Origin of the sequence: Chromohalobacter nigrandesensis (genome assembly GCF_023061285.1) — a bacterium.
GTDB classification, from domain to species: domain Bacteria; phylum Pseudomonadota; class Gammaproteobacteria; order Pseudomonadales; family Halomonadaceae; genus Chromohalobacter; species Chromohalobacter nigrandesensis.
The window spans coordinates 56,036-113,706 of the sequence record NZ_JAKGAM010000009.1 but is presented as its reverse complement, the minus strand read 5'-3'; the positions used below and the strand labels follow the sequence as shown (position 1 = coordinate 113,706).

The following is a 57,671-nucleotide window of genomic DNA, read 5'->3' as shown; positions in this document are numbered from 1 at the left end:
TACGGCCAAGCTGAGCTGGACGCCATCAGCGGCGCACGATATTGACGTCGAGGCGGGTTACAGCAATCAGAAGCGTACTTCCAATCCCGGTGAGTCGATTGCCGAAGAAGGGCGAGGCGGTCCCAACGAGCGTTCGGAACAGGATTACGACCGTCGTCATTATGCCGTTACGCACAATGGTCGTTGGGGGTTCGGCACCACGGAAAGCTATGTGCAGCGTGAAGAAGTCGATAATCCCTCGCGCGACATGGAATATGAAAATACGGTCTTCAACACGCAAAGCGTAATGCCTCTGGGGCGTCATATCTTGACGCTTGGCGGTCAATACCAGGATCAGGCGTTGACGGATGGCGGTAACGAAGCGGGTAACCTGGATGAACTGACACGCTGGCAATGGGCACTCTTCGTCGAGGACGAATGGGCGCTGACGCAGGATTTCTCGCTGACGGGGGGCGCGCGGCTCAATAAAGACGAAAACTATGGGACGCATTGGGCACCACGACTTTATGGGGTCTGGCAGGCGGCGCCACAATGGACTGTCAAAGGTGGCGTCACCAGCGGTTATCGTGCGCCGGATCTGCGTCAGGCATCGCCTGGCTGGGGGCAGATCACCGGCGGACCGAATTCAGCAGTGCCGGCGGTGATTCTCGGTAATGCGGATCTCCAGCCCGAAGAAAGTCTGAGCCATGAGCTGGGTGTGGTATGGGATGATCAAGAAGGCACCCAAGCCGGGGTGACACTGTTCTATACGGAGTTCGACGACAAGATCACCGAACAACGTGTTTGCGATACGGAAGCGGGTGACGCGACGTGTACCTTCAACAATGAGGAATACCGCTTCATCAGCCAGCGCTTCAACGTCGACAAGGTCACCATGCAGGGTGTCGAGGCGACATTGACATTGCCATTGGGGCTGGATTATTCCCTGACGGCCAATTACACCTATACCGATTCCGAGCAAAAAACCGGGGATTTCAAAGGGCAACCGCTCAACAGACTGCCCGAGCACATGGCCAATGCCACGCTCGATTGGGAGCCGGGTGGCCCGCTATCGGGGTGGGCGCGCGTCAATTATCGTGGCCGCACGACCCAAGGATTGAGTCGCACGAGCATGACGGATGAGATTCCTTCCTACACTTTCGTAGACGTGGGCGCAGCCTACCGGTTGACCGATGCGGCGACCCTGTTTGGCGGTGTGGACAATGTCTTCGACAAGGATGTGAACTACGACGTTTATGAAAAGGTGCTGGATGGTCGTCACTATAATGCCGGTATCCGCGTCGAGTTCTGATGCATAAGACAGATTGCCGATCATCGTGCAGGGAGGCTTCGGGCCTCCCTTCTTCGTTCGAGAAGGCTTGGATCGGTGTCTGGGTTGTTGCCATCGCGCATGCTATTTTCGATAAGCTTACTCACTCGTCATTGGTATCGAGGCCGCTAGGCCCGGAGTTCTATGTTACGTCGTTCGCTGGTGCGTATTTTTATCGTCCATGCCTTGGCACTGTCGCTGGGCATGGCCAGTCTTTCGGCGCTGGCCGCCGAGCGCGTCAAGGTCTTTGCTGCGGCCTCGCTGACCGATGCCGTCGATGCGCTGGCCGAGGCCTACGAGCGCGATCACGATGTCGACATCGTGCCCGTCTACGCCGCGTCGTCGACATTGGCTCGGCAGATTGCCAATGGTGCGCCGGCGGGCGTGTATCTCTCGGCCAACGAGCGCTGGATGGATTGGCTCGGCTCGCAGAACGGAATCACGCTCTCGCATCGCCATGATGTGCTGGGCAATCGTCTGGCATTGATTGCACCTCAGGATAGTGAGCTCGAGCGTTTTACAATGGATGAGACCACTTCGATTGCCGAACGATTGGGAGACGGGCGCTTGGCACTCGGCAACCCGGAGCATGTCCCCGCGGGTATTTATGCCAAACAGGCTCTGACAGCGCTGGGTCAGTGGCAGGCGCTCGTGCCACGGTTGGCGCGCGCCGACAACGTGCGCAGCGCTCTGGCGCTGGTCGAACGCGGCGAGGTGCCGTTGGGCGTCGTCTATGCCAGCGATGCCCAGGCCAGCGACAAGGTCAATATACTGGGCACCTTCTCCGAGTCGTCCCATGCCCCGATTGTCTATCCCGTAGCGCTGGTTGGTGCGTCGCCCAGCGAGGAGGCCACGGCGTTAGCCAAGTGGCTGGAAGGCGACACGGCGAGCGCTATCTTCCAACGTTTCGGCTTTGCGACGCTGACCGACGGGGATAGCTGATGCTGACACCGCTGGAATGGGAGGCGCTGGCCCTGAGCCTGCGTGTTTCCGGTGTCGCGGTGGCCGCGATCCTGCTGCCGGGACTGGGCATGGCCTACGTGCTGGCGCGTTTTGACTTCCCGGGCAAGGCCCTTGTCGATGGCATCGTGCATTTACCGCTGGTGCTGCCACCGGTAGTGGTGGGGTATCTGCTGCTGGTATCGCTGGGACGCCAAGGTTCGCTGGGCCAATGGCTGCACGAAACGCTGGGCGTGAGTCTGCCCTTTACCTGGCAAGGGGCGGCACTCGCCGGAGCGGTGATGGCATTTCCCTTGCTGGTGCGTGCTGTACGCCTGTCGCTGGAGTCGGTCGATCGTAAGCTGGAGGAGGCTGCGCGTACGCTGGGCGCGAGCCGCTGGAAGACTTTTCTCACGGTGACCTTGCCGCTGATGCTGCCGGGCATTCTGACCGGCAGCGTGCTGGCGTTCGCACGTTCGCTGTCCGAGTTCGGCGCGACGATCACCTTTGCCGCCAACATTCCCGGTGAGACGCGCACCTTGCCGCTGGCGCTCTACAGCCTGGTGCAGACGCCCGGGAAGGAGGCCGCCGCCGCGCGGCTTTGTGTGATTTCGGTGGTCGTGGCGTTGATCGCGCTGGTGGCGTCGGAATGGTTGGCGCGGCGCGCGCGTCGGCGTCTGGAGGGCCGTCATGCTTGAAGCGCAGGTATTTCAGCGGCTGGGCGATTTCACCCTCGATACCTTTCTCACGGTGCCGGCGCAAGGCGTCACGGCGTTGTTCGGGCGCTCGGGGAGCGGCAAGAGCAGCCTGATTCGGCTGATCGCCGGATTGGGGGCGCCGGAGGCAGGCACCATCCGGTTGGGCGATACATGGCTGGTGGACACCCAGCGGCGTCGCTGGGTGCCGCCTCACCGGCGTCAGTTGGGCGTGGTGTTTCAGGAAGCGCGGCTGTTTCCGCATTATTCGGTGCGCGGCAATCTGCGCTACGGCATGCCGCGCGCGGCGCGCGCAGATTTCGATGGCCTGGTCGAACTTCTGGGGATCGGTCATTTGTTGTCGCGTACGCCGGGGCGGCTCTCGGGAGGTGAGGCGCGACGCGTGGCCATCGGCCGGGCGTTGTTGTCGCGCCCGCGGATGCTGTTGATGGACGAGCCGCTCACCGGGCTGGACGGCGCGCGCAAGCAGGAGCTCTTGCGTTATATCCGGCGTCTGGCGCGCGATACTGGCGTACCGATTCTCTTCGTCAGTCACGATACGCGTGAAATCGGCGCACTGGCCGACCGCGTGGCATTGATCGAGGAGGGCCGCGTGCTGGCCAGCGGTCCGGTGGACGAGATGTTTTCGCGCCTCGACCTGGGGCCGCGCACGGGGCGCTTCGAGGCGTCTTCACTGCTCGAGGCGCGTATCGTTGCGCATGACGAGGCGCTTTGCCTGACGCGTCTGGCACTGCCGGGCATGGCCGAGGCCGAGACGCTGAGCGTCGCGCGTCTCGACGGCGCGGTCGGCGATGCGGTGCGCCTGCGCCTTCGGGCGCGCGATGTGGGTGTCGCCTCTACGCAGACGCCGCCGCTGCCGGATGTCGCCTGCCTACCGGCGACGCTACGGGAGATCGGTGATGAAGCCCACGGTCCCTTCGTCGAGGTGATGCTGGATGTCGGTGGGCAGGCGCTGCGGGCGCGCCTTACCCGTGAAGCCGTCGGTCAGATGGGACTGTATGCGGGCCAAGCGTTGCAGGCGCGGCTGCGTAGCGTGACGATCTCCCGCCATGACGTGATCGTCACGTAAGGGCCTTCAGGAGGCGGTGTGCTGCCGCCGCCTTCCCGGTAGATTGATCACCGCCAGCCCGGCGATGACCAGCGCCCCGCCGAGCAACTTGTGACTATCCAGGCCATCGCCGAGCAGCCAGACGCCGAGGAAAACGGCGATGACCGGCATCAGCAACGTCAGCGGCACGACCCGGTTGATCGGGTGACGGCGTAGCAGCGCATACCACAAGCCGTAGGCGATGATCGACGACATCACTGCCGTGTAGAATACCGCGCCCCAGCCAATCCAGCCGACATGCCGCAGCGCTTGTATGTGCTGGGTCTCGAAGAGCCAACTGCCGAGTGCGACCTGGGGAATCGCGAACAGCGCGATCCATCCGGCCAGCGTCAGCGGCGAGATGGCCGGGGCGCGCTTGATGATCAACGTCGATACCGCCCAGGCCAGGGCGCTGGTCAAGAGCGTCAACGTGGCCGTGGCGTTGGGCAGCGCTGGCCCGCCGGCGAGTACCACGGCACCGGCGAAGGCCAGCAGCAAGCCGAGCAGGCGGCGCAGGTCGAGGCGTTCCTTGAGGAACACGGCAGCGAGCAAGGTGGCGAAGGGTGTGCCCATCTGTACAAGCAGGGCGCCGGTACCGGCCTCGGCTTGGCCCAGGCCCAGAAACAGCAACGGAAAATGCAGGCCCCCGAAGGTGACCGACAGCACCAGCAGCCACGGCAGTTGCGGCCGTGTCACCCGAGTGAAGGGCACGACCAATGCCGCGACCAGCATGAAGCGCAGTGTCATCAGCATCAGCGGCGGCATGTCGTCCACGCCGACCTTGATGACGATGATATTGAAGGCCCAGATGACGATGACCAGAAGGCCAAGCAAGAGGTCGCGAAGCGGCACGAGGATGTCCTTGTAGGCGAGTGGCGTCAGGCATTATTCGCACTGGCTGATAGAACGCAAAAGGATAGCGCATGAAACGGACATTGTACGTGTCGGGCATGATGGCGTTGGCCATGTTGGTGCTGACTCTCGCGTCGACGCTCGGCGAGGCGCGTTCGACACTCGAGCGTGCCACCTTGAAGGTTGCCGGCGAGACGCTGTCGGTGGAGGTAGCCAGACAAGCCGACGAGCGCGCGACGGGGCTGATGAATCGAGATACGCTCGCGCCGGATGCCGGCATGCTATTCGTCTATCCCCGCCAGCAACCCCCCGAGGCATCGTTCTGGATGTACCGCACGCGTATTCCGCTGGATATCGCCTTTTTAGGTGCGGACGGCGAGGTACGCGCCATCCGGCACATGCGGCCATGCCAGGCTGAGTCCAGCGCCGAGTGCCCCAGTTATGCGGCCGAGGTCCCGTTTCGCGCGGCCTTGGAGGTCAATGCCGGTTACTTTCGTCGACACGGCATTGAGGCGGGCGATCATCTCTCGATCGCGCCCTTGCTATCGCCGCGCTAGGTTAACGGGCCGATGAAGTGGCGCCGAATGTTCGATGACAAGGAGTGAGTACGTGGATCCGATATGGTGGTTGGCTTATCTGGCTTTGGGCGGGGTGGTGGGTATCTTCGCCGGCCTGCTGGGGGTCGGCGGTGGTGGCATCATGGTGCCGCTACTGACGTCGCTGTTCGCCTTGCAGGGCTTTCCGCATGACACCCTGGTACATGTGGCACTGGGGACGTCGCTGGCCGCCATCGTGCCCACCTCGCTGGCGAGCCTGCGCGCGCATCATCGTCGCGGCGGGGTGGTGTGGTCAGTGGTGCGCTCTATCACGCCGGGCATTCTAGTGGGAACGTTTCTGGGTACATTCCTGGCGTCCCACGTGCCGACGTCGGGGTTGGCCATCTTCTTTGCCTGTTTCATGGCCTTCGTGTCGTTACAGATGCTGATCAATCTCAAGCCTCAGCCATCGCGGACCTTGCCGGGGGCCTGGGGCGTCTCGGGTGTGGGGCTGGGTATCGGCGGTATCTCCGCTCTGGTCGCCATCGGGGGTGGTTCGTTGACGGTGCCGTTTCTCACCTGGTGCAACGTCTCCATGCGGCGTGCGATCGGCACCTCTGCGGCGGTAGGACTGCCGATCGCGCTGGCGGGAGCGGTCGGCTATCTGATCAACGGCTGGGGAGAGCCGGGGTTGCCGGTGGGAACGCTGGGATTCGTCTACTGGCCGGCGGTGATTCTGATGTCGGGCGTGAGTTTCTTCACTGCGCCACTGGGCGCCCGGCTTGCCCACCGTCTGCCCGTGTCCGCACTCAAGCGCATCTTCGCGTTCGTCTTGATGGCGTTGTCTTTAAAGATGTTGTTCACCGTCTTGTCGGGCTAGGCGTCGGGATTGGGTTAGACGTTAGTCGAATATCAGCGGGATATGGAAAACGTCTGTTCCGGTCGGCATAACGGGCGGTTATCATGCCTGCCGGCTATCGACTTGGGCACATATTGCCTAAGCTGAGGGCAAGGGAACCGAATGCATCTGAAGAGGCCGCGCCGAGGTCATCTTCAGGTCGCTCCCTGTAACTGGCGCGGGCATTGGCTCCGCGGCTGGTTCGTCAAAATAATGTCAAAGAGGTGCATGCATGAAACGTTACGCTTTTACCGCTGCGTTATTCTCTGGGGCCCTTTTGGGTGCCGCCGCGCTATCGACGCCGGCGATGGCTCAGGATCAGGAGCGCTTCGTCACCATCGGGACCGGTGGACAGACAGGGGTCTACTACGTGGTGGGTCAGTCGGTCTGTCGTCTGGTCAACCGCAACTCGGAGGACACCAATATTCGCTGTAACGCGCCGTCCACCGGTGGCAGCGTGGCCAACATCAACGGCATCAAGTCCGATGAGCTGAGCATGGGGGTCGCGCAGTCCGACGTACAATATCGTGCTTACAACGGCGAGGGTGACTTCAAGGAGCCGATGGAAGACCTGCGTGCGGTATTTTCCGTGCACGGCGAACCGTTGACCGTTCTGGCGCGCAAGGATGCCGATATTAACGGTATCGAGGATCTCAAGGGCAAGCGCGTCAACATCGGCAACCCGGGCTCCGGTCAGCGTGCCACCATGGAAGTGCTGATGGACGCCGAAGGCTGGGATACTGACGTGTTCTCGATGGCCTCCGAACTGGGCGCTTCTGAAATGGCCTCGGCGCTGGCGGATAACAACATCGATGCCATGGCGTACGTGGTCGGTCACCCCAATGGCGCGATTCAGGAAGCTACCACGACCGTGGATGCCAACCTCGTACCGTTGAACGACGACGCGGTGGATGGCCTGGTCGAGGAGTATCCGTACTACGCCAAGTCGGTCATTCCCGGCGGCATGTACAAGGGCAATGACGATGATGTCGAGACCTTTGGCGTCAAGGCCACTTTCGTGACTTCTTCCAAAGTGGATGACGATGTCGTCTATGAAGTAGTCAAGGCGGTATTCGACAACTTCGACCGTTTCAAGCGTCTGCACCCGGCTTTCGCCAATCTGGAACCGGAAGAAATGATTTCCGACGGTCTCTCCGCGCCGCTGCATGATGGCGCCAAGCGCTATTATGAAGAGCGTGGCTGGTTGTAAGCGTTAGCTTGATGTCGTACTAGACGATGCGCGGCCGCTTCGGCGCCGCGCATCGTTGGTTCTGGCCACGCGGTAGCGAACGCAACAAACGGCCGTGATGTTTTTGTCGGTCAGGGCGCGCTTTGTGGGCCCTGATTAACACTACCGGGACAATAATATGCAAGACGATAAGTCGACGGCGTCTACACGTAACGCCGAGCTTGAGGAACTGGCCGCCAACGAGACCGGAGCCCGCAAGCCTGTCGGACCGGTTGGCAAGTTGTTGCTGAGTGTGGCGGCGATCTGGTCGTTGTTCCAGCTCTGGATCGCTTCGCCCTTACCCTTCGTATTCGGCTTTGGGGTGTTCAGTGCCACGGAGGCACGTTCCATCCATCTGGCCTTTGCCATCTTCCTGGCGTTCATGTCCTACCCGGCCTTCAAGCGCTCACCGCGTGGCAGAGTGCCGTTATTGGACTGGGGATTGGCCTTGGTGGGCACCTTCGCGGCGTCCTACATGTATTTCTTTTACGAGCAGCTTTCACAGCGCCCCGGCGCGCCGATTTTGCAGGACGTCATCATCGGTGTGATCGGTCTGGTGCTGTTGCTCGAGGCCACGCGGCGCGCGTTAGGGCCACCGTTGATGATCGTGGCGATGGTGTTCATCGTCTATTCCTTGGCCGGCCCTTACATGCCGGGGATGCTGGCGCATCGCGGGGTGAGTCTCTATGGTCTGGTCAATCATCAGTGGTTGACGTCGCAAGGCGTGTTCGGCATCGCCTTGGGGGTATCGACCAGCTTCGTGTTCCTGTTCGTCTTGTTCGGTGCCTTGCTGGATAAGGCGGGAGCCGGCAATTATTTCATCAAGATGGCGTTTTCGATGCTGGGCCACTATCGCGGCGGTCCGGCCAAGGCGGCGGTCGTCGCCTCGGGCATGACCGGCATTATCTCGGGCTCCTCGATTGCCAATACCGTGACCACCGGTACTTTTACCATTCCCATGATGAAGCGTGTCGGCTTCAGCTCCACCAAGGCCGGTGCGGTCGAGGTGTCCTCATCGGTCAACGGGCAGATCATGCCGCCGGTGATGGGGGCTGCAGCGTTCTTGATGGTCGAGTATGTGGGCATTTCCTATGTCGAGGTCATCAAGCATGCCTTCCTGCCGGCGCTGATCTCCTATATCGCATTGATCTATATCGTTCACCTCGAGGCGCTCAAGGCCAATATGCGCGGGCTTGAAAGCAGCAATCCCGTGCGCCCGTGGCTACAGAAAATAGTCGGCTTCTTGACCGGGCTGGTTGGACTCATGGCCTTGGCGCTGATCGTGTATTACGGCTTGGGGTGGCTCAAACCGGTGCTGGGTGAGGCCATGCCATGGGTAGCCGCCGTGGGGCTGGCAGTGATCTACGTGGCGCTGCTCAAGCTGGGGTCGCGCTATCCCGAACTCGAGAAGGACGATGCGAGTACCGACATCACGGTATTGCCGCAAACGCGGCCCACGGTGATGGTGGGGCTCTATTTCCTGCTGCCCGTCGTGGTGCTGGTGTGGTGCCTGATGGTAGAGCGCTTGTCGCCAGGGCTTTCGGCCTTCTGGGCCACCGTGCTGATGATCGCCATCATCTTGACCCAGCGCCCGCTGGAGGCGTTCTTCCGCGGTCGCGGCGAACTGGGTCGTGAAGTGAAGCGTGGCTTCATCGATCTCTGGGCAGGCTTGATCGACGGCGCGCGCAACATGATCGGTATCGGCATCGCCACGGCGGCGGCGGGGATCATTGTCGGCGCCGTCTCCCAGACCGGGGTGGGTCTGGTGTTGGCCGGGTTGGTCGAGACACTGTCGATGGGCAACCTGTTGCTGATGCTCATGCTGACGGCGGTACTGAGCCTGATTCTGGGCATGGGCCTGCCGACCACGGCTAACTATATCGTGGTGTCCGCGCTGCTGGCGCCGGTCATCGTCCAGTTGGGTGAGCAGAATGGCTTGATCGTACCGTTGATCGCGGTGCATCTGTTCGTCTTCTATTTCGGCATCATGGCCGATGTGACGCCCCCGGTAGGGTTGGCCTCCTTCGCTGCTGCAGCGATTTCCGGGGCCGATCCCATTCGCACTGGTTTCCAGGCGTTTTATTACAGCTTGCGCACGGCGGCGCTACCATTCCTGTTCATCTTCAATACCGACCTGCTGTTGATCGATGTGAACTGGTGGCACGGGATACTGATCTTCGTGGTGGCGACGGGGGCGATGCTGATCTTCGCCGCCGCCACGCAGGGCTACATGGTGGTGAGAAGCCGCTGGTACGAGAGTCTGTTGCTGCTGCTGGTGGCTTTCACGCTATTCCGGCCCGGGTTCTGGATGGACATGATTCACGATCCGTATCGTGACATCCCGCCCGCGCAGTTCGAACAAGCGTTGGGCGCCATCGACGACGACAGCAATCTGCGTGTTCGTGTCGATGGTCTCGATGCTTATGGGTCACCGACCAGCTTCGTGATGCTGGTGCCGGCCCCGGACGGCGATACTGGTGCCGAGCGCATGCAGAACCTGGGGCTGACCCTGATGCAGGAGGACGGCAAGACGCTGGTCGACATGACCGATTTCGATAGCCAGGCAGAAGAATTGGGCTTCGATTTCGATCAAGAGATCGTGTCGATCCGTGCGCCCGTCGAACGCTGGCCGAAGGAATGGATGTGGATACCGGGACTGGCGGTATTCGCACTCGTCGTCTGGCTGCAACGCCGCAGGCGGCCGACACCGAGCCGGCACGCCGACGCCACGACGTAAACGGCCTCATCGTGTCGGTACGTGGTGCAACAAAATGCGCCCGCTTCGCAAGAGGCGGGCGCTTTTGATGACGGCCGTTGCCTGCATTGGCTATGCCATCGCCTCGGAGTGAGCACCCGGAAGGGTCAATGGCGTGTCACTATCGAGGCGGCAGTCAGTATTTTTTGCGACAATGCTCAAAAATACCCTCACAATTTCTCAGACTCCCAATGAGGCTGCCATGGCGACGCTGTCCGCGATTCATCTTTATCCCATCAAATCCACTGCGGGACGCATGCAAGAATCGGCATGGGTCGGTATGGAAGGGATAGTAGGCGATCGGCGTTTCATGGTTGCCAAGCCCGATGGCACTTTTCTGACGGCCCGCACGCATCCTCAACTACAGCGCGTAACCGCGACGTTCGACGGTCAGGCGTTGAGCCTGTCGCATCCCGAATTGCCGGCGCTGGAACTGGCGGTGGGCGCCTTCGATCTGACGACCTTCGCCACCACGGTATGGGCCGACGACTTCGATGCCTGGACCACGCATGCGCGCCTCGACGCCTGGTTCAGCGAAGCGGCGGGAGAGCCCGCACGATTGTTGTGGCTGGGCGATCAGTCCCCGCGCTATCGGCGCTCCATCGAACAACGCGTCAGCTTTGCCGACGGCTATCCGCTGTTATTGATCTCCGAGGCCTCGTTGGCCGATCTCAACACGCGTACTGCTGAGCAGCATCGCATGGCGCAGTTTCGCCCCAATCTGGTAATCGCCGGTACCTCGGCGTATGCCGAGGATGAGTGGCGACGCATCCGCCTGGGCGAGGTCGTGTTCCGCGTCGACAAGCCTTGCGCTCGCTGCGCGATGGTCAGCGTCGATCCCGCCACGGGCACGTTCAAGGAGGGCCGTGAACCCCTGCGTACGCTCGCCGGTTACCGGCGCGGCGAGGGCGGCAAGGTGTATTTCGGACAGAACCTGATTGCCGAAAACGAAGGCTGTGTCACGCGTCATGATCGTCTCGAGGTACTGGAGTGACGAAGATGGATCAGCCAGGTTACTCGGCGACTGCGCATGGCATGCAAGTGCCCTTTTGCAGTGGTAGGGTCATTGATGGCGGTATGATGTTTTTGCTCGCACTCGGATGGGAACGGCTAATCATGGGGGGCTTGATGACGCTGAGGCAATGCCTCGGGCGCCGAGGCATGATGGGCGGACTGGGCTTCTTTTTGCTCATGATCGGCGCTTCGGCGGTACATGCTCACCCATTGCCGGCTCCCGAAGGAGACGTCATGTTGACCGTGGAAGGGGATATCTCGCGTACCAATGGTGATGGTGTGGCACGCTTCGACCGCGCCATGCTTCAGGAATTGCCGCAGAGCACCATCGTCACGCATACCCCCTGGACCGAGGGCGTGTCGCGCTTCGAAGGCCCTTTGCTGGGCGCGATCTATGAGGCGGTCGGCGCTCACGGCGATTCGCTGCACGTCGTCGCGTTGAATGATTTCGCTGCCGACGTACCGCTGGCCGAGGCAGAGCAGTATGACGTGATTTTGGCCATGCAGCGCGACGGCGAGCCGATGCCGGTGCGTGAGTACGGCCCGCTGTTCGTGCTCTATCCTTTCGATGATCATTCCGAACTGCAGACTGAAGAAGTGCGCTTCCGCTCGGTCTGGCAGGTCACGCACATTGTCGTGGAATGATGATGGCCTGGCGTTCCCGCATCCACCTCGTGTCGCGCTTGCCGCTACGGCTCAAGCTTGGGGCCTGTGCGGCGACCCTGTTTTTCGTCGCCGCTTTGGTGGTGGTCAGCTTGATCATCTGGCGACAGGAAGTCCTGGCCAAGAGCGTTGCCGGCGACGCCGCCTGGGCGGCCTACAAGCTGGACCGGGAAACCATCCAGATGCGCAATGCCGTCTTGCAGGCCGAACAGAATCCGAGCGAATTCGATGACGTGCGCATGCGCTTCGAGCTGCTGTATAGCCGTATCAATCTGCTGCGCGAGGGTGAAATCGCCGCGCTATTCCAGTCGCTGCCCGAGGCGCGAGCATTGCTACCGGAGATCCTGTCGCGTAGCGATGCACTTGATGCCGCCCTTTCGCGTATGTCCACAGCATCGCCCGATCTGAGCTCTCTGGAAGAGCGCCTGAAAACGTTGAGCGGCCTCAGCGAGCGCCTCGTCGTGTCGGTCAACGCCTATCTCGCCGAATCCAAGACGCGTGAGCGCGAGGTGCAATTGGCGCTGTATGCGGCCTTGCTGGCGTTGATCCTGTTGATGTGCGGCGCCACCGTGCTGGTGATCCGCTTCCTGTTCCAGGAAGCGGGAGAGAATATTGCGGCGCGACGGGCATTGGAGCATCTGAGCCAGGAGCTTCAGGAGACCGCGCGTCATGCCGAGTCTGCGAACCAGGCCAAGTCGGACTTCCTGGCTACCGTCAGCCATGAGATACGCACGCCGCTCAACGGTGTGCTGGGCATGACGGAGCTGCTGAGCGAGCGCGAGCTGGATGAGACCTCGGATCAATATGTCGAAACCATCCACGATAGCGGTTCACAGCTGCTGGCGTTGATCAGCGATCTGCTGGATTTTTCCAAGATCGAAGCCGGGCATCTGGATATCGAGCACGAGACGTTTTCGCTCTCCGAGTTGGTTGCGTCCTTGATGCGGCTGCTGGAGCCGCGCGCCACGCATGTCGAGTTTGCGAGTGTCGTCTCGCCTGCGGTCCCCGAACGCCTGGTAGGCGATGTGGGACGCTTGCGTCAGATATTGCTCAACTTGCTCTCCAACGCGCTCAAGTTTACGCGGCAAGGCAATGTGACGTTGATCGTCAAGCCCATGCGCGGCGATTGGATACATTTCGAGGTAAGCGACACCGGTTGCGGCATCCACGATGTGGATCGCGAACGCTTGTTCCAGCCCTTTTACCAGGGGGGCGCCACGCAGGGCGGGACCGGCCTGGGCCTGGCGATCAGCAAGCGACTGGTGGAAGCTATGCAGGGACGTATCGGCGTCTCGAGTCCGGTCGATGAGGGCAGCCGCTTCTGGTTCGAGCTGCCATTGCCGCGTGACGGCGAGAATGGGGAAACATACATTCCGTCAGGAGAAACTTGGAACGCGACGGCGGCACGTACCGCGCCGCTGCTGGTGATCGAGGATAATCCCGTCAATCGCCAGGTGGCCGTGGCCATGCTCGAGCGTCTCGGGCATACGGTGAGTGTCGCCGAGAGTGGCGAGGCTGCCTTGGCGCTGACCGAGCACACGCCGTTCGCCTTGATTTTCCTGGATATTCGCATGCCCTCGCTCGATGGGCCGGAGACGGCGCGGCGAATTCTCGCTCAGCACGGCCCCAACCAGGCCACTCCATTGGTCGCGATGACCGCGAGTGTCACCACTCAGGAGCACCAACGGGCCCTGGCCTCCGGCATGGCGGAGGTGTTGACGAAGCCCATACGCCAGCAGGTGCTGGTCGATATTCTGGTGCGTTTCGGCGTACGCGATCCGCAAGAAGCGATCACGCCTGACCATAACCGGCCCTCTGCTGTGGCTGAGTCGGCGGATACGCGACCGGCGCTTCTCGATCGCCAGGAATTTGCGACGCTCGGTGAGACGTTGGGCGCAGCGCAACGCAGTGCGTTGGTGGCCGCCTGGCAGTATCAGTCGCGGGTGTTGGAGGCGGCACTCGAGGCGGCCATCGCCGACGCGGACATGACACGTACGGCCGAGCTGGCACATCGCCTCAAGGGTGAATCGTCGTCACTGGCCTTGATGCGCCTGGTGCGCGACAGCGACTGCCTGGAGCGCGCGGCACGCCAGGCAGATTCGGAGGAAGCTGGCCGCCAATGGACCATGCTGCGTCCCATCATCACCTCGTCGCGGCAAGCGCTGCGCATGGCCAACGATATGCCTGCTTGAAGGGCACTTCTCATCAGGAGACATCGCGATGCACAAGAAACGCTGGATCGGCGGGGGCGTTCTGCTGCTATTGCTGGGAGTCGGCTGGTGCGCCGCGCAGGCATGGTCGAGTCATGTCGGCGAACAGGCGCTGGAGCGTCTGACCGCACAGTTGGACGCTCGCGAGGGCTGGCAGGCCTCGCGGCATGAGGTCGAACAAGAGTGGTGGCATTCCTCAGGCGTTCTGCGTCTGGAAACCGTTGCGCCGGAAGGCAGCCCGCTGCGCGTGATGCTTCCTTATGGTGTCCGCCACGGCGTACTGAGCAGCCATCTCGATGGCGAGGCGGTTGTCACCTATGCAGGGGAGACGCTGTTGGCGGCGGAGGCGGCCCCGACATGGCAGGCCACCTACCGGACCTTATCGGGCGATATGCAAGGGCGTCTGGAATGGCCGGCGTTCACCTCACGTGCTGTGCTGCGGGAGGGAGCGTCGCTGGAAGTCGGCGCCGGCGAGCTGGCATTGCGTGGGCAAGCCGGGGACGTGCGTTACCACTTGCGTTCGGCGCCGTGGCGCGTCTCGCTGGGCGAGACATCGCTCGGACTCGGGGCGCTCGACGTCGAGGGTCGCCATCGGGGTGATGAGCGAACTTTTCATCACAGTATGGATCTCTCTCTGGCGTCGCTGACCTGGCAGGGTGGCGCGCCGTTTTCGCTGAATGCATTGGACTACGAGGCCGATATGCGTCTCGGTGATGACACCTTCGGCTATCACGGCGAAGGCGATGTGGCGGATATCGCCGTAGCGGGGCAGTCGGTGGCCTCGGGGCGCATGTCGCTGGGGCTGGAGCGCGTCGATGCCGATGCCCTGCGTGCGCTGTTCGAACGCATGTACGCGGATGGTGCTGGCGCCGCCACCGGCCATGATGCGGCTTCCATCGACGTGTCGTCGCGGTGGGCGCGGCTGACCCCGTTGGTGGTGGATATGCTGCACGATTCACCGCGACTCACGCTGGAAACCTTGCAAGTGACCAGCGAGGCCTTCGGCGTCGATAGTCGCGCCTTCGGAGAGTTGACGCTCGACGGTGACGATGCGGCCTCGCTGGCAGCCACGCCGGTGACGTTCCCCGATTTCTGGCGCCGCCTCCAGCAGCGTCTCGATGGCCATGTCACGCTTGTCGATGCGCCGGCGCTTTTGGCCTTGCATCTGGGTCTTCCGCCGGAGACGCCGCGTCTGGTGTTTCGCGTCGATGCCGGCCAGTGGCGCGTCAACGAGCGAGCGCTGCGCTGGTAAGCATTATCCCGCGTAGGCTTGAAGTTCGCCGGTGACGCCCGCATTCCTCTTGGCAAACGGGCCATTTGCCCGACGACTCTCAAGGTGAATGATGAGCGAACGCGATCAGGATCAATCCCGGGACTTTTATGCCGAGCTCGAAGAGGCTCGGCAAGACGCCGAAGAGCAAAATTCCCCGACGCAGGACGACCAGGAGTCGACCTCCCAAGGTCGCGCGATGGTGCCGACTCAGGCCTATCTGCCTGAGCGGCTCTACCTGCTGCCGATTCACAACCGGCCGTTTTTTCCCGCGCAGGTGCAGCCGCTGGTCATCCACCGCGAACGCTGGGAAGACACCATGGAGCGGGTCGGCAACACGCCGCACCAAAGCGTCGGGGTGGCGTTCGTCGGCGATTCCGGCGTCGATGAGCTAGGGCCTGGTGACTTCCCGGAGATCGGCACGGCGGTAAAGGTCCATCGCTCGCAGACCGAAGAGCAGCAGATCCAGTTCATCGCCCAAGGGGTGCGGCGTTTTCGCATCGTCCGCTGGTTGTCGAAGACACCGCCGTACCTGGTCGAGGTCACCTATCCCAAGGAACCCATCGAGGCCAGCGACGAGGAAGCGCGGGCCTACGCTATGGCGATGATCAACGGCATCAAGGAATTGCTGCCGATCAATCCGCTGTACGGCGAGGAGCTCAAGCATTATCTCAATCGCTTCAGCCCCCATGAGCCCGGGCCGCTGACCGATTTCGCTGCGGCCATCACCTCGGCCAAGGGGCCCGAGCTTCAGGAAGTACTCGAGACGCTGCCGGTGATGGCGCGCATGCAGAAAGTACTGCCGCTGCTACGCAAGGAAATCGAGGTAGCGCAGCTCCAAAGCGAGATCAGCGAGCAGGTCAACGCGCAGATGCAGGACCGCCAGCGCGAGTTCTTCCTGCGCGAACAGCTCAAGGTCATCCAGCGCGAACTGGGTATCTCCAAGGACGATCGCGAGAACGATGTCGATACGTTCCGCGAACGCCTCGAGAACCTGGAAGTGCCCGAGCGCGTCATGGAACGCATCGAGGACGAGCTGGGCAAGTTGTCGGTACTCGAAACCGGCTCTCCGGAATACGGTACTACCCGCAACTACCTGGATTGGTTGACCTCCCTGCCGTGGGGGATCACCTCCGAGGACCAACTCGATCTACCTCGGGCACGCAAGATTCTCGATCGCGACCATGACGGTCTGACGGACGTCAAGGAGCGTATCGTCGAGTTTCTCGCCGAAGGCACCTTCAAGGGCGATGTCGGCGGTTCCATCCTGCTGCTGGTCGGCCCGCCAGGGGTCGGCAAGACGTCGGTGGGACGCTCCATCGCCGAAGCGCTGGGCCGCGAGTTCTATCGCTTCTCGGTGGGTGGCATGCGCGACGAGGCCGAAATCAAGGGTCACCGGCGCACCTATATCGGGGCGATGCCGGGCAAGCTGGTGCAGGCGCTCAAGGAAGTCGAGGTCGAAAATCCGGTGATCATGCTCGACGAGGTCGACAAGATGGGCCAGTCGTTCCAGGGTGACCCGGCCTCGGCGCTGCTTGAAGTGCTCGACCCCGAGCAGAACGTCGACTTCCTCGATCATTATCTTGACGTGCGCATGGACCTTTCCAAGGTGTTGTTCGTATGCACCGCCAACACCCTGGATTCGCTACCGCCGGCCTTGCTCGACCGCATGGAACAGATTCGCTTGTCGGGCTACATCGCCGAGGAAAAGATGGCCATCGCCAAGCACCATCTGTGGCCCAAATTGCTCGAGCGCGACCGCATTCCCAAGAAGCGCATCAACCTCACCGATGCCGCGCTCCGGCGTGTGATCGAAGGCTATGCCCGGGAAGCAGGGGTGCGGCAGTTGGAAAAGCAACTGCATCGCATCGTGCGCAAGGCGGCGGTGACGATGCTCGAGAACGAGCAGGATACGGTCAAGATCTCGGTCAACAACCTCGAGGAGTTTCTCGGCGCGCCGACATTCCGCAAGGAAAAGGTGCTCAAGGGCGTCGGCGTGGTCACCGGGCTGGCCTGGACCTCGATGGGCGGCGCGACACTGCCGGTCGAGGCGGCGCGCGTGCACGCGAAGTCGCGCGGCTTCAAGCTCACCGGCCAGTTGGGCGATGTGATGCAGGAGTCGGCGAATATCGCCTATAGCTACACAGTGGCGCATCTCAAGGAATTCGGCGCCGATCCGACCTTCTTCGACGAGGCACATGTACACATGCACGTGCCCGAGGGTGCCACGCCCAAGGATGGTCCTTCGGCCGGCGTGACGATGACCACGGCACTGCTGTCGCTGGCCAAGCAGCAGCCCCTCGACCGGCCCCTGGCGATGACCGGAGAGCTGACGCTGAGCGGTCAGGTACTGCCAGTGGGCGGTATTCGCGAGAAGGTGATCGCCGCGCGGCGCAGCGATATCTTCGAGCTGATTCTGCCCGAGCCCAACCGTCGCGATTACGAGGAACTGCCCGATTACCTCAAGAAGGGAGTGACCGTGCACTTTGCCAATCGCTACCGGGACGTGGCCAAGGTGGTCTTCGGCTAGCCGTTTAGTACCGGCTCGAAGGGCCGTGTTGACGTGCTCACTATTGGGCGCGATCGGATGTCCGATCGCGCCCAACGTCGTTACAATGGGTGATCCCTTTCTGCGCGGGGCGTGGCGAGTCGCTTTATCTAGGTCGTTTCACTAGAAGAGCCGCTTCACAAGAGCCGCCTTATCAAGAAATACGAGGCCCGCGCATTGTCATCTGACCGTGACACCGACGTTTAGCCGTTCGTTTTATCGCTGCATCTCTTCAGCCGGCATGCGTCGCCCATGATTCGCCCTCGGGCCTACCAGACGAAACAGGAGCACTTGATGAGCCAGGATTTTCCGGAGAACACCGATCACCGTCGCCGCCATTCCGCCAATGTGGTCGACGGCCCGGGCAAGGCGGCCAGCCGCGCGATGCTGCGTGCGGTGGGCTTCACCGACGAAGACTTCAAGAAGCCGCAGGTTGGCATCGCCTCGACCTGGAGCCGGGTCACCCCGTGCAACAGTCATATCAACGTGCTCGCGGATGCCGCCAGTGAGGGCGCCGATGCCGCCGGAGGCAAGGGCGTGGTGTTCAACACCATCACCATCTCCGATGGCATCGCCAACGGCACCGAGGGCATGAAGTATTCGATGGCCTCGCGCGAGATCATCGCCGATTCCATCGAGGCCGTCTCCGGCTGCGAGGGCTTCGATGGCGTGGTCGCCATCGGCGGCTGCGACAAGAACATGCCGGGCTGCATGATCGGCCTGGCGCGCCTCAATCGCCCCGGCATCTTCGTCTACGGTGGCACTATCCAGCCAGGCAAGGGGCATACCGATATCGTCTCGGTGTTCGAGGCGATGGGCGCCTATTCTCAGGGCAACAAGTCGCTGATCGAGGTCAAGCAGATCGAGGAAACGGCGATCCCCGGGCCGGGTTCCTGCGGCGGCATGTACACCGCCAACACCATGGCGTCGGCAATCGAGGCGCTGGGCATGAGTCTGCCCAACTCCTCGGCCCAGGAAGCGGTCTCGCAGACCAAGAACGACGACTGCCGCGCCGCCGGCGAAGCCGTGCTCAAGCTGCTCGAGCTGGACCTCAAGCCTTCTGACATCATGACGCGTCAGGCGTTCGAGAACGCTATCACCGTGGTCATCGCCCTGGGTGGCTCCACCAATGCTGTGCTGCACCTGCTGGCCATGGCCAACACCGTCGGCGTGGAACTCTCGCTCGATGATTTCACGCGGATCGGCAAGCGCGTGCCGGTGCTCGCCGACGTGCGTCCCAGCGGCCACTACATGATGAGCGAGCTGGTGGCGATCGGCGGTATTCAGCCGATGATGAAGATCCTGCTCGACGCGGGCTTGCTGCACGGCGACTGCATCACCGTGACCGGTAAGACGCTGGCCGAAAACCTGGCCGATGTGACCCCGTATCCGCTCGATCAAGCGATCATCAAGCCGCTGGACAAGCCGGTCAAAACCTCCACCCACCTGCGTGTGCTCTACGGCAATCTGGCACCGGAAGGTGCGGTGGCCAAGATCACCGGCAAGGAAGGCACGCGCTTTACCGGTCGCGCCCGGGTCTTCAACTCAGAGGAAGAAGCGCAGGCACGGATCAACGATCTCACCGTCGTCGCCGGCGACGTCGTCGTCATTCGCTATGAAGGGCCCAAGGGTGGCCCAGGCATGCGTGAGATGCTGACGCCGACCTCGGCGATCATGGGACGTGGTCTGGGCGACAAGGTGGCATTGATCACCGACGGGCGTTTCTCCGGTGGTAGCCACGGTTTCGTGGTCGGTCATGTCACGCCGGAGGCTTTCGTCGGCGGTCCCATCGGCCTGATCGAAGATGGCGACGAGATCACCATCGATGCCGAGAACGACGTAATGACGCTGCATATTAGTGAAGACGAGATGAATCGGCGGCGCGCGGCCTGGCAGCGTCCGGCACCGCGTTATACCCGCGGCACCCTGGCCAAGTACGCCAAGACGGTAAGTTCCGCCTCCAAGGGGGCGGTCACCGACCTGCCAGAAGCGTTGGGCGACTGATACGGTGAATGCCTTGTGTCATCCAAGCGGCCCCACAGTGGGCCGCTTCTCGTGGCGGTCTCGTCAGGCTGCCTGCTGGTCGCGCATCCAGGCAATCAGGCCGCCGCTGAACAGGATCTCGACTTGGCGTGGGGTCAAGGCGTGTTCCAGCGTCAGCGTTCGGCCTTCGGCTTTTGCCGTCACGGGACCGCCCGCTTCCAGTGCTTCTTGCAGCTTGTCGAACGTGATTCGGGTATCGACGTCGAGCGCGTCGTAATCGTTGCCGTCGGCGAAGGTCAGCGGCAGCACGCCGAAGTTGATCAGGTTCTGGTGGTGGATACGGGCAAAGCTCTTGGCGATGACCAAACGCAGCCCTAGGTAGCGCGGGGCGATGGCGGCATGCTCACGGCTCGAGCCTTGGCCGTAATTCTCGCCGCCGATGACGATATGATCGCCCGTCTCGCGGGCGCGGTCGGCGTATCCGTCGATGACGCCACGGAAGGAGAACTCGGCGATCCTGGGGATGTTGGAGCGATAGGGTAGCACCTCGCCGCCGGCGGGCATGATCTCGTCGGTGGAGACATCGTCGCCGGCCTTGACCAGAATCGGCAGGTCCAGTTGTGTCTCGAGCGGCTCGAAATCCGGCAGCGACTCGATGTTCGGCCCCTTGATCAGGTGGATCTTGCGCGCCTTGGTGGCCTCCATCGGGGCGATCAGGGTGCGCGTGTTAATGATCGGATCGTCGGGCTCTTGCACCTGAGGGTAGGCCATGCCCAGCGTTCGGGGATCGGTGATCACACCCTTGAGCGCCGAGGCTGCGGCGGTTTCCGGGCTGCACAGGAAGACGCGGTCTTCGCGCGTGCCCGAGCGTCCGGGGAAGTTGCGCGGCACCGTGCGCAGGCTGTTGGTGTCGTTGGCCGGCGCTTGCCCCATGCCGATACAGCCATTGCAGCCGGCCTGATGCAGGCGGGCACCGGCGCCGAGCAAGCTGAGCAGATGGCCGTCGCGGGTCAGCGTTTCGAGAATCGAGCGCGAGGTGGGATTGATCTCCAGCGAGACGTTGTCGTCGATGGTCTGCTCCTTGAGCATGGCAGCGACGATGGCGAAATCGCGATAGCCGGGGTTGGCCGAGGAGCCGACATACGCCTGCGACAATGGCTCGCCGGCCACCTCGCGTACAGGCACGACATTACCGGGGCTCGAGGGTTTGGCAATCAGTGGCTCGAGCTGCGAGAGATCGATGGTCTCGTGGCGATCGTAGCCACAGCCGTCATCCGGCAGCAGTTCGTGCCAATCCTCGCTGCGCCCCTCGGCGGTGAGGAATGCCTTCACCGCCGCGTCGGAGGGGAACACGCTGGTGGTGGCGCCGAGTTCTGCGCCCATATTGGCGATGACATGTCGGTCCATCGCGGAAAGATGCGCAAGGCCGGGCCCGTAATATTCGATGATGCGCCCCACACCGCCACTGACGCCATGGCGGCGCAGCATCTCGAGAATCACGTCCTTGGCGCTGACCCAGTCGGGCAGGCGACCGTCGAGGCGCACGCCCCAGACCTCCGGCATGCGCGTATGAAAGGGTTCGCCGGCCATCGCCATGGCGACGTCGATGCCGCCAGCGCCGATCGCCAGCATGCCCAGCGAACCGGCAGCCGGGGTATGGCTATCGGACCCCAACAGGGTCTTGCCGGGCTTGCCGAAGCGTTGCTGGTGTGTGGGGTGGCTGACGCCATTGCCCGGACGTGAAAACCACACGCCTAGACGTTCCGCCGAGGTTTGCAGAAAACGATGGTCGTCCGGGTTCTTGTTGTCTTCCTGGATCAGGTTGTGGTCGACGTACTGAGCGGAGACTTCCGTCTTGACGCGGTCGAGCGCCATGGCTTCCAGCTCCAGCATCACCATGGTGCCGGTGGCATCCTGGGTGAGGGTCTGGTCGATTGTCAGGCCGATAGCTGCCCCCGGCGTCATGTCGCCGCTGACGAGGTGCGAGGCGATCAGTTTCTGGGTAACGTTACGGGGTGTCTGATTCATGCTTGGCTTCCGTGTTGGCGAAGTTTGCTTCCCTCAGTGTAGGACAGACATCGACTGCTTCACGGACTGCGCATGCTACCTTTGCCAGTGACGGGAAGGTCATCGCAAGACAAGGCCCACTCCAAAAGATTGGGGTGAGCCTCGAAATAGGCGGTACGTGGGTTCAGGCGGCAAGTTGCCAAGCCTGAGCGGCATCGTCCATCATTAGCCATTGCTCGATGATGTACCATCATGTGCCTGATAGCAGCTCGAGACTCTCTTCCGAACAACACATGATGTCTCCCCCTGTAGCGTGGCGGAATGAGTGAGCACCATCTTTCAGTATGGCGCGCGTAGGTCAAATCGCCGAGGTTTTGGTGACACTCTGTCACTGCGCTACCGGTGGGTATCAGCCCGTCGTCCCGGATATGATGTCAGGACCGACAGTGCAGGATCAGAAGGCGACCACGCATGACCGATAAAATCAATGTGGGACTGGTGGGTTACGGCTTCGCCAGCAAGACGTTTCATGCACCGCTGTTGATGGCGGATGACGGCATGACCTTGCGGGCGGTTTCCAGCAGCGATGCTGCCAAGGTGACGGCCGATTGGTTGCAGGTCGAGGTCGAAGCCAGTGCGGCCGCGCTCTTCGCGCGTGACGATCTCGATCTGGTAGTGATTCCCACCCCCAACGATACGCACTACGATCTGGCGAGTGCCGCTCTGGCCGCCGGTAAGCATGTGGTGATCGACAAGCCCTTCACGGTCACCCTCGAGGAAGCCGAATCACTGACCGAACAAGCCTCGCGGGCGGGCAAGCTGCTTTCCGTCTTCCACAATCGGCGCTGGGATGCGGATTTCCTGACCGTGCGGGATCTACTCGAGCGTGGCGATCTGGGACGCATCGCGTATTTCGAATCGCACTTCGACCGTTACCGTCCCGAGGTCAAGACGCGCTGGCGTGAGTCCAACGCCCCGGGTGGCGGGATCTGGTACGACCTGGGCCCGCATCTCATCGATCAGGCATTGGTGCTGTTCGGCATGCCCGAGGCGATATTCCTCGATCAGGCTTCTCAGCGTGATGGTGCGCAGGTCGACGATTATTTCCACGCCGTGCTCCGCTACGGTCAGCGGCGGGTCATCCTGCATGCTGGCAGCCTGATGGCGGCACCCGCGCCACGCTTCTCCGTGCATGGCACGCACGGTAGCTACGTCAAGCATGGGCTCGACCCACAAGAAGACATGCTCAAGCGCGGCGAGCGTTTACCCACGCCGGAGTGGGGCGAGGATCATCAGCATGGGCTGCATACCGTGGCCGATGTGCACGACGCCAGTGGGCGACCTGAGTTGCGCGAGGTGCCTACGCGGGCGGGTAATTATCCAGCCTATTATGCGGGTATTCGCGATGCGATACGCGGTCAGGGGGCGAACCCTGTGCCCGTGGAGGAAGCCTTGGCTGTGATGCGAGTGCTCGAAGCGGGACGCCGCAGTGCGCAAAACGGGAGCTTCGAGCAGCTTGTGGCGCATTGAGGCTTCACTGAAGGCTGCTGGAAGGCCCTCGAAAATCGCTGGATAGCCGGTTTCTTCTTGCATCATGCCAATACCTTGTCTAGGGTTTGTATAGGTCAAGCGATGGCCTCTTGCCACGCGACCCATGCACTTCACCTGAATGTGAAGGCGTAGAGGATTAAGGAGGATTCGCATGAAACAGCAACTTACCGCACTGACCTTCGCCGCGCTTCTGGCACTGCCCACGGCGGGTGCTTTCGCGCAAGACGATTCGGCGCAGGATGTCAGCAGTGAGACAGGTTCGGCCAATACCGAAGAAGGTTCGATGAAGGCCGAGGGTGGCACCGCCAGTGGTGAAACCGCAGGTCATGTCGACGGAGAAGACAGCATCCCCGGTGGTGATCAGGAAGGTCTGAGCACCGAAACCGGCTCTGCCAATACCGAGCAGGGTGATACCGCAGCTCAAGGTGGCACTGCCGCCGATCCCGATGCGGATGACGCTCCAGTACCGGAAAGCATGGATGATCCGGAAGACAATCATGGCGTCGATTCCGCGCAGGATGTCGATCCCGAAGAATGACCATTTGAAAGGCTCATGGAGCGAGCCGCTGTCACGCTAGGAAGCGATACGACGAGGCCCCGCCATGGCGGGGCCTCGTCGCGTTGGGGCGTGGCTCACCACCATGGTTCGCTGGTTTGCTCGTTGCGTAGACGATCGCGTGCGATGAACAGGGCGGCGATGGCGCGTCCTTCGTGGAAGTCCTCCCGCGCCAATAGGGAGGCGATGTCCTCAAGAGGATGACGCTCGACGATCAAGGGCTCGGGTTCATCGCCGGGTAAGCGTTTCTCGTACAGGTCGGTGGCGAGCATGACGTGAATGCGGTGGCTCATGTAGTTCGGCGCCAGGGAGAGCTCCACCAGTGGCTCGATGTGTTGCGCGCCCATGCCGCATTCTTCCATCAATTCGCGGTTGGCGGCACTGACGATGTCTTCGCCGGGGTCGACGAGCCCTTTGGGCAAGGTCAGGGCATAGTCATCGAAGCCTGCGGCATATTCATGAATCAGCAACACATGTTCCGGGTCCGGCATGGCGACGATCATCACGGCACCACCGCCATGGCCATTGCCGCTGCCCGTGAGGCGTTCGAAGGTACGTTCGGCGCCGTTGGCGAAGCGCAACTCGAGTTCTTCGATGGCAAAGAGGCGGCTGCGGGCGACTTCACGGCGGTTCAAGAGGCGTGGCTTGGGATGCCCTGTGCCGGTGTCGTCGGGCGGCGTGGAGCCAGCGTAGTGAGAAGAAAAGGCCATGGTGTCTCCGTGCGGGTAGCTGTCATGCAGCGTACAATAAGGTAACTCTAGATTCGATATCCACCCTGGCGGGAGCCCACCATGGTTGACTGGAATGCCATCGACACTGTGCTGCTCGACATGGATGGCACACTGCTGGATTTGCACTTCGACAGCCACTTCTGGCTGGAACACTTGCCGCAGCGCTACGTGGAACTGCATAAGCTGGATGCCCATCACGCCGATACGTTGCGTTCACGTATCATTGGCGAGCAGGGCACCCTCAATTGGTACAGCCTGGCTTATTGGAGTCGTGAGTTGGGCGTCGACGTGGTTGCGCTCAAGCGTGAGGTGCAGCATTTGATCGGCTTGCGCGGCGATGCCCTGGATTTCCTCAAGTGGCTCAAGGAAGCGCATCCGCGTGTCGTGCTGGCGACCAACGCCGATCGTGAAAGCCTGGCGCTCAAACTGCCGTTGACCGGGCTTGAAGGGTATCTCGATGCTATCGTCTCGTCGGCGGATGTAGGTGTCGCCAAGGAAGCACCGGAGTTCTGGTTCGCGCTGCAGGATATCGAATCCTTCGAACCCGCGCGTACCTTATTCATCGATGACAACCCTGCGGTGCTGGAAAGCGCGCGTGAATACGGCATTCGTTATCTGTTGGGTATCCAGCAGCCCGACAGCCAGCGTCCCGGGCGTGAGCTGGAAAACTTCATTGCCCTCGAGCGTTTTGCCACGCTCTTGCCGCAGGATATGCCGAGTTCATCACGGCGCTGATTACACCTAAGGGCGCCTTGAAAAGTCGCCCATCGGGGCCCACGTTAGACGATGCGCTCGTGGGGTGTCCCCGCATGTGGAGCAGGCGATTCAGGAAAAAACATGAGCGACACGATCCGTATCGACAAGTGGCTATGGGCGGCGCGCTTCTTCAAGACGCGTGGTCTGGCCAAGAAAGCCATTGAAGGGGGCAAGGTCCACTACAATGGTGGGCGGGTGAAGACCAGCAAGATGGTCGAGCTCGGCGCCTTGCTCAAGGTGCCGCAAGGCTGGGACACGCTCGAAGTCGAAGTGACGGGGCTCTCCGATCAACGTCGCGGCGCCGCCGAGGCCCGTGCGCTGTACCGCGAAACGGCGGCCAGCCAGGAGCGGCGTGAGCGCGAAGCCAAGAATCGGCGCCTGGCTAATCAAAGCATGCAAGGGCCACATGGTCGCCCCGACAAGAAGCAACGCCGCGCGATTCAGGACTTTCAGCGCCATGGCTTCGACGATTGAAGCCGACATGGCCTACTTTCGGCTTTCCCCAACCTGACGACGAAACATCATGACCGACCAGATCCAACGTTTCCTTTTCGACGATACCAACGTGCGCGGCGAAATCGTCGGCCTGCAGCAGGCCTACGCCGAGGTGCTCGACAAGCATGCCTATCCCCAGGCCGTGAGCCGCCAGCTCGGCGAGCTACTGAGTGCTGTGGCCCTGCTCACCGAGACGGTCAAGCTCGATGGCACCGTAAGCCTCGAGGTACGTGGCCAGGGCCCCGTACGTTTGCTGATGGCGGAGTCCAATCCCGGAGGCGACTTGCGGGCCATCGCACGTCTCGATGATGAAGCGGCGCTTCCCGAGGAAAACGCCTCGCTCACGGCCCTGGTCGGTGAGGCGCAGATCGTGATCACGCTCGACCCACGCGAGGGGCAGCGTTATCAGGGTATCGTCGCCGTGGAGGCCGATAGTCTGGCCGCCTGTCTGGAGGATTATTTCGCACGCTCCGAACAGTTGGCCACTCGCCTGTGGCTGGCGGCCGATGGAAGCCGTGCGGCGGGGATGCTTCTGCAGCAGTTGCCCGATGATAGCGCTCATCGCGACCCCGATGCCTGGGAGCGCACCGTGTATCTGGCCACCACGCTCAGCGATGCGGAATTGCTCGATCTCGAGCAACGCGAGCTGCTCCATCGCCTCTTTCACGAGGAACACGCCCGCGTCTTCGATCCCAAGACGCTACGCTTCGGCTGCACCTGTACGCGTGAGCGCATTGCCAATGCCTTGAATGGCTTGGGCGTCGAAGAATTGCGCAACATCGTGCGTGAACAAGGCGAAGTGGAAACGCAATGCCATTTCTGTCATACCCATTATCGCTTCAGTGCCGCCGACATCGAGGCCCTTATCGAATCGCCGGGTGCGGGATCCTCGACGCTGCATTGACCTGACGCGCGTCATGCCCAAGGGCGCGCAGTGTCATTACCGTGCTGGTGACGTTTTCCGCGTAGAGCCTTTTTGCCATAATGACGCCCCCTCAGTCTCGCCTTGGCCTCACAAGAGACAACCCATTGTCCGGGTGGTCCTGGCGAGTAAGCATCGGTTAACGAGAGAGAAACGCCCTCCGGGCCCAGGACACTATAATGACCATGACCCAAGCCGCCTCCCCGGCAACCAACGAGGCACGTCCCGTGCAGACCCATACCAATCTGAGCAGCGCCGCGTTGATCGAGCATGCCATCGCGCGCGGCGAAGGCCATCTTGCCGACAATGGTGCCTTCGTGACGAACACCGGACGGCGGACCGGCCGCTCACCCCAGGATCGGTTCATCGTCAAGGAACCCTCCACGGCCGACTTGATCGACTGGGGTAGCGTCAATCAGCCGTTCGACGCCGAGCGTTTCGATGCCTTATGGGAGCGCGTCGAAGACTATCTGGCCGAGGGCGACAACTTCGTTTCCGAACTGCATGTCGGCGCCGATCCCGAGTATTACCTGCCGATTCGCGTGACCACCGAAACCGCCTGGCACAACCTCTTCGGGCGGACCCTGTTCGTGCGTCCCGAAGGCTACAACCCCAAGAGCAAAAGCGAGTGGACGATCCTCAACGCGCCGCATTTCGAATGCGTGCCCGAGCGTGATGGCACGAATTCCGACGGTACGGTGATCCTCAACTTCGCCCGGCGCCGCGTGCTGATTGCCGGCATGCGCTACGCCGGCGAGATGAAGAAGGCCATGTTCTCGGTGCAAAACTTCCTGTTGCCCGAGAAAGACGTACTGCCCATGCACTGCAGCGCCAACGTGGGTGAGGATGGCGAGACCACGCTGTTCTTCGGTCTCTCGGGTACCGGCAAGACCACGCTCTCCGCCGACCCCGACCGCTACCTGATCGGCGACGACGAGCATGGCTGGGGTGAGGGCACCGTGTTCAATCTGGAAGGCGGCTGCTATGCCAAGTGCATCGACCTCTCGGAGAAGAATGAGCCGCTCATCTGGAAAGCCATTCGTTTCGGCACGGTGCTCGAGAACGTGGTCCTCGACGAGTACCGCCATCCCGATTATAGCGATGACGGCTTGACTCAGAACTCCCGCGCCGCCTATCCGCTCGAGCACATCGACAAGCGCGTGCCCGAGAACCTGGCTGGCGAGCCCAATGCGATCATCTTCCTGACCTGCGACATGAGCGGGGTGCTGCCGCCGGTCTCGCTGTTGTCCAAGGAAGCCGCGGCTTATCACTTCCTGTCTGGCTATACCGCCAAGGTCGGTTCCACCGAAATGGGAGCGTCCGAAGGGCTGGAGGCAACGTTCTCGACCTGCTTCGGCGCGCCGTTCTTCCCGCGTCCAGCGCGCGAGTATGCCGACCTGTTGATCAAGCGTGTCGAGGCCTTCGAGTCGCGCGTGTATCTGGTCAATACCGGCTGGACCGGTGGCGCCTATGGCGAGGGCGGTTCGCGCTTTTCCATTCCCACCACGCGCGCCATCATCGCGGCGATCCAGAATGGCGATCTCAAGGACGTCGAGACGCGTCACATCGAGGGCTTGAATCTGGACGTGCCGGTGGCCGTTCCGGGCGTCGATGCGATGCTGCTCGACCCGCGCCAGGCGTGGCCGGACAGCGCCGACTACGAGCGTCACATGAAGGCGTTGGCGGACAAATTCATCGCCAATTTCGCCAAGTTCGATGGCGTCGACGAGGACATCGTCGCTGCCGGTCCGTCGCTTTCCTGACGGCGCGAACCATTCAGCGGAATTCGCCTCTAACGGGGAAAGTCGACCATCGGCTCTCCCCGTTATGTCTTGCAAGGAGGGCACGTCATGCATCGCCGTCGTTTTCTAGGCTGGTTGGGTGCCGCGGGTTTGCTGGGCGCGGTGCCGAGTGTCGTCCTGGCACGCCCCAAGTTGTCACTGGAGCGGGGCGCGGACGTCGAGGTGCTCACGCTCGATGACGCCGAGTGGCGCGAGCGCCTCAGCGAGGAGCGCTATCGTATCCTGCGTGAGGCCGATACCGAGCCGGCCGGCAGCAGTCCGCTCGACCAGGAAACCCGCGCCGGTGAATACCGCTGCGCCGGTTGCGATTTGCCGTTGTTCTCGTCGCGCACCAAGTATGACTCCGGTACCGGCTGGCCGAGCTTCTACGATTACATCGAAGGCCACCTGCTGACCGAGCTGGATTTCGTGATGTTGATTCCGCGCACCGAGTATCACTGCGCGCGCTGTGGCGGCCATCAGGGCCACGTCTTCGAGGACGGCCCCGAGCCGACCGGCCTGCGCTGGTGCAACAACGGTCTGGCACTGCGCTTCGTGCCCGACGAGGCCTCCTGAAAAGGGCCATCGTCTGCGTCGCGTCGGCGGTTGTGATACCTTGTCGCGAACTTTCTGTCGCTGGATCGCCAGCCGCTGGAACTTCAAGGACATCATGGACGCCAATCTCAAGATCGTTGCTCGGCTCGCCGACGAGCTCGCCGTTCGCTCCCAGCAGGTGAGTGCCGCCGTAGCGTTGCTCGACGGCGCCGCCACCGTGCCCTTCATCTCTCGTTACCGCAAGGAAGCCACCGGCGGCCTGGATGACATCCAGCTACGCACGCTGGAAGAGCGCCTGCGCTATTTGCGCGAGCTGGAGGAACGGCGTGGCGCGGTGCTCGCCAGCATCGACGAACAGGGCAAGCTGAGCGACGCTCTGGCCGCGCAGATCGAGGCCGCCGATACCAAGCAGCGCCTCGAGGATTTGTACCTCCCTTATAAGAAGAAGCGTCGCACCAAGGCGCAGATCGCCCGGGAAGCGGGGCTCGAACCACTGGCTGAGGCGCTGTTGGCTGACCCAGATCTCGACCCTGAAACCGAAGCGGCACAATATATTCGCGCCGCCGAGGGCGATACGCCCGTCATCGAAGATGCCAAGGCTGCCTTGGATGGCGCCAAGCAGATCCTCATGGAGCGGTTCAGCGAAGATCCCGATTTGGTTGGGCAGCTACGCGAACGGCTGTGGAGCGAAGGGCAGCTTGTCTCGCGCGTGATGAGCGGCAAGGAGCAAGAGGGCGCGAAGTTCTCCGATTACTTCGAACACGACGAGCCATTTGCCAAAGCGCCTTCGCATCGTGCGCTGGCCATGTTTCGGGGGCGCAACGAGGGCGTGCTGTCGTTGGCGATTCGCCTGCCCGGCGAGGAAGACGCCGAGATTCATCCCGCCGAAGTCGCCATCGCCAAGCACGTCGGCGTGGCGCTCACTGCCACGCGGCCGGCCTCGCGCTGGCTCAAGGAGGTGGTGCGCTGGACCTGGAGGGTCAAGCTCTACACCCACCTCGAGACCGAGTTGATGAGCCGCCTGCGCGAACGCGCCGAGCGCGAGGCCATCGAGGTATTCGCCGCCAATCTCAAGGATCTTTTGCTGGCGGCGCCGGCCGGCGCCAAGGCCACTCTGGCCATCGACCCGGGACTGCGCACCGGTTGCAAGGTGGTGGTCGTCGATGCCACTGGCAAGTATCTGGAAGATACGGTGATCTATCCGCATGCGCCGCAGCAGCGCTGGGATCAGGCGCTGACCACGCTGGCGGCGCTGGTCGACAAGCATGACGTGGCGTTGGTCGCGGTAGGCAATGGCACCGCCAGCCGCGAGACCGACAAGCTTGCCGGCGAACTGGTCAAGCAGGCATCGCGGCCGCTTGCCAAGGTCATGGTCAGCGAAGCTGGGGCCTCGGTGTATTCGGCCTCCGAGCTTGCCTCGCGGGAATTTCCGCAGCTCGATGTCACTGTGCGTGGGGCGATCTCCATCGCTCGGCGCCTGCAGGACCCGCTCGCCGAATTGGTCAAGATCGAGCCCAAGTCCATCGGCGTCGGCCAGTATCAGCACGACGTTTCACAGGTCCAGCTCTCGCGCAGTCTGGAGGCGGTCATCGAGGACTGCGTCAACGCCGTGGGTGTCGAGCTCAACACTGCGTCCGGTGCATTGCTGTCGCGTGTTTCCGGTCTCAATCCGACGCTGGCCGAGAATATTGTCGCCCAACGCGACGCCAAGGGACGCTTTGCGTCGCGTCGTGAGTTGCTGGATGTCAGCCGGCTGGGGCCCAAGACCTTCGAGCAGTGCGCGGGCTTCTTGCGCATCGCGGACGGCGACAACCCGCTCGACGCTAGTGCCGTGCATCCCGAGGCCTATGCTGTGGTCAACCGCATTGCCCAGCGCCATGCGCGTGATCTGGCCGGGGTGATCGGCGATAGTGGCTTCCTCAAGACGCTCGATCCGGCCGATTACGTCGACGATACCTTCGGCGTGCCCACCATCAGCGATATTCTCAAGGAACTCGACAAGCCCGGCCGCGACCCGCGCCCCGAGTTCAAGGCCGCCGAGTTCCGCGAAGGTGTGGAAACCCTCAAGGACCTCGAGCCGGGCATGGTGTTGGAAGGCAGCGTGACCAACGTCACGCACTTCGGGGCATTCGTGGATATCGGCGTTCATCAGGATGGCCTGGTGCATATCTCCGCGCTCTCCGAGAAGTTCGTCGAAGACCCGCGCCAGGTGGTCAAGGCCGGCGATATCGTCAAGGTGAAGGTCATGCAGGTGGATCTCGAGCGCTCCCGGATCGGCTTGTCCATGCGTATGGGCGATACGCCGAGTGATGCCTCGCACGGCGACGAACCGCGCCGCTCGCGTGGCCAGCGTGGCGGGGGCGACAAGCGCGAGTCGAAACCGGAGAGCGCGGGGCTCGGCGCACTCGGCGAGGCGTTGGCGAAGGCACGTCGCCAATCGTGATGGATCGCGTGAGCGCAGTTTGCCTTGAAAGGTGGCCGGCTGCCTCCATAATGGTTTTTTCATGCGGCGCGCTCAGGGGGCCGACGGCACGCCGGGAACTTTCCGGCAATGGTGCCGTTAGTCGCAGATACGAAGTCGGCCGGCGACGCCGGCAAGACATGATCCACCGGTGACACCCGGGAAAAGCCGTGCTTTTTCCAGACGTGAGGGAATTTATCTTGTCCGAGACACTCGCCACCGCCATTGCGCGCATGCATGGGCTGGCCCGCCAGGGGCGATTCGGCCGCTTGCGCCGCGGCATCGAGAAGGAAGGCTTGCGCGTCGATGGTGCCGGGCGCATCGCCCAGACGCCCCATCCCCATGCCCTGGGCTCCAAGCTCGCGCATCCCTATATCACCACCGATTACTCGGAGGCATTGCTCGAGTACATCACGCCGGTCTACTGTCGCCCCGACGACGCCATGGCGTTTCTCGGCGATTTGCTGCGCTACAGCTATCGGCAGCTCGGCGACGAATTGATCTGGCCGGCAAGCATGCCAAGCCGCCTGGATGGCAATGACAGCGTGACCATCGCTGATTACGGCACTTCCAATGTCGGCACTATGAAGCACGTCTACCGCAAGGGGCTCGACGTGCGTTATGGGCGCATCATGCAATCCATCGCTGGCGTCCACTACAACGTGTCGCTGCCCGAGAATCTGTGGCCGATGCTGCGTGAACTAGAAGGCCGCGACGGCGAGAATCTGGATGGCTATCGCTCGAGCCGCTATTTCGACCTGATCCGTAACTTCCGGCGCCACAGTTGGTTGCTGTTGTACCTGTTCGGTGCGTCGCCGGCAGTGGATCGCAGCTTCCTGACCGGTCCGGCGCCGGATCATCTCGAAGCGGTGGGCGAGCACACGTTGGCGGGGCGTTACGCCACCAGCCTGCGGATGTCCGATCTGGGCTATCAGAACAAGGTGCAGGAGCAGCTCAAGATCTGCTTCAACTCGTTGTCCAACTACGTGGGCACGCTGCGCCATGCGATCAGTACGCCGTGGCCGGACTATCAGCGCTTCGGCGTCAATGTCGACGGCGACTGGCGCCAGCTCAACGCCAATATCCTGCAGATCGAGAACGAATATTACAGCGATATTCGCCCCAAGCGGGTGGCGCGCCACGACGAGACGCCGTCCCAGGCGCTCGAGGCACGCGGTGTCGAATACATCGAGGTACGTTGTCTGGATCTCGATCCATTCACGCCGCTGGGCATCGACGCAACCCAGATGCGCTTTTTGGATACCTTCCTGCTGTGGTGTCTGCTCTCCGAGAGCCCGTGGATTCCCGACGAGGAGTGCGACCGCCTCGACGACAATCGCCGCCTGGTGGTAGAACGCGGCCGCGATCCGGAGCTGATGCTGAACGCCGCTGGTCGCCAGCGCTATCTGCGTGACTGGGGCCACGATATCTTCGCCGAGCTCGATGGAGTCGCCGATCTGCTCGATACCAATGAGGAGGGCACCCCGCATCGCGACGCCCTCTCAGCACTCGCACCGCGCCTCGACGACCCCGAATTGACACCGTCCGGCCAGCTTTATTCTCAGTTGGTCAATGAAGGCGTCGAATACCTCGACCAGATGCGTGCCCTGGCCGAGCAACAGGCTGCCGAGCTGCGTGAGGCGCCCATGGATCGTGCGCGGCAGGCGTTGTTCGAGCAGCTCGTCGAAACCTCGCATCAGCAGCAAGGCGATATCGAACGCGCCGATCACGAGGATTTCGAGACCTTTCTGGCGCATTATTTCGAGCGCGCGGGTAAACCTCTCAGCGTCGCGTGAGTCGAAGCATTGTCCAAGGCCCGTGCTGCGCCTGCCGCACGGGCCTTTTTATGAGCGAAGCAAAGACCCAACACGAAACTAGTCGGATTGCCTGAGGAGACGTGACGATGATTACCCGATTGGCCGCGATGAACGTGCGTCGAGGCTGCTTGCTGGGCCTGGCGATGTGCGTGCTGATGATGGGCGTGGCGTTGGTATTGCAATATGTCTATGGGTTGACGCCTTGCCCGCTGTGTATCGGTCAACGCATTGCGGTATTGCTTACAGCGCTCGTCTTCGCCGTGGGGGCGGTGCATAATCCTGCAGGGCGCATCGGGCGCGGCGTCTACGCCGGTCTGGGCGCCCTGGCCGCAGCGCTGGGCGTGGCGGTCGCCGCGCGTCACGTATGGTTGCAGTCGCTGCCACCGGAAAGCGTGCCTAGTTGCGGTCCGGGGCTGGACTACATGATGGAAGTGCTGCCATTGTGGGGCGTAATCTCGCGAGTGCTAGCCGGTTCGGGAGAGTGCGCCGAGATACACGGCCTGCTGCTGGGCATGTCGATACCGCAATGGACGCTGGTAGGATTCGCCGTGCTGCTGTTGATTCCGCTGGGCATGCTGGCCGGTATCGTGATTCGCCGCCGTTGAGGGGGCGGGAAGGCGGCAGGAGCTGCCTTCTTCAATGTCAGGGAGTGTGGCTCACGCGGCCATGACGGGGGAGATTCACCATGCTGGAAGATACCAAGACGGCACTCGAGCGCTGGGGCGGAGTACACACGCTCATCGACCGCTGGCTGCAACAGCGCTACGACATGCTGGTGATGCTGATGGAGCTGCGTGAGGCCTGCGACGCGGAACTGGCAGCGGTCTCCAAGGCGCGCATCGATGCCTTCAGCGAAGCCCTGATGGACTATATCAGCGGCGGCCATTTCGAGGTCTATCCGCAACTGCGTGACGAAGCGGTAGCGTTCGACGACCGAGACGCCTTGGCCCTGGCCGACCGGCTGCTTGAACGCCTGGAGATGTCCACGCAGATGGTGCTGGAGTTCGACAACGATTACTCGACACCTACGCGCTGTCAGCATTACGTGACACGCCTGCCGGCCTGGCTGGAACGTCTGAGCAAGGCCCTGACCGAGCGCTTCGCGCTCGAAGATCAATTGATCGCGCGCCTGCATGCTGCGCATTCGCCTGGGGCCGGCGTTGGCGATTCCTCCCCACCGCGCGCCTTGTCGTAAGCGTATCAATCCATCCTCGTTTTATGCCTGTCCACGAGGACAGGCACCTGCGTCATAATACTGGTGACTCTGCGCGTGGGCGGTGCTGGGTCAGTCGCCACGTCGCAGCTTGAGCTCGCGCTCGACGATATCCACTCCCGGGCGATAATCGCCGCGTGCCGCCTGCATGGCGCGGTGCAGTGCCAATTCGGCGATGCGGTCATGGTGCTGAGGCAGAGAGTTGACCGCCACCGGCAAGAAGTCCAGCAGGCGGTCGTCGCCGAACGTGGCTAGATGCAGTTCTTCGGGCAGCCCTCCTTGTTCGAGCAGCACATCGAAGACCCCATCGAGCAGCACATAGGACGCGGTGACGAGGGCATCGGGAATGCCGTGCTCATCAATCAGGCGCCGCATGAGCGCGGCGCCGGTGGCGCGGTCGTAGCGCGCGCCGCTGAGTAGTATCGGGTTGTCGAGAGACGCCTCGCGAACGGTCTCCAGAAAGCCCGCGCGTCGTTCCACGCTGATCGACAGTTCCGGCACCGCATCCAGCCAAGCGATACGCGCGACATCGGCGTCGAGCACCGAACGCGTCAGGGCGCCGGCGGCCTGGGTATTGTTGCTGACGACGCAGACCACGCGTTCCGGGTCCAGGGTGCGGTCGAGAGCAATGATCGGCAGGCCGCTCGTCATCAGGTCGGGATAGAACGAATCGTCCATGGCCAGGCTGCTGGCGACGATCAAGGCATCGCAGCGCTGGGCGCGCAAGGCACGTGCCAGCTCGCGTTCGGTATCCGGGTCGTCGTCCGATCCGGCGATCAGCAACTGATAGCCCAGGCGGCGCGCGCCATTTTCCAGACGCTTGGCCAGGCGAGCGTAACTGGTGTTCTCCAGGTCCGGGACAATGAATCCCAAGGTTCGGCTCGCACCCCGGCGCAGCGCCGCTGCCTGCGCATCGATGCGGTAATCGTGCTTGGCGACCACAGCCATCACGTGGGCCACCGTTTCGGGGCGAATGCGCCGCTCGGTGGCCTGGCCGTTGATCACGTAACTGGCCGTGGTACGCGAGACGCCGGCCAGCCGAGCGATTTCTGCGAGAGTCATGGGTGCATTCCTTGAACGAGCCGACGATGCAAAAGCGCCTATTCTAGAGACTGACGGACGGTCTTGCTTGCCCGCCCCTGCTAAGGTCTAGTCCCGTGTGGCTTGATAAATTGCGGTGAACGTTTCAGCATTGCCTCCAAGATAGCTGACACGATTCAGCCCGTCATCCGCAAGACCGGATGGATGGCATCCAATCGTTGGCATGTCCCGATTCGACGGTGCTTATTTCTATATGGCGGTGCTACGACGGGTGTGATCGTTGGCCTTACCCGAAGGACGGAGGGTTCCGTTCCGGCGGCATTCTGGAGAGTTCCATGCTGACATTGACAAGCGAAGACGTTCTGCTCGACCGGCACGCCGACGATTGGCGCGATGCCTTGAATCAGGCCGGCGATGCTCTGGTCGAGGCTGGCCGCGTGGCGCCCGGTTACCGTGACGGGCTGCACGCGCGCGAGGCGCAGTCTTCCACCTACCTGGGCAATGGCATCGCCATTCCTCACGGCACCCCGGCGAGTCGCGAACACGTCAAGACCACCGGCGTGAGGGTGCTGCAATTTCCTCATGGCGTCGAATGGCACGATGGTCAACGCGTCACTCTGCTGGTGACCATCGCCGCGCAGAGCGATGAGCACCTCGATATTCTGCGCCAGTTGACGCATGTGCTCGATCGTGACGGCGTGGCCGAGCGTCTGGCGGCTGCCGACAGCCGTGAAGACGTCATCGCGCTTTTGTCCAAGGCGCCGGTCGAGGCGCGCCTGGATGCCGATACGCTGTGCCTAGGGTTCCCGGCGCGGGATCGCTTCGAGTTGGCGCTGGCCGCCGCGGCGCGGTTGCGTCAGGTGGGGAGCGTGGATAGCAGCTTCGTGGCCGAGATCAACACCCTCGAGCCGGTGGCGCTGGGTCAGGGCCTGTGGCTGGTGAGCAGCGCCCAGGGTGTCATCACACCGACGCTGGGCGTGGCCACACCGGAGCAGGCCTTCTCAGGGCCTAAGGGGTCGGTCAATGCCGTCTTCTGTCTGGCGGCGCAAGGCGATGCGCATCGCGGTCTGCTCGAACGCCTGGGTAGCCTGCTGGATGCCGGCGATGGCGAAAGCCTCGCCGATGCCGATGCCGCGACGCTGCTGGCACGGCTTTCCGGTGAGTCCGCCGAGGCCGAGACCGCGCGTGCCACGGTGCTCAACGCGCATGGGCTGCATGCACGGCCGGCGAAGCAACTGGTGCAGGTTGCCCGGCACCAGGCCATGCCGGTTAAGGTCCGCTTGCTTGAGGGCAGTGCCGAGGCGGTCTCGGCGGCGAGTCTGACCAAGGTCATCGGGTTGGGGGCGCGACGCGGCCAGACGCTGGTGTTCTCCGCCGAGGGTGAGGGCGCCAGTGAGGCGCTTGAGGCCCTTGTCGCAGCCGTCAAGGATGGGCTTGGCGAGCACGTCACACCCCTTCAGGAAGCATCGTTCGAAGCACCCGCCGCCGAGGAGGCTTCGCTACCCGAACCGCTGGAGGATGACGTCGCGCATCCCGCCGTGCCGGCGTCGCCGGGTCTGGCCATCGCGCCGGCCTTCGTGATGCGCACGCCGCGATTCGAGTACCCTGAACGGGCCGACGGGCTCGATGAAACCCGGCGCGGCGACAGCGCCACGCAACTCGCGCGCCTCGATGCGGCGATCCAGGAAGCTGCCGAGCAGCTTCGCGCTCTGGTGCGGACCGCTCAGGGCGGCGAAGTCGCCGAGATCCTGTCGATGCATGAGGAAATGCTCGACGACCCCGAGTTGCGCGAAGCGGCGCATGAGTCGCTGAATACCGGCATGAGCGCCGAGGCGGCGTGGTGGTCGGCCATCGATACCGCCGCCCGCGCCCAGGAAAATCTCGCCGACCGTCTGCTTGCCGAGCGTGCCGCCGACTTGCGTGATGTCGGCCGGCGTGTGCTGGGCATCCTGTGCGGTGTGCGCCTGCCCACGCCGCCGGAGACGCCTTACATTCTGATCACCGACGACGTCGGCCCTTCCGATGTGGCGCGCCTGGATACCGCCAAGGTGCGTGGTCTGGTCACTGCGCGCGGCGGGGCGACCTCGCACAGCGCGATCCTCGCCCGGGCGTTGGGCATTCCGGCGGTGGTGGGCGGCGGCGAGCGCGTACTGACGCTTGCCAACGACATTGAGGTGATCGTCGATGGCGAGCGTGGCCGCGTTATTCCGGCGCCTTCCGACGAGCGCCGCTCGCGCACCGAGCTGCGCTTGAAGGAACATGAGATGCGTGAGCGCGAGGCCTATGCCGCGCGCCATGATGAAGCGCGCACGCAGGACGGTCACCGTGTCGAGGTCGCTGCCAACCTGGGCAATACGGCCCACGCGGCGGATGCCGTCGAGCGCGGTGCCGAGGGCGTGGGGCTGCTGCGTACCGAGTTCGTGTTCATGGCGCACCCCGAGGCGCCGGACCTGGATACCCAGATCGCCGAATATCGCCAGGCCATCGACGCCCTCGACGGCCGCCCGCTGGTGGCGCGCACGCTGGATGTCGGCGGCGACAAGCCGTTGCCTTACTGGCCGCTGCCTCAGGAGGACAACCCGTTTCTTGGCCTGCGCGGCATTCGTCTGGCGCTGACGCGCCCCGAGGTGCTCGAGACACAACTGCGGGCCTTGCTGACGGCGGCAGGCGACCGGCCGTTGCGGATCATGTTCCCGATGGTCAAGGACATCGCCGAGTTCCGCGCCGCCCGTGAGATCTTCGATCGCGTGCAGGCCGAGGTACAGGCCGGCGATGTGCAATTGGGGGTGATGATCGAGATTCCCTCGTGCGCGCTGCTGGCACCGAGTCTAGCCGCCGAGGTCGATTTCTTTTCCATCGGCACCAATGATCTGACCCAGTACACCCTGGCCATCGACCGCGGTCACGCCGAGCTCTCGTCCCAGGCCGACGGGTTGCATCCTGCGGTACTGGCGCTGATCCGCATGACCATCGAGGCAGCGCACGCCCAGGGCAAATGGGTGGGCGTATGCGGCGAACTGGCCAGCGACGCTCAGGCGGTGCCCGTACTGGTGGGGCTGGGTGTCGATGAACTTTCAGTCTCGGCGCGGCAGGTGCCGATGGTCAAGGCACGCCTGCGTGAGATGACCCTCGAGACTGCGCGTCATCACGCCGAGTTGGCCCTGAGCCAGTCGACCAGCGATGCCGTACGCGAAGCGCTGGAGGTTCTCTGATGGCACGTGTCATGACCTTGACCCTCAATCCTGCGCTGGATCTGGCGATTCGTTTACCCTCGCTCACCCTGGGGGCGGTCAATCGCACCGAGGCCACGCATCTCGAGGCGGCGGGCAAGGGCGTCAACGTTGCCCGGGTGCTGGCGGCGCTGGGCCATGAGGTGGTCGTTTCGGGCTTTCTGGGTGCGGACAACGACGGCGCCTTCGGGCGGGCTTTCGCCGACTGGGGGTTGGACGACGCCTTTCTGCGCTTGCCTGGGGATACCCGTATCAACGCCAAGCTCTCCGAAGCCGAGGGCCGTGTCACCGATATCAATGGCCCCGGTCTCGAGGTTGCGCGCGATGATCTGGCGGCGCTGTATACCGCGCTCGAGGCGCGGCTGACGGATGCCGCGAGATGCCCCGAAGCGGTAGTGATCGCCGGTAGTCTGCCGCCCGGCGTGTCGCCCGATGATCTGGCGGCCTTGATCGGTTGGTTGCGCGGGTATGACGTGCCGGTCTGGGTGGATACCAGCGGCGCGGCGTTGAATGCCGCGATTGCCGCTGCGCCCAGCGCCGTCAAACCCAACGAGACGGAATTGGCTGAATGGGCGGGCGAGCCGCTGGAGGACGCCGCGTCGCGTCTGGCCGCCGCGACCCGCCTGCACGCGTCAGGCATCGAGCACGCTCTGGTGTCGCTGGGCGGCGAGGGCATGCTGTGGGTTGGCCCCGAGGGGGCTTGGCAGGCTACGCCACCGCGTGTCGAGGTCGCGAGTACGGTGTGCGCCGGCGATACGTTGCTGGCGGCGATGCTCCACGGTCAGCTCGCGGAGCTCACCGCCGAGGCTACCTTGCGCCTGGCGACGGCGCTATCCGCCGAGGCGGTGCGTCATGTCGGGGTGGGCGATGTGCATGCCCCGGATCTAGATCAACTCCAACAAAACACGTGCGTACGTCGGCTCGACGATAACGCGAGGGAGGACTCATGAAAGCGATCCTGATCACGGCCTGCCCGAGTGGCGTGGCGACGACGTTTCTAGCAGCGCGACGCCTCGAGCAGGCCGCCCGGCGTCGCGGTTGGCAGGTCACGGTGGAAATGCACGGCGAGCTCGAGCCGCCGCAGCCGGTGTCCGAGGCGGACGTGCATGATGCCGAACTGGTCATCGTCGCCGCCGACCATGTGCCCGATGCATCACGCTTCACAAACAAGCGCTTGTTCCAGGCACCCATCGCCGAGGCGCTACCCGACCCGGATGCCTTCCTGTCACGCGCCGAGCGCGAGGCCGAATCCTTCGTCGGCGCTGATACAGAGACGCCGCAGGCGGCGCCCACGGACGATGCCCAGGCCGGGGATGGCCAGGCGCAGCGTATCGTTGCGGTGACGGCGTGTCCGACCGGGGTCGCGCACACCTTCATGGCGGCCGAGGCGCTGGAGGAGGCCGGACGCAGTCTTGGACATCACATCCGCGTCGAAACCCAGGGCTCGGTCGGGGCGCAGAACCAGCTCAGCGAGGCGGACATCGCCGCCGCCGATGTGGTGCTGCTGGCCTGCGATATCGAGGTCGACGACGAGCGTTTCGCGGGCAAGCGGGTCTACCGGACATCGACCGGCAATGCACTCAAGAAGGCTCGCCCGACCATCGAGGCGGCCCTCGCCGAAGCTGCCGTAGAGCGCCAGGACGGGGCTGCCGCGTCGTCTGGCGAGAAAAGCACCGGCAAGGGCAAGAGCGTCAAGGACAAAGGGGTCTACAAGCATCTGCTCACCGGGGTCTCGTTCATGCTGCCGATGGTGGTTGCCGGCGGCTTGTGCATCGCGCTGTCATTCGTTTTCGGTATCGAAGCCTTCAAAGAGGAAGGCACTCTGGCGGCGGCCCTGATGCAGATCGGCGGTGATGCCGCCTTTGCCCTGATGGTGCCGGTCCTCGCTGGTTATATCGCCTACTCCATCGCCGACCGGCCGGGTATCGCGCCCGGCATGATCGGCGGGATGCTGGCCAGCAACATTGGCGCGGGCTTCATCGGTGGCATTCTCGCTGGTTTCCTGGCTGGTTACGCCGCCAAGGCGGTTGCCCGCTATCTCAAGCTGCCGGCGAGCGTGGAATCGCTCAAGCCGATTTTGATCATTCCCTTGTTGGCGAGCCTGTTCACCGGACTGGTGATGATCTACATCATCGGTACGCCGGTGGCTGGGTTGCTTGATGCGTTGACCAGTTTCCTCGACAGCATGGGCTCTACCAATGCCGTACTGCTGGGACTGCTGCTCGGCGGGATGATGTGCGTCGACATGGGCGGGCCGGTCAACAAGGCGGCGTATACCTTTGGTGTGGGGCTGCTGTCGAGCGAGACCTATGCGCCGATGGCGGCCATCATGGCGGCGGGGATGGTGCCGCCGCTAGCGATGGGTATCGCCAGCATGCTGGCCAAGCGCAAGTTCGATCAGACAGAACGTGAGGGTGGCAAGGCGGCTTTCGTATTGGGGCTTTGCTTCATTACCGAAGGCGCGATTCCCTTCGCCGCCAAGGACCCTTTGCGCGTGTTGCCGGTGTGCATCGTCGGCGGGGCCGTGACCGGGGCCTTGTCGATGTATTTCGGCATTCAACTAATGGCGCCGCATGGTGGGCTCTTCGTGCTATTGATACCGCACGCGGTCAATCTGGCGCTGCTGTATCTCTTGTCCATCGCGGTGGGTGCGGTGATTGCTGGAGTGGCGTATGCCGTCATCAAGCCGGGCGCCTCTGCCATGCCGGTCGAAGAAAAAGTGGCATCTTGATATACCGCTCGCACGACGCGCCCTCCAACGAGGGCGCCGCCAACGCCAGGAGCGCCCCGAAGGCGCTCCTTTTGCATGGGTGGCCGGCGATTGGTTATCGCCAGAAGATAATTCCTGCACCGTTCGGCTAATGGCTCATCGCGCCCTGCACCTCTATGATCACTGCATGTATTCCAATTTGACACATACGTTTGAATGATTAACGTCTGAACGATGAAGGTGAGTCATGTCTTCCTATGCTGCGCCGTTACGCGACCTTCGCTTCGTCCTCGAAGAACTCCTCGAGCATCGCTCGCTGCGTCTGCCCGAGTATCAAGAGCTCTCCGGGGAACTGATCACCGCGATCCTCGACGAGGCCGCGCGTCTGGCGGGCGATGTGTGGGCGCCGCTCAACCGCCGTGGCGATGAACAAGGGTGCCGCCTGGTAGAAGGTGAAGTGCACACGCCGGCGGGCTTCGCCGAGGCCTATCGTGCCTTCGTCGAGGGCGGGTGGAACGGCATCGGCAGCGATCCCGCCCATGGCGGGCAGGGTCTACCGGAGGTCGTCGCCAGCGCGGTGCAGGAAATGTGGCAAGCCGCCAACATGGCGTTGGCGCTGTGCCCGCTGTTGACGGCGGGGGCCGTCGAAGCACTGGCCCAGCACGGCAGCGAGTCACTCAAGGCACGCTATCTGGAAAAGCTGGTCAGTGGCGAGTGGACGGGCACCATGAACCTCACCGAGCCGCAGGCCGGCTCGGACTTGTCGGTGGTACGCACGCGGGCGGTGCCGGAAGGCGAGCACTATCGCCTCAGCGGACAGAAAATCTTCATCACCTGGGGCGAGCACGATTGCGCCGACAACATCATCCACCTCGTTCTCGCCCGCTTGCCGGATGCCGCCGAGGGCAATCGCGGTATATCGCTGTTTCTGGTGCCCAAGATCCTGGTCGACGAACAGGGGCGTCTGGGAGAGCGCAATGACGTGAGCTGCGTGTCGCTGGAGCACAAGCTGGGCATTCATGGCTCGCCGACCTGCGTACTCAGCTTCGGCGAACGCGAGGGCGCCATCGGCTATCTGGTCGGCGAGCCCGGACGCGGGCTTCAACACATGTTCACGATGATGAACGCGGCGCGCCACAAGGTGGGCATTCAAGGCATTGGCGTGGCCGAGCGGGCTTATCAGCAAGCGCGTGGATATGCCGCGGAGCGCGTTCAAGGCCGCACGCCCGAGGCACGCGCCGGCCATTCCGCGGTGATCGGCGAGCACTACGATGTACGCCGCATGCTGCTGTCGATGCGTGCGCGCCTGGAAGCCCTGCGGGCGCTGGCCTTGCTGTCGGCCAGCGAGATGGACCGTGCCCGGCATGCGCCCACGGCGGACGAGCGGCAACGCGCCCAACGGAGGGTTGATCTCTACACGCCGGTGGTCAAGGCTTTCTCCACCGACCAGGCGGTGGATATCGCATCGCTGGGGATTCAGGTACATGGTGGCATGGGGTACATAGAAGAGACCGGCGCCGCGCAGCATCTACGTGATGCGCGTATCGCGCCGATCTACGAAGGCACCAACGGCATTCAGGCGCTCGACCTCGCCGGTCGCAAGATCCACCGCGACGGCGGTGCCGCCTTGGGGGACGTGCTCGACGAGGTCGCCGCTTGCGCCGATGCGCTTACCGCCGACGCTGATCTCGATGACTTGGGTGTGTCACTGCATCAGGGCGTAGCGGATCTACGCCGGGCGGTGGCGATCGTGCTGGCGCGGGGCGATGGGGGCGATGATGCCGAGCGTGGCCTCGATGCGCTCCAGGCCCTGGCGACACCGCTGCTGGCGTTGACCGGTCATGTGCTGTGCGCCTGGCAGATGGGGCGTGCGGCACTGATTGCGCAAGCGGCGTTGGGAACCGGCGATGACGATGCCTTCTATCGGGCCAAGCTGGCCAGTGCGGATTTCGTCTTGCGCCAGTGGCTACCCATCGGGCGGGCGCAGTTGGCCGCGATCGAGGCCGATCCCGACGTGTTCGACGAAGTCTATTAAGGCAGCGTCTTCAGCGCGCCGGATCGATGCTGCCGCCCAGCGAGGTGTTGCGGCGGAACCAGCCGGCGATGCTGGCACGCGGGGCCTGGGTCGGCAGCACCTCGTGGGGGACGCGGTCGGCGAGAAAGCACACGAAGGTGCCGAGTTCAGGGCGTATGCGTGCGATTTCGCGTTCAGGGTCGTCGGGGTCGAACAACGCCATCTCGCCGCCGTGCGCCGCCGTCCACGCGGGGTTGAGATACAGCACGGTCGAGACGATGCGGTTGCTGCGGCCGCGAAAGCTGTCGAAGTGCTTCTTGTAGAAGGCGCCCGGTGGGTACGAGGCGAAGTGAGCCTCGAATTCGAACAGCCCCAGATAGAGTTCGCGATTGATGGTCTGTTGCAAAAACGCCATTACTGTCAGGTATTGGCGTTGGGCCCGGCTTTCGCGATCCAGCCAATGAATGGCATCGCCCCGGACATCGCGCTCGATACGGTGCGCCTGTCCCCGACCGATGCCGGCTTCGTCGAGATGCGAGCATGCCTTCAGCGTCTGCAGTTCCGCCTGCAAGGTGTGGCATAGCGCGGTATCGATGAAGCGTTCGCCGACGAACCAGCCCTGCGTGACCAGCCCATCAAGCAGCCGGGGTAACGCGGCCATGTCGAGATAGTCGGCGGGATCATGTCGCGGCATGTGAAAAAGTCCTGTGCAGGTTTCAAGGCCGTGGCGGGGGAGGCGCAGGTAGATGACGCAACGGGCTACCGAGAGGCGCACTGTCGAGGCTGATGGGGCGTGCGAAACCTATCGCTAGCAGTTCGACCAGCATCATCGCCGACAGCCCCCATATTATATGATTGGCGTAGGCATAGCTGGGCACGTAATAGGTGTGCTCGCCGTGACGGATGACATCGGTATGACTGCGGCGATCCTCGAGAAACCACGTCAGCGGCACCTCGAAAATGGTATCCAGTTCATTATGATCCGGTACCAATGAGAGGCCGGGTGGAATCAACCCGACGAACGGGGTCACGCAGATGCCGTGGCGCGAGGTGACATCGCTCAGTCGGCCGAGGCATGCGACGTGCGCGGGTGGCAGCGCGATCTCCTCGTGCGCTTCGCGCAAGGCCGTGGCCCACAGGTCGGCATCCTCCGGCTCGACCTTGCCGCCGGGAAACGCGACTTGCCCGCCATGCTGGGCGAGATGACCGGCACGGCGCGTCAGCACGAGCGTGGGCTCGCGGCGCTCGACGATCGCCAGCAGCACCGCGGCTCTGGGCATGTCGGCGTTCAGTTGGCGCGGCTGATGCGCTTGCAGGCGTTCGCACAGTGTCTCTAACATGTTGCTTTTCACCTAATGGGGCGCCGTATCGCTCGCCCGAGGACGATCATGAATTTCTGTAGCCATTGTGGCCAAACCGTGCGTTTCGCGATTCCCGAGGGTGACGATCGCGGGCGTTTTCTGTGCGATGCATGCGGCACCATCCATTATCAGAATCCACGCATCGTGGCGGGTACCTTGCCGGTGGCAGGGGAGCGCGTCTTGTTGTGTCGCCGCGCGATCTCGCCTCGCATGGGCTACTGGACGCTGCCTGCCGGCTACATGGAAAACGGCGAGACCACGTCCGAGGCTGCCATGCGTGAGACCCGCGAGGAGGCCTGCGCCGAGGTCGATCTCGAGGGGCTTTATACGCTCATTAATCTGCCACACATCAATCAGGTCTACATGATCTTCCGTGGGGCGTTGCGCGGCGACTACGCGCCCGGCCCCGAGAGCCTCGAGGTGGCGTTGTTCGAGGAGGCCGAGATTCCCTGGCACGAGTTAGCTTTTCCCACCATCGAACGTACCTTGCGCCACTACTTCGACGATCGTCGGGGCGGTGACTATCCGCTGCATGTCAGCGACATCACCGCCGAAGACCGTGAACGTTACCTGGGCAGCGCGTAACGCGCCTAGACGTCTGCCAGGCGCCAGGCCTCATATGCCGGTTCCTCGTAGGGATGGGCTAGTTTGAGCGCCGCTACGGCGGCTTCCAGGTGATCGTCCTCGCAGACCAGCTCGACCTTAAGCTCCTCGACGTGGCTGAGCGCGCCGACTTTGCCGATATGCGGGTCGGCACCGTCTAGCGGGCGGAACTGGCCCTGTCCGGGCGTCTGGAAGCAGCAGGCTTCGTAGTCGCCGATGCGCCCGGCACCGGTGGCGAATATGGCTTCCTTGACGCATTCGGCGTCGTCCATGGGAACGAAAAACGCGAGTTTGTACATGCGAGGCTCCTTGACATCGTGGTCAGCGGGGCGCGTCGCGCGGCGATTGGCTCGCCGCACGGACTGCGCGGGTGCCTTGATGATGGCATAATGCCGGGCAGCTGTCGGTCCAGGACGGAACCAACGATGTTGAAGTGGGTATGCATAGCGCTAGTGGTACTGATCGGTCTACTGCAGTATCACCTGTGGTTCGGTGAAGGGGGAGTGCGCGAACTCAACCATATTCGTCACCGTGCCGATGTGCTCGAAGAAAAAAACGACCGGCTGCAGGCGCGCAATGACCGCCTGGCGGCGGAGGTGATCGATCTCAAGAAAGGACTCGATGCCATCGAGGAACGGGCACGCAGCGACCTGGGCATGGTACGCCGCGATGAGCAGTTTTTCTGGGTGCCCGGCGTGACCGCCGAGCGCTCCATTCTGGAACAAAGTGCCACTACGCTGCAGGGCGACCCCGAGAAGGCGGCGGCGATGCCCGAGGAGGTCGCACCGTGAGTCGCTTGTGGTTGATCGTGCCGGCGGCGGGGCAAGGCCGCCGCATGGGGGCCGTCTTGCCCAAGCAGTATCTCGATATCGCCGGCCGGCCGGTACTGGCACATACCTTGGCGCGGTTGCACGCCGCCTTCCCGGAGGCAGCGCTGCGCCTGTGCCTGGATGCCGACGATGCGCGCTTCTCCCCCGAGTGGGTGCCCTTCGCCGACTGGCAGCGAGTCCCCGGCGGCCGTGAACGTGCCGATTCGGTGGCCAACGCGCTGGAATCGCTCGAGGGCGTCGCGGCGGACGACGACCTGGTGTTGGTCCATGATGTCGCGCGGCCTTGCGTGGCGCTCGATGACTTGCGTCGTCTACGCGCCGTGCTCGAGACCTCGCCCGATGGCGGGCTGCTGGCGGCACCGGTGGCGGACACCATGAAGCGCGCCGATGCCCAAGGTCACGTCGTGCATACCGTGTCGCGCGAGGGGTTATGGCATGCCATGACCCCGCAAGGTGCCTTCTATCGCGTGCTGTGCCGTGCCTTCGACCATGCCCGCGAGACACGCGTGGCGCTCACCGACGAGGCCTCGGCACTAGAGGCACTGGGCCTGGCGCCGCGTTTGGTGCCCGGCCGCCGGGATAACCTCAAGATCACGCATCCCGAGGATCTCTCCCTCGCCACGCGGCTGCTCAGCGAAACCGCGTGCGATACCCCGCTTTCCGACGAGACATGCTCATGACGTTACGTATTGGCCACGGTTTTGACGTGCACCGCTTCGGTGATGGCGATCACCTGATGATCGGCGGCGTGCGCATCGCGCATACTCACGGTTTCATCGCCCATTCGGATGGCGACGTCCTGTTGCACGCATTGTGCGATGCCCTGCTCGGTGCCTGCGGCCTGGGCGATATCGGCCATCATTTTCCCGATACCGACGCGGCCTGGGCGGGTGCCGACAGTCGTGAATTGCTGCGACAGGTACATGACCAAGCCGCCGCCAAGGGTTATCGGATCGTCAACCTGGATACTACCGTGATCGCCCAAGCGCCGCGCCTGGCCGATTACATCGCGCTGATGCGCACGCGTATCGCCGAAACGCTCGGTGTGGCGGAAGACGCGGTCAACGTCAAGGCAACCACTAGCGAGCGGCTTGGCTTCACCGGGCGCAAGGAAGGCATCGCCGCCGAAGCCGTGGTGCTGCTGACACGCGCGGACGCGACATGAGCGATATGTCGCTCTGGCCACCCGATTGGCCGCGTGTTCACGGCGGGCCGCTGGCGTCGGGCGAGTTCCGCATGACGCCCGAGGACTTCATCGTCGAGGAGGTGTTCGATTTCGCGCCGGAAGGGCAGGGCGAGCACCTTTGGTTGTGGATCGAGAAGCGCGATCTGACCACGCCGGAAGCCGCCAAGCATGTGGCGCGAGTGTGTGGCGTGCGCCCGCGCGACGTGGGCTATAGCGGCCTCAAGGACCGCGTCGCGGTCACTCGCCAATGGCTCTCGGTGCATCTGCCTGGGCGTGATGCCCCTGACGCCTTCGCTGTCCAGCTCAGCGACGTGGGAATCGTGGTCCTTGACGCACAACGTCATCCCCGCAAGCTCAAGCGCGGCGTACACCGTACCAATCGTTTCACGCTCCGTCTGAGCGGTGAGGTCGCCTCGCATCCCGATCTGGCGTGTCGTTGGCGTACCCTGTGTACGGTCGGCGTGCCCAATTACTTCGGCCCGCAACGCTTCGGCCGCGAAGGGCGCAACCTGGTGCTTGCCCAGAAGGCTTTCACGCGTGGTTGGCGCAAGCGTGACGATCCGCATGGCATGCAGCTTTCCGCAGCGCGCAGCTTCCTGTTCAATGAGGTGCTGGCCGCACGACTGCGCGCGCAGACTTGGCGGACGCCGTGTCCTGGCGATGTGCTGACGCTGGCGGGAACGGCCAGTCGCTTCGTGGCCGACGAGGTCGACGCCGCCTTGCACGAACGCGCCGCACGCGGCGACGTTACGCCCACCGGCCCTATGTGGGGACGCGGGCGTCTGGAGAGTGTCGCGGAGGTGGCTGAGGAAGAAACGCGGCTCGCGGCGCGGCATGAGGCCCTGTCGCAGGGACTCGAAGCGGCCGGCGTACGCATGGATCGACGCGCGCTATGCGTGCCGCTTGACGCACCGTCGCTGGAGCATGATGCCCCTAATCGGGTGACGCTTGGCTTCGGCTTGCCGCGCGGCGCCTTCGCCACCTCGGTATTGCGCGAGCTGATGCATCATCCGTTGCTGTGAAGGAATATCGGCTATCAGGAAAACAAGAGGACAGATATGCGCAAGTTACTGTTATCCAACGATGATGGCGTCCATGCACCGGGGCTGCGTGCGCTTCACGATGCACTTTCGGCACATGGGCGCCTGCGGGTGGTGGCACCGGACCGCGACAAGAGCGGCGCCAGCAACTCGTTGACGCTAACGCGTCCCCTGGCATTGACGTCACTCGACAACGGCTTCTATTCCGTCGACGGCACGCCGGCCGATTGTGTGTATCTGGGCGTCAACGGGGTCTGGGACGAGAAGCCTGACCTGGTGATTTCGGGTATCAATCATGGCAGCAATCTGGGCGATGACGTGCTGTATTCGGGCACCGTGGCCGCCGCCATGGAAGGACGCAATCTAGGCATGGCGGCAATTGCCGTATCGCTTTGCGGTGCGCGCTATTTCGAGACCGCCGGGCGCGTCGCGGCGACCCTGGTGGGAGCGGCGGAGTCATTGTCCTTGCCGCCCCGCAGCCTGCTCAACGTCAATGTGCCGGATGTGCCCTGGGAAGACATTCAGGGCGTACGCGTGACGCGGATGGGGTATCGCGGCCCTGCGGCCCAGCCGATGAAGGTGAAAGATCCGCGTGGCCGCGAACGTTATTGGATTGCCGCCGTCGGCGATAACGCCGATGATGGTGCGGACACCGATTTCGCGGCCATTGAAGCGGGATACGTGTCGATCACGCCCCTTCAGACCGATCTCACACGCCATGCGGCGTTGGACGACGTACGGAACTGGCTGGATGCATTGTCGAATTCCTGAAACTCCACATGATACACACCGACTCGGTGGCATCGGCATGACCTCACAGCGTACTCGCAATCGCTTGATACGGCGGCTGCAGGCAGGCGGCATCCGTGATACACGGGTGCTCGACGCCATGGCGCGCGAACCACGTCACGTCTTCCTCGACGAGGCGCTGGCGCACCGCGCCTATGAAGATACCGCCTTGCCGCTGGGCCATGGCCAGACGCTCTCGCAGCCGTGGATCGTGGCACGCATGACCGAGCTGGTGCTGGCCGCGCAGCCGCGACGCGTGCTGGAAGTCGGGACCGGCTCGGGCTACCAGACGTTGATCCTGGCGCGCCTGGTCGAGTCGGTGTGGAGCATCGAACGCATCGGTGCCTTGCATCGTAGTGCCGCCTCGCGTTTGGCCATGCTGGGCGTCAATAACGTGCGCCTGCGCCATGAAGACGGCGGACATGGATGGCCGCAGGCTGCCCCCTTCGATGTCATCCTCTTCACCGCCTGTGCCAGCGTGCTACCTCAGGAGCTGTTATCCCAACTGGATGACGGAGGGCAACTGATCGCGCCGCTGGAGGATGAGGCCGGCTGCCAATGGCTGACACGTGTGCGGCGTTGCGGTGCCACCTTCGAACGCACGCGGCTCGAGCGGGTCAGATTCGTACCGCTACTGGAAGGGGTCATACAATGAAGCGTTACCTGACGCTTTTCTTCAAAGGCGCCGGAATGGGCGCCGCAGACGCGGTACCCGGAGTGTCCGGCGGCACCATTGCGTTCATCACCGGCATCTACGAGGAGTTGATTCACTCGATCAAGCAATTCGGCCCCCGCGCCTTCGGGGCGTGGCGCCGCGGTGGTCTGAAGGGACTTGCCGACTATCTTAACCTGGCGTTTCTGGTGCCCTTGCTGCTGGGCATCGGTGTGAGTCTGGTGAGTGTCGCGCACCTCGTGACCTGGCTGCTCGATCATCATCAACTGTTGCTCAATGCTTTCTTCTTCGGCCTCGTGCTGGCTTCGGCCGTCGTCGTGGGTCGACAGGTCGGCCACTGGCAGTGGCAGCACATTTTTCCCTTGATTCTGGGCGTCTGCGTGGCCCTGTGGCTGCCCAGCCTGTTGCCGGCACCCAGCGAAGCCAGTCAGTGGGTATTGTTGGTGGGAGGCGCCATCGCTATCAGCGCGATGCTCCTGCCGGGCGTCTCGGGGAGTTTTCTATTACTGGTGATGGGACTCTATGGGACGGTCATGGAGGGCATCAAGAGTGCCGACCTGCCCTTGATCGCGACCTTCGGTGCGGGCTGTGTCATCGGCTTGATGGTTTTCTCGCGCATACTCTCATGGCTTTTTCATCACTACCGAAGGGGCACGCTCTTGACCCTGGTCGGTTTCATTTTCGGCTCGTTACCGCAACTCTGGCCATGGCGCGAACTCGCCAGCTACCGCCTTGCCGGCGATGGCCAGATCGTGCCGCTCGATTATCGCTATCTCATGCCTTCGGACTATAGCGCGATCACCGGTGAACCAGCCCACTTATTGGCGGCGGTCGCCTTGATGATCGCAGGCTTGGTGCTGGTCATGGTCATCGGAGAACGCAGTCCTTCCCCGTTTAAAGAGGATCGAACCCATGTCTGACGCTCGTCGACTACTACCCGCGCTAGGGCTCGTGGCGCTGGGACTGGCGGGATGCGCAAGTTCCAGCGGCGCGCCTCAGGTGCAGGATCTCTCGGTCAGTCGTAACAGCGACCCGCCGAGTTCGTATACCGTCAAATCGGGCGATACTCTGTATGGCATTGCCTGGCAGAATAACCTCGATTTCCGCGATTTGGCGCAACTCAATGATATTACGCCCCCTTACCGTCTCGATCCGGGGCAAACGCTACGTCTGAGCCCCGATGGCGACGCCGAGGCAACGTCAAGCGACGCGTCCGACGAGATAGATGGTGCGGTGGCTACCCCACTTGGCGGTGGTGCCGATACGAATGCTGGTGCGCAGGACGATGACTGGCTGACACCGGCGGATGGCGCGTCGTCGCAAGATCGTGATCTGGCAGTCGCCTCTATCGACTCGCAGGCCGTAGGGGCCGCTTCCAAGGCAAGCGGAAGCGGTGCGCCGGGGCCGGTCTACGACGCGGACGAGGCGGCCGACGAGTCCGCGCGCGATAACCAAGACGAGAGCGATGCTTCGGATTCGTCAGCCGCCAACGATGAGCGGCAAGAGGCGCAAGAAGATAGTGCGCCTAGCACGGACGAGCAGGCGACGGGCGACGAGCAGTCTGAGAAATCCGAGCAGTCCGAGTCCACCCAAGAGGCCGGTACGAGCGTCGCCGGTGAAAGCGACGCGACGCCCGACCGCTCTCAACGCGAGTACCAGCCGGTCGAAGATGTGGCTTGGCAGTGGCCCACCGAGGGCGATGTCGTCAATGGTTTCGACGACAATTCCACCGTGACGGCCGGCATTGATATCGCCGGTGAAAAGGGGCAACCTGTCAAGGCGGCGGGTCCGGGTATCGTGGTGTATGCCGGCAGTGGCGTCCGTGGATATGGCAACCTCATCATTCTCAAGCATAACGACCATTTCCTGAGTGCTTATGCGCATAACGATACACTGCGCGTGGAGGAAAACGATGTCGTCGAAGCAGGAGAAGCCATTGCCACCATGGGCGATACCGATGCCGACCGCGTCAAGCTGCATTTCGAGGTGCGCCAGGACGGCCAGCCTCAAGATCCAATGGAGTATCTGCCGTCGCGTTGAGCACGGTAGGACTCAAACCCTGAACATGCGCACAACAATAAACGGGTAGTCCGCCATGGCCGGTGGCTCGCACGCTCCGGCCGTGGTTATCAAATCGGCAGCAGTAAAGTGGGGTATCGGATATGAGCATGCTGGAGCGGGATATTCAGGGTGTGGACCTCGACAACGTCGACAATGAAATAGAAGTCGATGCCGGAGAGGTCGCTAGCGACAAGGATGACGATGCGTTCGAGAAGGCATTGAATCGTGACGAAAAAAGTTACCATCAAAGTCTCGATGCAACACAGATTTACCTCAATGAAATCGGCTTTTCGCCGCTTTTGACCCCCGAAGAAGAGGTGCACTACGGGCGCCTGGCCCAGAAGGGCGATCCCGCCGGGCGTCAGCGCATGATCGAGTCCAATCTGCGTCTGGTGGTCAAGATCGCCAGACGCTATCTCAACCGGGGGTTGTCACTGCTCGATCTGATCGAGGAAGGCAACCTCGGCCTGATTCGTGCCGTGGAAAAGTTCGACCCCGAACGGGGCTTTCGTTTCTCGACCTATGCGACCTGGTGGATTCGCCAGACCATCGAACGGGCGCTGATGAATCAAACGCGCACGATTCGCCTGCCCATTCATGTGGTCAAAGAACTCAATATTTACCTGCGCGCCGCGCGCGAGCTGACACAGCGACTCGATCATGAAGCCACGGCCGAGGAAATAGCCGATTTTCTGGACAAGCCGGTAGGCACCGTCAAGAAGATGCTCGGGCTCAACGAGCGCGTGTCGTCGGTCGATTATCCGATGGGCAGCGAAAGCGATAAGCCCTTGATCGACACGCTAGCCGATGAAAATGAAGCCGGTCCCGAGTCGTTACTGGTCGGCAACGACGTCAAGCAGCACGTCGACGACTGGCTGGCGGAGTTGACCGACAAACAGATGGAAGTCGTCGTGCGTCGTTTCGGCTTGCGCGGACATGAAGCCGCGACCCTCGAGGATGTCGGGGCGGAAATCGGTCTGACCCGTGAGCGGGTACGTCAGATTCAGGTCGAGGCGTTGAAAAAATTGCGCCGAGTACTGGAGAAGCAAGGATTGTCGCTGGACTCGATTTTTGAATGACGCGCCAGGCATGACGGGCCGCATGGCTTGTCATGCCGCTGACTTGTCACGGCAATGACGCGCTTTCCACGCTATCCTTGGACTTTCTTGGTACTTGCTTATTCGCCTGATACATTGATCTGAGGCAATACATGCGGCATTGTATGTAACCCCGATGCCAATGTTGGCGGTGACGCTGCCGGTCGTCGAGTCCGTGTCTAGCCCGCTCAAGCAAGTCAGTTCAAGGCACGTTCGTCAAAAGACCGTGCGTCAAAAGAACGTACGTCAAAAGTAAGGAACCCAAGCCGATGTCCTCTCGAGAGCCGTCATCGCCGAAATTTCGGCTGCGTCTATTGCCGGTGTTGATCGCCGCTGCTGTCACCTCTCAGGCGCACGCCGCCGATTTGTGGACCATTACTCAGGACGCGCTGCAGAACAACGCTACTCTGGGCGCCTCGCAGTCGACCTTCCAGAGTGTCGATGCCGGGCGTGATGTGGCGCGTGGCAGCTTGTTGCCGCAGATTGACGCGACCGCGCAGGTCGCGCACAACAACACGCTTGAGAGTCAGGAGGGTGGTACTCAGAGTGGTGTGGGGAACTCCGAGGATAGCTACAACTCGACCAGTGCCGGGCTTGAATTGACCCAGGCGCTTTATGACGCTACGAGTTGGGCCGAGCTTGAAATCGCCAAGCGCGAGACCGGCCAGCAAGCGCTCTTGCTGCAAGCCGACCGTCAGCAGTTGCTCTACGATGTCGCCTCGGCGTATTTCGAGATCCTGCGCGCCAATGACGTGCTCGAGGCGAGTATTTCCCAAGAGAAAGCGATCAAGCGTCAGCTCGACCAGGCGCAGGAGCAGTTCGATGTCGGCCTGGTGGCGACCACCGACGTGGATGAGGCGCAGGCGTCTTACGACCTGGCCCGCTCCCAACGTATTTCCGCCGAAAACGACCTGCAGGTCAGTTTCGAGGCGCTCGAGCGCCTGACCGGCAAGCGTTACGACAGCATCGACGCCTTGTCGGACGATATTCCCATCGAGTCTCCCGAGCCGGCGGGGCGCGATAACTGGATTCAGATGGCGATCGCCAACAACCCCAGCGTGCAGGCGGCGCAGGCTGCGGTCGATGTCTCCCAGGCGGAAGTCGAGCAGGCGGAAGCCGGCCATAAACCGACGCTCTCGGCCTTCGCCAACTATAACTATTCGGATAGCGACCAGGATTATCTGGATGGCCACAACGCGGATACGCAAGTCGGGCTCCAGGCCTCGCTGCCTATCTACAGCGGTGGGTCGACCAGTGCCCAGGTGCGTCAGCAGACCTACACGCTGGAGGCGACACAGTACGATTTCGAGGCCCAGCGTCGCGATACCACGCAGCAGGTACGCTCGCTGTTCACGCGGGTCATGAACGATGTCGAAAGCGTCGAGGCCCAGCGGCAGGCGATTGTCTCCAACCGTAGCGCGCTGGAAGCGACGCGCTCCGGCTACGAGGTGGGAACCCGCAATATCGTCGACGTGCTTGACGCCGAGCAAGCCTTGTATCAGGCGATCTCCGACTATGCCGATGCGCGTTATACCTACGTGACCGATATGGTGGAGCTTCGCCAGCAAGCTGGGGTGCTCGATCAAGACGTAATTCGCGATCTCAACCAATGGCTGCGGGAGACTCAGACCGTGACGCTACGCCTGCCCGAAGATGGCGGCATGAGCCAGATGGACGACATCGGCGAGCGACCCACGATGGAGCAGTCGTCCACGCCCTGACGCGAGGCTCGACAAGCGCGATTCGTCACGCCGCACCTTCGGGTGCGGCGTTTTGCGTCGTGCCGCGCACCATATCGTGCGGGCGAGGTAGAATAGGCGCCCGTTATTGCCTTTCAGAAGGAACGTTTGCCATGTCCCGGCCGTTGATCGCCGATATCGATCTGGGCGCCTTGCGCCACAATTATCGTCTTGCCTACGATCAAGCGCCGCACAGTCGCGCCATGGCGGTCATCAAGGCGAATGCCTACGGCCATGGGGCGACACAATGCGCCAACGCCCTGGCCGATATGGCGCCTGCTTTCGCCGTCGCGAGTCTCGAGGAAGCGGTCGCACTGCGCGACGCGGGAATCGCGCAGCCGATCATGCTGCTGGAGGGATTCTTCACCGCCGAGGAATTACCGCTCATCGACGCACATCGATTATGGATCGCCGTGCATAGCGATTGGCAGCTCGACGCCTTGCTGGCGTATCGGCCTCGGGCGCCGATTCCAACCTGGCTCAAGCTGGATTCCGGCATGCATCGTCTGGGATTTGCGCCGGAGGCGTTCGAGGCGCGTTGGCAGCGTCTAAAAGCGGCGCCGGCCCAGGTGACCGATCTGCACCTGATGACGCACTTCGCCACCGCCGATGCGCTCGAGCCGGCGTACTTCCATCGCCAGCTGGCGTGTATCGAAGCGCTGCGTGTACGGCTCGGGGCCCCGGTGTGCCTCGCCAATTCGCCGGCCACGCTGGCCTGGCCTCAGGCGCATGGCGATTGGAATCGCCCGGGTGTCATGCTTTACGGCAGCGATCCGTTGGAAGGCGCCAACGATGCCAGTCGCGCCCTTAAGCCGGTGATGACCTTGCGCTCCGAGATCATCGCGGTGCGTGAACTGGCAACCGGAGAAGCGGTCGGCTATGGCGGACGCTGGCGGGCGCCGCGCCCGTCGCGCATCGGCGTGGTCGCCTGCGGTTACGGCGATGGCTACGATCGCCATGCACGCGATGGTACGCCGGTGCTCGTCGAGGGAATGCGTACGCCATTGGCCGGCAAGGTCTCCATGGATATGCTGACGGTCGATATTACCGAAGTGCCCGAAGCGAACATCGGTAGCCAGGTCGTACTATGGGGCGAAGGGTTGCCCATCGACGAAGTGGCGCGTCACTGCGATACCATCAGTTATACGCTGATGACCGGTGTATTACCCCGCGTGCCGCGTCGCTATCGGATGGCCGATACCGTGTAAAAATCCGCTACAATGAGCGGCGTTTCGATGACCCGAGAGAGACATGGCCAAGCACGCATTTCCTGACAGTTTCGCTCATCCCCGCTATTGGCTCACCTGGCTGGCCATTGGGGCCATGCGTCTCGGTGCTTGGTTACCCTGGCGTTTCAAGATGGCGGTAGGGCGGGTCATTGGGCTATGCGCCTGGCGTTTCGCGCGGCGGCGACGCCACATCACCGAGACCAATATCCGACTGTGCTTTCCCGAGAGGGACGAGCGGCAGCAGGCAAGACTGGTCCGCGAGACCTTCATCGCCAACGGTATCGGTCTGATCGAGACGGCCACCGCCTGGTGTCGGAATCCTGAGCATCTGCGCCACCGGGTCGTCTTCAAGGGCCAGGAGCACAGGGCCAAGCTGGAGGCCGAGGGTAAAGGGGCGTTGATCCTCGGAGTGCACTTCTCGACCCTCGATCTCGGGGCCGCGCTGCATGCGCTTTACTTTCGCGCCGATGCCGTCCAGCGTCCCCATGACAATCCCCTCTTCGCTCGTTTCATGGACCGGGCTCGGGCCCCTTACTTCGACGCGATTCTAGATCGCTACGATCTACGCGGCGTGGTGCGTCGTATCAAGGAAGGGCATGCCGTGTGGTACTCGCCGGATCAGGACTTCGGGCGTGATGCTAGCGTCTTTGCGCCTTTTTTCGGCGTCGAGGCGGCGACGGTCAGGCTCACCGCGAAGATCGCCCGCATGACCGGGGCGCCGGTGATTCCGTTGATTTTTCATCGCAACCCCGAGGACGAGACGTATACGGTGGAATACCTGCCGCCCCTGGAGGACTTCCCCAGCGGTGACGAGGTGGCCGATGCCACCCGCATCAATGCTGTCATCGAGGCCGCCATTCGCCGCCATCCAGAGCAGTATCTATGGCTGCATAGGCGTTTCAAGACACGTCCGAAGGGCGAGCCCGGCTTTTATTGACGCTTAGCGTCTATAAAAGCCGGGAAGAACGCCCGCTTCGCGCCTGGAAGAGGGGAGTCATAAAAAGACCCCACGAACCTGGCGGTTGTGGGGTCTTCTTCCAGCTTCAAACTTCAGCCCGCGCAGCGGGCGTTCTTACGTCTCCGGCGGAGCCGGTCAGGCGTCGATACGCTTGTACTTCATGCGCTTGGGTGTGTCGTTGCCCACGCGCTGGCGATAGTCTTCCTCGTACTCGCTGTAGTTGCCCTCGAAAAACTTAACGCTGGAATCCCCTTCAT

General features: G+C 62.7%; 50 protein-coding genes (2 of these 50 running past the window's edge). 42 read left to right on the top strand and 8 right to left on the bottom strand.

Annotated elements, in window-relative coordinates:
- The 4 genes from L1073_RS11940 to modC all read left to right on the top strand — a co-directional run.
- Positions 1 to 1,291, top strand: partial view of a ligand-gated channel protein gene (locus L1073_RS11940; RefSeq protein ID WP_246899556.1) — the 3' portion only. Its footprint begins 689 nt before the window's first position; 1,291 of the gene's 1,980 nt are visible here — the last part of the coding sequence; its start codon lies off the left edge, out of view; its stop codon occupies positions 1,289 to 1,291.
- A 162-nt stretch (positions 1,292 to 1,453) separates the two neighbouring features.
- Entirely contained in the window at positions 1,454 to 2,251 is a 798-nt protein-coding gene (modA, locus tag L1073_RS11935) for a molybdate ABC transporter substrate-binding protein (RefSeq protein ID WP_246899554.1), read from the top strand.
- Positions 2,251 to 2,946 (top strand): molybdate ABC transporter permease subunit, encoded by a 696-nt coding sequence (gene modB, locus L1073_RS11930; RefSeq protein WP_246899552.1) that lies wholly within the window; start codon positions 2,251 to 2,253, stop codon positions 2,944 to 2,946. Before modA ends, modB begins: the two co-directional genes overlap by 1 nt.
- Positions 2,939 to 4,033: a molybdenum ABC transporter ATP-binding protein gene (modC, locus tag L1073_RS11925; RefSeq protein ID WP_246899550.1), complete on the top strand. Its 1,095-nt coding sequence runs from the start codon at positions 2,939 to 2,941 to the stop codon at positions 4,031 to 4,033. Before modB ends, modC begins: the two co-directional genes overlap by 8 nt.
- 6 nt (positions 4,034 to 4,039) lie before the next feature.
- Here modC and L1073_RS11920 read toward each other — a convergent pair whose 3' ends face one another.
- Positions 4,040 to 4,903, bottom strand: coding sequence for a DMT family transporter (locus L1073_RS11920; protein WP_246899549.1), 864 nt, complete (start codon positions 4,901 to 4,903; stop codon positions 4,040 to 4,042).
- A 71-nt stretch (positions 4,904 to 4,974) separates the two neighbouring features.
- Here L1073_RS11920 and L1073_RS11915 point away from each other — a divergent pair, with 71 nt between their 5' ends.
- The 10 genes from L1073_RS11915 to ilvD all read left to right on the top strand — a co-directional run bounded on the left by L1073_RS11915 (position 4,975) and on the right by ilvD (position 20,029).
- The gene (locus tag L1073_RS11915; RefSeq protein ID WP_246899547.1) at positions 4,975 to 5,460 is read left to right on the top strand and encodes a DUF192 domain-containing protein; all 486 of its coding nucleotides are present in this window, start codon (positions 4,975 to 4,977) and stop codon (positions 5,458 to 5,460) included.
- A gap of 52 nt (positions 5,461 to 5,512) precedes the next feature.
- On the top strand, positions 5,513 to 6,319 hold the full coding sequence (locus tag L1073_RS11910) for a sulfite exporter TauE/SafE family protein (protein ID WP_246899545.1): 807 nt from the start codon (positions 5,513 to 5,515) through the stop codon (positions 6,317 to 6,319).
- 250 nt (positions 6,320 to 6,569) lie between these two features.
- On the top strand, positions 6,570 to 7,547 hold the full coding sequence (locus L1073_RS11905; RefSeq protein WP_246899543.1) for a TAXI family TRAP transporter solute-binding subunit: 978 nt from the start codon (positions 6,570 to 6,572) through the stop codon (positions 7,545 to 7,547).
- 157 nt (positions 7,548 to 7,704) lie between these two features.
- Entirely contained in the window at positions 7,705 to 10,302 is a 2,598-nt protein-coding gene (locus tag L1073_RS11900; RefSeq protein ID WP_246899541.1) for a TRAP transporter permease, read from the top strand.
- Positions 10,303 to 10,522: 220 nt separating this feature from the next.
- Complete coding sequence (locus tag L1073_RS11895; RefSeq protein ID WP_246899540.1) at positions 10,523 to 11,314, top strand: MOSC domain-containing protein; 792 nt, start codon at positions 10,523 to 10,525, stop codon at positions 11,312 to 11,314.
- A gap of 254 nt (positions 11,315 to 11,568) precedes the next feature.
- Positions 11,569 to 11,979, top strand: coding sequence for a putative pterin-binding protein (locus L1073_RS11890; RefSeq protein ID WP_246899539.1), 411 nt, complete (start codon positions 11,569 to 11,571; stop codon positions 11,977 to 11,979).
- 2 nt (positions 11,980 to 11,981) lie between these two features.
- Positions 11,982 to 14,189 (top strand): ATP-binding protein, encoded by a 2,208-nt coding sequence (locus tag L1073_RS11885; RefSeq protein WP_246899538.1) that lies wholly within the window; start codon positions 11,982 to 11,984, stop codon positions 14,187 to 14,189.
- A gap of 28 nt (positions 14,190 to 14,217) precedes the next feature.
- A complete protein-coding gene (locus L1073_RS11880; protein ID WP_246899536.1) occupies positions 14,218 to 15,459 on the top strand; it encodes a DUF945 family protein in 1,242 nt (413 codons plus the stop codon).
- A 91-nt stretch (positions 15,460 to 15,550) separates the two neighbouring features.
- Positions 15,551 to 18,007, top strand: a complete 2,457-nt coding sequence (lon, locus tag L1073_RS11875; RefSeq protein ID WP_246899535.1) for an endopeptidase La — start codon at positions 15,551 to 15,553, stop codon at positions 18,005 to 18,007.
- Positions 18,008 to 18,319: 312 nt separating this feature from the next.
- Positions 18,320 to 20,029: a dihydroxy-acid dehydratase gene (gene ilvD / locus L1073_RS11870; protein WP_246899532.1), complete on the top strand. Its 1,710-nt coding sequence runs from the start codon at positions 18,320 to 18,322 to the stop codon at positions 20,027 to 20,029.
- Between the two features lie 63 nt (positions 20,030 to 20,092).
- Here the strand turns inward: ilvD and L1073_RS11865 are convergent, their stop codons facing one another.
- Positions 20,093 to 22,036, bottom strand: a complete 1,944-nt coding sequence (locus tag L1073_RS11865; protein WP_246899530.1) for an aconitate hydratase — start codon at positions 22,034 to 22,036, stop codon at positions 20,093 to 20,095.
- A gap of 450 nt (positions 22,037 to 22,486) precedes the next feature.
- Here L1073_RS11865 and L1073_RS11860 point away from each other — a divergent pair, with 450 nt between their 5' ends.
- Both L1073_RS11860 and L1073_RS11855 read left to right on the top strand, forming a co-directional pair.
- Entirely contained in the window at positions 22,487 to 23,545 is a 1,059-nt protein-coding gene (locus L1073_RS11860) for an oxidoreductase (RefSeq protein WP_246899528.1), read from the top strand.
- A gap of 172 nt (positions 23,546 to 23,717) precedes the next feature.
- Positions 23,718 to 24,104, top strand: a complete 387-nt coding sequence (locus L1073_RS11855) for a hypothetical protein (RefSeq protein WP_246899527.1) — start codon at positions 23,718 to 23,720, stop codon at positions 24,102 to 24,104.
- Positions 24,105 to 24,199: 95 nt separating this feature from the next.
- Here the strand turns inward: L1073_RS11855 and nudE are convergent, their stop codons facing one another.
- Complete coding sequence (nudE, locus tag L1073_RS11850) at positions 24,200 to 24,832, bottom strand: ADP compounds hydrolase NudE (protein ID WP_246899525.1); 633 nt, start codon at positions 24,830 to 24,832, stop codon at positions 24,200 to 24,202.
- 81 nt (positions 24,833 to 24,913) lie between these two features.
- Between nudE and yrfG the strand changes: the two genes are divergently transcribed.
- From yrfG to rsd, 9 genes are all read left to right on the top strand, one after another.
- Positions 24,914 to 25,588: a GMP/IMP nucleotidase gene (gene yrfG / locus L1073_RS11845; RefSeq protein WP_246899524.1), complete on the top strand. Its 675-nt coding sequence runs from the start codon at positions 24,914 to 24,916 to the stop codon at positions 25,586 to 25,588.
- Between the two features lie 102 nt (positions 25,589 to 25,690).
- Complete coding sequence (locus L1073_RS11840; protein WP_246899523.1) at positions 25,691 to 26,083, top strand: RNA-binding S4 domain-containing protein; 393 nt, start codon at positions 25,691 to 25,693, stop codon at positions 26,081 to 26,083.
- Positions 26,084 to 26,132: 49 nt separating this feature from the next.
- On the top strand, positions 26,133 to 27,008 hold the full coding sequence (gene hslO, locus L1073_RS11835) for an Hsp33 family molecular chaperone HslO (RefSeq protein ID WP_246899521.1): 876 nt from the start codon (positions 26,133 to 26,135) through the stop codon (positions 27,006 to 27,008).
- 197 nt (positions 27,009 to 27,205) lie between these two features.
- On the top strand, positions 27,206 to 28,789 hold the full coding sequence (locus L1073_RS11830; RefSeq protein ID WP_246899520.1) for a phosphoenolpyruvate carboxykinase: 1,584 nt from the start codon (positions 27,206 to 27,208) through the stop codon (positions 28,787 to 28,789).
- A gap of 87 nt (positions 28,790 to 28,876) precedes the next feature.
- Positions 28,877 to 29,383, top strand: coding sequence for a peptide-methionine (R)-S-oxide reductase MsrB (gene msrB, locus L1073_RS11825; protein ID WP_246899519.1), 507 nt, complete (start codon positions 28,877 to 28,879; stop codon positions 29,381 to 29,383).
- 94 nt (positions 29,384 to 29,477) lie between these two features.
- Positions 29,478 to 31,805 (top strand): Tex family protein, encoded by a 2,328-nt coding sequence (locus L1073_RS11820; RefSeq protein WP_246899599.1) that lies wholly within the window; start codon positions 29,478 to 29,480, stop codon positions 31,803 to 31,805.
- Between the two features lie 251 nt (positions 31,806 to 32,056).
- Positions 32,057 to 33,619, top strand: coding sequence for a glutamate--cysteine ligase (gshA, locus tag L1073_RS11815; RefSeq protein ID WP_246899598.1), 1,563 nt, complete (start codon positions 32,057 to 32,059; stop codon positions 33,617 to 33,619).
- A gap of 107 nt (positions 33,620 to 33,726) precedes the next feature.
- On the top strand, positions 33,727 to 34,245 hold the full coding sequence (locus L1073_RS11810) for a disulfide bond formation protein B (protein WP_246899517.1): 519 nt from the start codon (positions 33,727 to 33,729) through the stop codon (positions 34,243 to 34,245).
- An 80-nt stretch (positions 34,246 to 34,325) separates the two neighbouring features.
- Complete coding sequence (gene rsd, locus L1073_RS11805) at positions 34,326 to 34,835, top strand: sigma D regulator (RefSeq protein ID WP_246899516.1); 510 nt, start codon at positions 34,326 to 34,328, stop codon at positions 34,833 to 34,835.
- Between the two features lie 90 nt (positions 34,836 to 34,925).
- Here the strand turns inward: rsd and cra are convergent, their stop codons facing one another.
- Complete coding sequence (gene cra, locus L1073_RS11800; protein ID WP_246899514.1) at positions 34,926 to 35,915, bottom strand: catabolite repressor/activator; 990 nt, start codon at positions 35,913 to 35,915, stop codon at positions 34,926 to 34,928.
- Positions 35,916 to 36,229: 314 nt separating this feature from the next.
- On the opposite strand from cra, the gene ptsP reads away from it, so the two are divergent.
- The 4 genes from ptsP (at position 36,230) to L1073_RS11780 (ending at position 43,869) form a co-directional block, all read left to right on the top strand.
- On the top strand, positions 36,230 to 39,106 hold the full coding sequence (ptsP, locus tag L1073_RS11795) for a phosphoenolpyruvate--protein phosphotransferase (RefSeq protein WP_246899513.1): 2,877 nt from the start codon (positions 36,230 to 36,232) through the stop codon (positions 39,104 to 39,106).
- On the top strand, positions 39,106 to 40,074 hold the full coding sequence (gene pfkB, locus L1073_RS11790; protein WP_246899511.1) for a 1-phosphofructokinase: 969 nt from the start codon (positions 39,106 to 39,108) through the stop codon (positions 40,072 to 40,074). Before ptsP ends, pfkB begins: the two co-directional genes overlap by 1 nt.
- On the top strand, positions 40,071 to 41,855 hold the full coding sequence (gene fruA / locus L1073_RS11785) for a PTS fructose transporter subunit IIBC (RefSeq protein ID WP_246899510.1): 1,785 nt from the start codon (positions 40,071 to 40,073) through the stop codon (positions 41,853 to 41,855). Before pfkB ends, fruA begins: the two co-directional genes overlap by 4 nt.
- Positions 41,856 to 42,081: 226 nt before the next feature.
- On the top strand, positions 42,082 to 43,869 hold the full coding sequence (locus L1073_RS11780) for an acyl-CoA dehydrogenase (RefSeq protein WP_246899508.1): 1,788 nt from the start codon (positions 42,082 to 42,084) through the stop codon (positions 43,867 to 43,869).
- Between the two features lie 10 nt (positions 43,870 to 43,879).
- Here the strand turns inward: L1073_RS11780 and L1073_RS11775 are convergent, their stop codons facing one another.
- Together L1073_RS11775 and L1073_RS11770 are read right to left on the bottom strand one after the other, a co-directional pair.
- Entirely contained in the window at positions 43,880 to 44,542 is a 663-nt protein-coding gene (locus tag L1073_RS11775) for a 2OG-Fe(II) oxygenase (protein WP_246899507.1), read from the bottom strand.
- A gap of 22 nt (positions 44,543 to 44,564) precedes the next feature.
- Positions 44,565 to 45,188 (bottom strand): CoA pyrophosphatase, encoded by a 624-nt coding sequence (locus tag L1073_RS11770; RefSeq protein WP_246899505.1) that lies wholly within the window; start codon positions 45,186 to 45,188, stop codon positions 44,565 to 44,567.
- Between the two features lie 48 nt (positions 45,189 to 45,236).
- Between L1073_RS11770 and L1073_RS11765 the strand changes: the two genes are divergently transcribed.
- Positions 45,237 to 45,794, top strand: coding sequence for an NUDIX hydrolase (locus L1073_RS11765; protein WP_246899504.1), 558 nt, complete (start codon positions 45,237 to 45,239; stop codon positions 45,792 to 45,794).
- Between the two features lie 5 nt (positions 45,795 to 45,799).
- Here L1073_RS11765 and L1073_RS11760 read toward each other — a convergent pair whose 3' ends face one another.
- Positions 45,800 to 46,111 carry a YqfO family protein gene (locus L1073_RS11760; protein WP_246899502.1) on the bottom strand — a complete coding sequence of 104 codons (312 nt, stop codon included), beginning with the start codon at positions 46,109 to 46,111 and terminating at the stop codon, positions 45,800 to 45,802.
- A 126-nt stretch (positions 46,112 to 46,237) separates the two neighbouring features.
- On the opposite strand from L1073_RS11760, the gene ftsB reads away from it, so the two are divergent.
- The 12 genes from ftsB (at position 46,238) to lpxL (ending at position 57,393) form a co-directional block, all read left to right on the top strand.
- Positions 46,238 to 46,603 (top strand): cell division protein FtsB, encoded by a 366-nt coding sequence (gene ftsB / locus L1073_RS11755; RefSeq protein WP_246899500.1) that lies wholly within the window; start codon positions 46,238 to 46,240, stop codon positions 46,601 to 46,603.
- Positions 46,600 to 47,322 (top strand): 2-C-methyl-D-erythritol 4-phosphate cytidylyltransferase, encoded by a 723-nt coding sequence (gene ispD / locus L1073_RS11750; protein ID WP_246899499.1) that lies wholly within the window; start codon positions 46,600 to 46,602, stop codon positions 47,320 to 47,322. Before ftsB ends, ispD begins: the two co-directional genes overlap by 4 nt.
- Entirely contained in the window at positions 47,319 to 47,807 is a 489-nt protein-coding gene (gene ispF / locus L1073_RS11745) for a 2-C-methyl-D-erythritol 2,4-cyclodiphosphate synthase (RefSeq protein WP_246899498.1), read from the top strand. The genes ispD and ispF overlap by 4 nt, the downstream gene beginning before the upstream one ends.
- Entirely contained in the window at positions 47,804 to 48,850 is a 1,047-nt protein-coding gene (gene truD, locus L1073_RS11740; protein ID WP_246899496.1) for a tRNA pseudouridine(13) synthase TruD, read from the top strand. Before ispF ends, truD begins: the two co-directional genes overlap by 4 nt.
- Positions 48,851 to 48,886: 36 nt before the next feature.
- A complete protein-coding gene (gene surE, locus L1073_RS11735) occupies positions 48,887 to 49,639 on the top strand; it encodes a 5'/3'-nucleotidase SurE (protein ID WP_246899495.1) in 753 nt (250 codons plus the stop codon).
- On the top strand, positions 49,620 to 50,312 hold the full coding sequence (locus L1073_RS11730) for a protein-L-isoaspartate(D-aspartate) O-methyltransferase (protein WP_246899493.1): 693 nt from the start codon (positions 49,620 to 49,622) through the stop codon (positions 50,310 to 50,312). Before surE ends, L1073_RS11730 begins: the two co-directional genes overlap by 20 nt.
- Positions 50,309 to 51,250: a DUF368 domain-containing protein gene (locus L1073_RS11725; RefSeq protein WP_246899491.1), complete on the top strand. Its 942-nt coding sequence runs from the start codon at positions 50,309 to 50,311 to the stop codon at positions 51,248 to 51,250. The genes L1073_RS11730 and L1073_RS11725 overlap by 4 nt, the downstream gene beginning before the upstream one ends.
- The gene (locus L1073_RS11720; protein ID WP_246899489.1) at positions 51,243 to 52,370 is read left to right on the top strand and encodes a peptidoglycan DD-metalloendopeptidase family protein; all 1,128 of its coding nucleotides are present in this window, start codon (positions 51,243 to 51,245) and stop codon (positions 52,368 to 52,370) included. Before L1073_RS11725 ends, L1073_RS11720 begins: the two co-directional genes overlap by 8 nt.
- Positions 52,371 to 52,492: 122 nt before the next feature.
- Complete coding sequence (gene rpoS / locus L1073_RS11715; RefSeq protein ID WP_246899487.1) at positions 52,493 to 53,470, top strand: RNA polymerase sigma factor RpoS; 978 nt, start codon at positions 52,493 to 52,495, stop codon at positions 53,468 to 53,470.
- Positions 53,471 to 53,757: 287 nt separating this feature from the next.
- On the top strand, positions 53,758 to 55,209 hold the full coding sequence (locus L1073_RS11710; RefSeq protein WP_246899485.1) for a TolC family outer membrane protein: 1,452 nt from the start codon (positions 53,758 to 53,760) through the stop codon (positions 55,207 to 55,209).
- A 131-nt stretch (positions 55,210 to 55,340) separates the two neighbouring features.
- Positions 55,341 to 56,435, top strand: coding sequence for an alanine racemase (gene alr, locus L1073_RS11705; protein ID WP_246899483.1), 1,095 nt, complete (start codon positions 55,341 to 55,343; stop codon positions 56,433 to 56,435).
- A 43-nt stretch (positions 56,436 to 56,478) separates the two neighbouring features.
- Entirely contained in the window at positions 56,479 to 57,393 is a 915-nt protein-coding gene (gene lpxL, locus L1073_RS11700) for an LpxL/LpxP family Kdo(2)-lipid IV(A) lauroyl/palmitoleoyl acyltransferase (protein ID WP_246899481.1), read from the top strand.
- A 156-nt stretch (positions 57,394 to 57,549) separates the two neighbouring features.
- Here the strand turns inward: lpxL and ettA are convergent, their stop codons facing one another.
- A protein-coding gene (gene ettA, locus L1073_RS11695) for an energy-dependent translational throttle protein EttA (RefSeq protein WP_246899480.1) crosses the window boundary here: on the bottom strand, positions 57,550 to 57,671 show its end. 1,540 nt of this gene lie beyond the right edge of the window; only the last 122 of its 1,662 coding nucleotides appear in the window; its start codon lies off the right edge, out of view; its stop codon occupies positions 57,550 to 57,552.

Excerpts from the sequence above, each read along its gene's own strand:
- ptsP (WP_246899513.1), top strand. The coding sequence starts at position 36,230 with ATGCTGACATTGACAAGCGAAGACGTTCTGCTCGACCGGCACGCCGAC.
- lon (WP_246899535.1), top strand. The coding sequence starts at position 15,551 with ATGAGCGAACGCGATCAGGATCAATCCCGGGACTTTTATGCCGAGCTC.
- hslO (WP_246899521.1), top strand. The coding sequence starts at position 26,133 with ATGACCGACCAGATCCAACGTTTCCTTTTCGACGATACCAACGTGCGC.
- L1073_RS11720 (WP_246899489.1), top strand. The coding sequence starts at position 51,243 with ATGTCTGACGCTCGTCGACTACTACCCGCGCTAGGGCTCGTGGCGCTG.
- L1073_RS11710 (WP_246899485.1), top strand. The coding sequence starts at position 53,758 with ATGTCCTCTCGAGAGCCGTCATCGCCGAAATTTCGGCTGCGTCTATTG.
- L1073_RS11880 (WP_246899536.1), top strand. The coding sequence starts at position 14,218 with ATGCACAAGAAACGCTGGATCGGCGGGGGCGTTCTGCTGCTATTGCTG.
- surE (WP_246899495.1), top strand. The coding sequence starts at position 48,887 with ATGCGCAAGTTACTGTTATCCAACGATGATGGCGTCCATGCACCGGGG.
- L1073_RS11725 (WP_246899491.1), top strand. The coding sequence starts at position 50,309 with ATGAAGCGTTACCTGACGCTTTTCTTCAAAGGCGCCGGAATGGGCGCC.
- L1073_RS11765 (WP_246899504.1), top strand. The coding sequence starts at position 45,237 with ATGAATTTCTGTAGCCATTGTGGCCAAACCGTGCGTTTCGCGATTCCC.
- L1073_RS11885 (WP_246899538.1), top strand. The coding sequence starts at position 11,982 with ATGGCCTGGCGTTCCCGCATCCACCTCGTGTCGCGCTTGCCGCTACGG.
- lpxL (WP_246899481.1), top strand. The coding sequence starts at position 56,479 with ATGGCCAAGCACGCATTTCCTGACAGTTTCGCTCATCCCCGCTATTGG.
- L1073_RS11900 (WP_246899541.1), top strand. The coding sequence starts at position 7,705 with ATGCAAGACGATAAGTCGACGGCGTCTACACGTAACGCCGAGCTTGAG.
- gshA (WP_246899598.1), top strand. The coding sequence starts at position 32,057 with ATGCATGGGCTGGCCCGCCAGGGGCGATTCGGCCGCTTGCGCCGCGGC.
- L1073_RS11810 (WP_246899517.1), top strand. The coding sequence starts at position 33,727 with ATGATTACCCGATTGGCCGCGATGAACGTGCGTCGAGGCTGCTTGCTG.
- rpoS (WP_246899487.1), top strand. The coding sequence starts at position 52,493 with ATGAGCATGCTGGAGCGGGATATTCAGGGTGTGGACCTCGACAACGTC.
- L1073_RS11780 (WP_246899508.1), top strand. The coding sequence starts at position 42,082 with ATGTCTTCCTATGCTGCGCCGTTACGCGACCTTCGCTTCGTCCTCGAA.
- ftsB (WP_246899500.1), top strand. The coding sequence starts at position 46,238 with ATGTTGAAGTGGGTATGCATAGCGCTAGTGGTACTGATCGGTCTACTG.
- modA (WP_246899554.1), top strand. The coding sequence starts at position 1,454 with ATGTTACGTCGTTCGCTGGTGCGTATTTTTATCGTCCATGCCTTGGCA.
- L1073_RS11775 (WP_246899507.1), bottom strand. The coding sequence starts at position 44,542 with ATGCCGCGACATGATCCCGCCGACTATCTCGACATGGCCGCGTTACCC.
- yrfG (WP_246899524.1), top strand. The coding sequence starts at position 24,914 with ATGGTTGACTGGAATGCCATCGACACTGTGCTGCTCGACATGGATGGC.
- alr (WP_246899483.1), top strand. The coding sequence starts at position 55,341 with ATGTCCCGGCCGTTGATCGCCGATATCGATCTGGGCGCCTTGCGCCAC.
- ispF (WP_246899498.1), top strand. The coding sequence starts at position 47,319 with ATGACGTTACGTATTGGCCACGGTTTTGACGTGCACCGCTTCGGTGAT.
- rsd (WP_246899516.1), top strand. The coding sequence starts at position 34,326 with ATGCTGGAAGATACCAAGACGGCACTCGAGCGCTGGGGCGGAGTACAC.
- L1073_RS11890 (WP_246899539.1), top strand. The coding sequence starts at position 11,569 with ATGTTGACCGTGGAAGGGGATATCTCGCGTACCAATGGTGATGGTGTG.
- L1073_RS11830 (WP_246899520.1), top strand. The coding sequence starts at position 27,206 with ATGACCATGACCCAAGCCGCCTCCCCGGCAACCAACGAGGCACGTCCC.
- fruA (WP_246899510.1), top strand. The coding sequence starts at position 40,071 with ATGAAAGCGATCCTGATCACGGCCTGCCCGAGTGGCGTGGCGACGACG.
- modC (WP_246899550.1), top strand. The coding sequence starts at position 2,939 with ATGCTTGAAGCGCAGGTATTTCAGCGGCTGGGCGATTTCACCCTCGAT.
- modB (WP_246899552.1), top strand. The coding sequence starts at position 2,251 with ATGCTGACACCGCTGGAATGGGAGGCGCTGGCCCTGAGCCTGCGTGTT.
- cra (WP_246899514.1), bottom strand. The coding sequence starts at position 35,915 with ATGACTCTCGCAGAAATCGCTCGGCTGGCCGGCGTCTCGCGTACCACG.
- L1073_RS11905 (WP_246899543.1), top strand. The coding sequence starts at position 6,570 with ATGAAACGTTACGCTTTTACCGCTGCGTTATTCTCTGGGGCCCTTTTG.
- ilvD (WP_246899532.1), top strand. The coding sequence starts at position 18,320 with ATGAGCCAGGATTTTCCGGAGAACACCGATCACCGTCGCCGCCATTCC.
- L1073_RS11820 (WP_246899599.1), top strand. The coding sequence starts at position 29,478 with ATGGACGCCAATCTCAAGATCGTTGCTCGGCTCGCCGACGAGCTCGCC.
- L1073_RS11860 (WP_246899528.1), top strand. The coding sequence starts at position 22,487 with ATGACCGATAAAATCAATGTGGGACTGGTGGGTTACGGCTTCGCCAGC.
- L1073_RS11915 (WP_246899547.1), top strand. The coding sequence starts at position 4,975 with ATGAAACGGACATTGTACGTGTCGGGCATGATGGCGTTGGCCATGTTG.
- L1073_RS11895 (WP_246899540.1), top strand. The coding sequence starts at position 10,523 with ATGGCGACGCTGTCCGCGATTCATCTTTATCCCATCAAATCCACTGCG.
- nudE (WP_246899525.1), bottom strand. The coding sequence starts at position 24,832 with ATGGCCTTTTCTTCTCACTACGCTGGCTCCACGCCGCCCGACGACACC.
- L1073_RS11840 (WP_246899523.1), top strand. The coding sequence starts at position 25,691 with ATGAGCGACACGATCCGTATCGACAAGTGGCTATGGGCGGCGCGCTTC.
- pfkB (WP_246899511.1), top strand. The coding sequence starts at position 39,106 with ATGGCACGTGTCATGACCTTGACCCTCAATCCTGCGCTGGATCTGGCG.
- L1073_RS11770 (WP_246899505.1), bottom strand. The coding sequence starts at position 45,188 with ATGTTAGAGACACTGTGCGAACGCCTGCAAGCGCATCAGCCGCGCCAA.
- msrB (WP_246899519.1), top strand. The coding sequence starts at position 28,877 with ATGCATCGCCGTCGTTTTCTAGGCTGGTTGGGTGCCGCGGGTTTGCTG.
- truD (WP_246899496.1), top strand. The coding sequence starts at position 47,804 with ATGAGCGATATGTCGCTCTGGCCACCCGATTGGCCGCGTGTTCACGGC.
- L1073_RS11730 (WP_246899493.1), top strand. The coding sequence starts at position 49,620 with ATGCATTGTCGAATTCCTGAAACTCCACATGATACACACCGACTCGGT.
- L1073_RS11855 (WP_246899527.1), top strand. The coding sequence starts at position 23,718 with ATGAAACAGCAACTTACCGCACTGACCTTCGCCGCGCTTCTGGCACTG.
- L1073_RS11760 (WP_246899502.1), bottom strand. The coding sequence starts at position 46,111 with ATGTACAAACTCGCGTTTTTCGTTCCCATGGACGACGCCGAATGCGTC.
- L1073_RS11865 (WP_246899530.1), bottom strand. The coding sequence starts at position 22,036 with ATGAATCAGACACCCCGTAACGTTACCCAGAAACTGATCGCCTCGCAC.